The sequence below is a fragment of the Streptomyces achromogenes genome (assembly GCF_030816715.1).
In the GTDB taxonomy this organism is placed as follows: Bacteria; Actinomycetota; Actinomycetes; order Streptomycetales; family Streptomycetaceae; genus Streptomyces; species Streptomyces achromogenes_A.
The window spans coordinates 3605006-3662676 of the sequence record NZ_JAUSYH010000001.1 but is presented as its reverse complement, the minus strand read 5'-3'; the positions used below and the strand labels follow the sequence as shown (position 1 = coordinate 3662676).

At 70.5% G+C, this 57671-nt stretch carries 47 protein-coding genes and 3 pseudogenes (2 of these 50 running past the window's edge); 25 read left to right on the top strand and 25 right to left on the bottom strand.

The features are described 5' to 3' along the window. From QF032_RS16335 to QF032_RS16320, 4 genes are all read right to left on the bottom strand, one after another. Window positions 1-302: the 5' portion of a GntR family transcriptional regulator gene (locus tag QF032_RS16335; protein WP_307056317.1), read on the bottom strand. It extends 46 nt beyond the left edge of the window; only the first 302 of its 348 coding nucleotides appear in the window; it begins with the start codon at window positions 300-302; its stop codon lies off the left edge, out of view. A gap of 326 nt (window positions 303-628) precedes the next feature. Beyond that, window positions 629-5503 carry a DNA repair ATPase gene (locus QF032_RS16330; RefSeq protein WP_307056316.1) on the bottom strand — a complete coding sequence of 1625 codons (4875 nt, stop codon included), beginning with the start codon at window positions 5501-5503 and terminating at the stop codon, window positions 629-631. Window positions 5504-5578: 75 nt separating this feature from the next. After that, a complete protein-coding gene (locus QF032_RS16325) occupies window positions 5579-7624 on the bottom strand; it encodes a flotillin family protein (protein ID WP_307056315.1) in 2046 nt (681 codons plus the stop codon). 131 nt (window positions 7625-7755) lie between these two features. Continuing rightward, window positions 7756-8190: a hypothetical protein gene (locus QF032_RS16320; RefSeq protein WP_307056314.1), complete on the bottom strand. Its 435-nt coding sequence runs from the start codon at window positions 8188-8190 to the stop codon at window positions 7756-7758. A gap of 853 nt (window positions 8191-9043) precedes the next feature. Between QF032_RS16320 and QF032_RS16315 the strand changes: the two genes are divergently transcribed. From QF032_RS16315 to QF032_RS16300, 4 genes are all read left to right on the top strand, one after another. Continuing rightward, entirely contained in the window at window positions 9044-9193 is a 150-nt protein-coding gene (locus QF032_RS16315) for a hypothetical protein (protein WP_307056313.1), read from the top strand. Between the two features lie 188 nt (window positions 9194-9381). Beyond that, window positions 9382-11067, top strand: coding sequence for a hypothetical protein (locus QF032_RS16310; protein WP_307056312.1), 1686 nt, complete (start codon window positions 9382-9384; stop codon window positions 11065-11067). Further along, window positions 11067-11453: a hypothetical protein gene (locus QF032_RS16305; protein WP_307056311.1), complete on the top strand. Its 387-nt coding sequence runs from the start codon at window positions 11067-11069 to the stop codon at window positions 11451-11453. The genes QF032_RS16310 and QF032_RS16305 overlap by 1 nt, the downstream gene beginning before the upstream one ends. Window positions 11454-11783: 330 nt before the next feature. Then, window positions 11784-12845, top strand: a complete 1062-nt coding sequence (locus QF032_RS16300; RefSeq protein ID WP_307056310.1) for a PucR family transcriptional regulator — start codon at window positions 11784-11786, stop codon at window positions 12843-12845. Between the two features lie 28 nt (window positions 12846-12873). On the opposite strand, the gene QF032_RS16295 is transcribed toward QF032_RS16300, so the two are convergent. Further along, window positions 12874-12999: a hypothetical protein gene (locus QF032_RS16295; RefSeq protein WP_307056309.1), complete on the bottom strand. Its 126-nt coding sequence runs from the start codon at window positions 12997-12999 to the stop codon at window positions 12874-12876. 358 nt (window positions 13000-13357) lie between these two features. On the opposite strand from QF032_RS16295, the gene QF032_RS16290 reads away from it, so the two are divergent. Continuing rightward, window positions 13358-13528, top strand: coding sequence for a hypothetical protein (locus QF032_RS16290; RefSeq protein ID WP_307056308.1), 171 nt, complete (start codon window positions 13358-13360; stop codon window positions 13526-13528). Window positions 13529-13597: 69 nt separating this feature from the next. Here the strand turns inward: QF032_RS16290 and QF032_RS16285 are convergent, their stop codons facing one another. Beyond that, a complete protein-coding gene (locus QF032_RS16285; protein WP_307060280.1) occupies window positions 13598-13876 on the bottom strand; it encodes a GlsB/YeaQ/YmgE family stress response membrane protein in 279 nt (92 codons plus the stop codon). 704 nt (window positions 13877-14580) lie between these two features. On the opposite strand from QF032_RS16285, the pseudogene QF032_RS16280 reads away from it, so the two are divergent. Beyond that, a pseudogene (locus QF032_RS16280) lies at window positions 14581-15829 on the top strand (IS110 family transposase). A gap of 6 nt (window positions 15830-15835) precedes the next feature. Here QF032_RS16280 and QF032_RS16275 read toward each other — a convergent pair. The 6 genes from QF032_RS16275 to QF032_RS16250 all read right to left on the bottom strand — a co-directional run bounded on the left by QF032_RS16275 (window position 15836) and on the right by QF032_RS16250 (window position 22207). Continuing rightward, a complete protein-coding gene (locus QF032_RS16275) occupies window positions 15836-16294 on the bottom strand; it encodes a hypothetical protein (RefSeq protein WP_307056307.1) in 459 nt (152 codons plus the stop codon). 623 nt (window positions 16295-16917) lie between these two features. Then, the gene (locus QF032_RS16270) at window positions 16918-18216 is read right to left on the bottom strand and encodes an ArsB/NhaD family transporter (protein ID WP_307056306.1); all 1299 of its coding nucleotides are present in this window, start codon (window positions 18214-18216) and stop codon (window positions 16918-16920) included. After that, the gene (locus QF032_RS16265; protein WP_307056305.1) at window positions 18213-18569 is read right to left on the bottom strand and encodes a hypothetical protein; all 357 of its coding nucleotides are present in this window, start codon (window positions 18567-18569) and stop codon (window positions 18213-18215) included. The genes QF032_RS16270 and QF032_RS16265 overlap by 4 nt, the downstream gene beginning before the upstream one ends. Window positions 18570-18692: 123 nt before the next feature. Beyond that, entirely contained in the window at window positions 18693-19928 is a 1236-nt protein-coding gene (locus QF032_RS16260) for a cation:proton antiporter (RefSeq protein WP_307056304.1), read from the bottom strand. A gap of 533 nt (window positions 19929-20461) precedes the next feature. After that, window positions 20462-21715 (bottom strand): cation:proton antiporter, encoded by a 1254-nt coding sequence (locus QF032_RS16255; RefSeq protein ID WP_307056303.1) that lies wholly within the window; start codon window positions 21713-21715, stop codon window positions 20462-20464. Window positions 21716-21721: 6 nt separating this feature from the next. Further along, the gene (locus tag QF032_RS16250) at window positions 21722-22207 is read right to left on the bottom strand and encodes a cation:proton antiporter regulatory subunit (protein WP_307056302.1); all 486 of its coding nucleotides are present in this window, start codon (window positions 22205-22207) and stop codon (window positions 21722-21724) included. 444 nt (window positions 22208-22651) lie between these two features. Here QF032_RS16250 and nhaA point away from each other — a divergent pair, with 444 nt between their 5' ends. After that, window positions 22652-23980, top strand: coding sequence for a Na+/H+ antiporter NhaA (gene nhaA / locus QF032_RS16245; protein ID WP_307056301.1), 1329 nt, complete (start codon window positions 22652-22654; stop codon window positions 23978-23980). Continuing rightward, window positions 23980-24249 (top strand): hypothetical protein, encoded by a 270-nt coding sequence (locus QF032_RS16240; protein WP_307056300.1) that lies wholly within the window; start codon window positions 23980-23982, stop codon window positions 24247-24249. The genes nhaA and QF032_RS16240 overlap by 1 nt, the downstream gene beginning before the upstream one ends. Window positions 24250-24890: 641 nt before the next feature. Here the strand turns inward: QF032_RS16240 and QF032_RS16235 are convergent. Beyond that, window positions 24891-25010: pseudogene (locus QF032_RS16235) on the bottom strand (IS5/IS1182 family transposase); the annotation flags it as partial. Window positions 25011-25226: 216 nt separating this feature from the next. On the opposite strand from QF032_RS16235, the pseudogene QF032_RS16230 reads away from it, so the two are divergent. The 4 genes and pseudogenes from QF032_RS16230 (at window position 25227) to QF032_RS16210 (ending at window position 29651) form a co-directional block, all read left to right on the top strand. Further along, window positions 25227-25897: pseudogene (locus QF032_RS16230) on the top strand (flavodoxin family protein). Between the two features lie 279 nt (window positions 25898-26176). Continuing rightward, on the top strand, window positions 26177-26746 hold the full coding sequence (locus QF032_RS16225; RefSeq protein ID WP_307056299.1) for a DM13 domain-containing protein: 570 nt from the start codon (window positions 26177-26179) through the stop codon (window positions 26744-26746). 435 nt (window positions 26747-27181) lie between these two features. After that, the gene (locus QF032_RS16215) at window positions 27182-28546 is read left to right on the top strand and encodes a TniQ family protein (protein WP_307056298.1); all 1365 of its coding nucleotides are present in this window, start codon (window positions 27182-27184) and stop codon (window positions 28544-28546) included. Window positions 28547-28697: 151 nt separating this feature from the next. Further along, entirely contained in the window at window positions 28698-29651 is a 954-nt protein-coding gene (locus QF032_RS16210) for a TniQ family protein (protein WP_307056297.1), read from the top strand. A 26-nt stretch (window positions 29652-29677) separates the two neighbouring features. Here QF032_RS16210 and QF032_RS16205 read toward each other — a convergent pair whose 3' ends face one another. The 5 genes from QF032_RS16205 to QF032_RS40620 all read right to left on the bottom strand — a co-directional run bounded on the left by QF032_RS16205 (window position 29678) and on the right by QF032_RS40620 (window position 36087). Then, window positions 29678-30814 (bottom strand): TniQ family protein, encoded by a 1137-nt coding sequence (locus tag QF032_RS16205; protein WP_307056296.1) that lies wholly within the window; start codon window positions 30812-30814, stop codon window positions 29678-29680. Between the two features lie 69 nt (window positions 30815-30883). Then, window positions 30884-32074, bottom strand: a complete 1191-nt coding sequence (locus QF032_RS16200) for a TniB family NTP-binding protein (RefSeq protein WP_307056295.1) — start codon at window positions 32072-32074, stop codon at window positions 30884-30886. Beyond that, complete coding sequence (locus tag QF032_RS16195; RefSeq protein ID WP_307056294.1) at window positions 32071-34227, bottom strand: transposase; 2157 nt, start codon at window positions 34225-34227, stop codon at window positions 32071-32073. Before QF032_RS16195 ends, QF032_RS16200 begins: the two co-directional genes overlap by 4 nt. Continuing rightward, window positions 34224-34994, bottom strand: coding sequence for a TnsA-like heteromeric transposase endonuclease subunit (locus QF032_RS16190; protein WP_307056293.1), 771 nt, complete (start codon window positions 34992-34994; stop codon window positions 34224-34226). Before QF032_RS16190 ends, QF032_RS16195 begins: the two co-directional genes overlap by 4 nt. After that, complete coding sequence (locus tag QF032_RS40620) at window positions 34975-36087, bottom strand: TniQ family protein (RefSeq protein WP_373430350.1); 1113 nt, start codon at window positions 36085-36087, stop codon at window positions 34975-34977. Before QF032_RS40620 ends, QF032_RS16190 begins: the two co-directional genes overlap by 20 nt. A 225-nt stretch (window positions 36088-36312) precedes the next feature. Here QF032_RS40620 and QF032_RS16185 point away from each other — a divergent pair, with 225 nt between their 5' ends. Both QF032_RS16185 and QF032_RS16180 read left to right on the top strand, forming a co-directional pair. Continuing rightward, window positions 36313-37281, top strand: a complete 969-nt coding sequence (locus QF032_RS16185; protein ID WP_307056292.1) for a MurR/RpiR family transcriptional regulator — start codon at window positions 36313-36315, stop codon at window positions 37279-37281. A gap of 171 nt (window positions 37282-37452) precedes the next feature. Then, window positions 37453-38037, top strand: coding sequence for a hypothetical protein (locus tag QF032_RS16180; protein ID WP_307043532.1), 585 nt, complete (start codon window positions 37453-37455; stop codon window positions 38035-38037). Window positions 38038-38051: 14 nt separating this feature from the next. Here the strand turns inward: QF032_RS16180 and QF032_RS16175 are convergent, their stop codons facing one another. From QF032_RS16175 to QF032_RS16160, 4 genes are read right to left on the bottom strand one after another with little or no spacing between them, the layout of a single operon-like run. Next, the gene (locus tag QF032_RS16175; protein ID WP_057578582.1) at window positions 38052-38426 is read right to left on the bottom strand and encodes a hypothetical protein; all 375 of its coding nucleotides are present in this window, start codon (window positions 38424-38426) and stop codon (window positions 38052-38054) included. A gap of 20 nt (window positions 38427-38446) precedes the next feature. Beyond that, a complete protein-coding gene (locus QF032_RS16170; RefSeq protein WP_306951787.1) occupies window positions 38447-38977 on the bottom strand; it encodes a roadblock/LC7 domain-containing protein in 531 nt (176 codons plus the stop codon). Window positions 38978-39011: 34 nt separating this feature from the next. Further along, entirely contained in the window at window positions 39012-40013 is a 1002-nt protein-coding gene (locus QF032_RS16165; RefSeq protein WP_307056291.1) for a transcriptional regulator, read from the bottom strand. Continuing rightward, window positions 40010-40453 carry a hypothetical protein gene (locus tag QF032_RS16160; protein ID WP_307043527.1) on the bottom strand — a complete coding sequence of 148 codons (444 nt, stop codon included), beginning with the start codon at window positions 40451-40453 and terminating at the stop codon, window positions 40010-40012. The genes QF032_RS16165 and QF032_RS16160 overlap by 4 nt, the downstream gene beginning before the upstream one ends. A gap of 488 nt (window positions 40454-40941) precedes the next feature. Here QF032_RS16160 and hutU point away from each other — a divergent pair, with 488 nt between their 5' ends. From hutU to hutI, 4 genes are all read left to right on the top strand, one after another. Further along, window positions 40942-42606: a urocanate hydratase gene (gene hutU, locus QF032_RS16155; protein ID WP_307043525.1), complete on the top strand. Its 1665-nt coding sequence runs from the start codon at window positions 40942-40944 to the stop codon at window positions 42604-42606. After that, the gene (locus QF032_RS16150) at window positions 42603-43826 is read left to right on the top strand and encodes an allantoate amidohydrolase (protein ID WP_307043523.1); all 1224 of its coding nucleotides are present in this window, start codon (window positions 42603-42605) and stop codon (window positions 43824-43826) included. The genes hutU and QF032_RS16150 overlap by 4 nt, the downstream gene beginning before the upstream one ends. After that, window positions 43823-45214, top strand: coding sequence for a formimidoylglutamate deiminase (locus QF032_RS16145; RefSeq protein WP_307043521.1), 1392 nt, complete (start codon window positions 43823-43825; stop codon window positions 45212-45214). Before QF032_RS16150 ends, QF032_RS16145 begins: the two co-directional genes overlap by 4 nt. A gap of 80 nt (window positions 45215-45294) precedes the next feature. Continuing rightward, window positions 45295-46527: an imidazolonepropionase gene (gene hutI / locus QF032_RS16140; protein WP_307056290.1), complete on the top strand. Its 1233-nt coding sequence runs from the start codon at window positions 45295-45297 to the stop codon at window positions 46525-46527. On the opposite strand, the gene QF032_RS16135 is transcribed toward hutI, so the two are convergent. Together QF032_RS16135 and QF032_RS16130 are read right to left on the bottom strand one after the other, a co-directional pair. Next, window positions 46467-47516, bottom strand: coding sequence for a DMT family transporter (locus QF032_RS16135; RefSeq protein WP_373430349.1), 1050 nt, complete (start codon window positions 47514-47516; stop codon window positions 46467-46469). The two genes, hutI and QF032_RS16135, sit on opposite strands and share 61 nt — an antisense overlap. Before the next feature lie 307 nt (window positions 47517-47823). Then, a complete protein-coding gene (locus tag QF032_RS16130) occupies window positions 47824-48747 on the bottom strand; it encodes an RNA polymerase sigma factor SigF (RefSeq protein WP_107443617.1) in 924 nt (307 codons plus the stop codon). A 249-nt stretch (window positions 48748-48996) separates the two neighbouring features. Between QF032_RS16130 and QF032_RS16125 the strand changes: the two genes are divergently transcribed. The 6 genes from QF032_RS16125 to QF032_RS16100 all read left to right on the top strand — a co-directional run bounded on the left by QF032_RS16125 (window position 48997) and on the right by QF032_RS16100 (window position 54866). Further along, window positions 48997-49401, top strand: coding sequence for an STAS domain-containing protein (locus tag QF032_RS16125; RefSeq protein WP_307043515.1), 405 nt, complete (start codon window positions 48997-48999; stop codon window positions 49399-49401). A 202-nt stretch (window positions 49402-49603) separates the two neighbouring features. Further along, window positions 49604-50152, top strand: a complete 549-nt coding sequence (locus tag QF032_RS16120; RefSeq protein WP_307043512.1) for an ATP-binding protein — start codon at window positions 49604-49606, stop codon at window positions 50150-50152. Window positions 50153-50668: 516 nt separating this feature from the next. Then, window positions 50669-51409 carry an LPXTG cell wall anchor domain-containing protein gene (locus tag QF032_RS16115; protein WP_307043510.1) on the top strand — a complete coding sequence of 247 codons (741 nt, stop codon included), beginning with the start codon at window positions 50669-50671 and terminating at the stop codon, window positions 51407-51409. Between the two features lie 42 nt (window positions 51410-51451). Next, complete coding sequence (locus QF032_RS16110; protein WP_307056288.1) at window positions 51452-52306, top strand: COG1470 family protein; 855 nt, start codon at window positions 51452-51454, stop codon at window positions 52304-52306. A gap of 56 nt (window positions 52307-52362) precedes the next feature. Then, window positions 52363-53580 carry a hypothetical protein gene (locus QF032_RS16105; RefSeq protein ID WP_373430473.1) on the top strand — a complete coding sequence of 406 codons (1218 nt, stop codon included), beginning with the start codon at window positions 52363-52365 and terminating at the stop codon, window positions 53578-53580. Window positions 53581-53648: 68 nt separating this feature from the next. Beyond that, complete coding sequence (locus QF032_RS16100) at window positions 53649-54866, top strand: hypothetical protein (protein ID WP_307056287.1); 1218 nt, start codon at window positions 53649-53651, stop codon at window positions 54864-54866. 150 nt (window positions 54867-55016) lie between these two features. Here the strand turns inward: QF032_RS16100 and QF032_RS16095 are convergent, their stop codons facing one another. Next, on the bottom strand, window positions 55017-56513 hold the full coding sequence (locus tag QF032_RS16095) for an oligopeptide:H+ symporter (protein WP_307056286.1): 1497 nt from the start codon (window positions 56511-56513) through the stop codon (window positions 55017-55019). A 516-nt stretch (window positions 56514-57029) separates the two neighbouring features. On the opposite strand from QF032_RS16095, the gene QF032_RS16090 reads away from it, so the two are divergent. Beyond that, window positions 57030-57671, top strand: partial view of a response regulator transcription factor gene (locus QF032_RS16090; RefSeq protein WP_020128522.1) — the 5' portion only. Its footprint extends 36 nt past the window's final position; the window shows 642 of its 678 coding nt (coding positions 1-642); the start codon lies at window positions 57030-57032; its stop codon lies off the right edge, out of view.

The window sequence follows — 57671 nt, the reverse complement described above, 5'->3', positions numbered from 1 at the left end:
CCCAGGTGCGCCGCGTCGGCCACCAGACCGCGCACGCGGTCCAACAGCGCGGAGCGCCGGTCGGCCCCGTCGGCCACCGTCACGCCCCGCCCCCGCCGGAACTCGAGCACGCCCTCGTCGCGCAGCGCCCGCAGTCCGCGCAGGACCGTGTTGACGTTCACGTCCAGCGCCCGGGACAGGTCCCGGGCCGGGGGGAGCCGGTCGCCCGGCTCGCACTCCCCTTCGGCGATGGCGCGTCGGATCGCTCCGGCGACCTGCTCGTGCAGGGGGGAGTTGCTCGCGGTATCCAGTCTCAGGAGCATAGTGCTAATTACGATAGCACCAAGTTCTTCATGTGAGTGGTCGATTCCAGACACCTGGCACTCGCATGACGCCATGGCGCGGCAGGTCAGGCCGCCGGAGCGCATGCCGGGCACGATCCGCGTGGCGAGGCTCGTCGAACGACGGGCAGGCGGGCAGGCGGGAACGCGGGCACGCACCATCCCCGGCACCGCCCCCACCTCGCGTGCCCACGCAGCCGCCTACATCGAAGGCCAGCACGAACAGCGCCATGAGAAGGCGCATGCCTGTGCCCGCCTAACGGCGGGCCATACCCGCGCCGGGCAGTGCGAGAAGGGGACGCTCCATGTCATACCTTCCCCTCACCCCGGGCCGCCCGGGCGGCGTGCCGGGCCGTGGTGTCGGCCGTCGGACGGCGCGGGTCTGCGGCTTGGTTGATCGCCGTCTCGACGGCCGCCAACCGGTCGGCGAGCAGGCCGAGGGCTGCGATCGCCCGGTCGAGCGGGGCGCCGTCCGGGTCGCCGAGACTCTGCACGCGGACGTACGTCGCCTTCAGCTCGTCCCAGCGCAGCGTCTGCTGGGCGGTCAGTGAGTGGCGCAGCTCGGCCAGCTTCAGCAGGTTGGCCTCGGCGCCGGTGGTGAGGGCCTGGGCCTCGGCCCTGTAGTGGTCATCGATCAGCGCGGACAGTTCGGCGTCGTTCATGACCGGCTGGATGCGCTGGACGATCTTGTTCATGTTGCGGTACGAGCCCTGGAGCTGGAAGGGCGGTTCGGTGCGTGTGGCGTCGGACTGGGCCGCCGAGGCGATGTAGGCGCTGTTCACCGCCATCACGGTGTCGCGGGCCGTGAGCAGATGGCGCAGCACGGCCAGGATGCGCTGCAGTTCGGCGGGCGCGTAGGGGTGGGTGAGACGGTCGGCGCGGGCCGTGGTGTCGCCCTGGGCGAGCCGGACCAGCAGGTCGAGGTCGGCGCGCTCGCGGCCGGCGAGCGGGGCCAGGACCGGGTTCGCGGTCAGGGCGTTCTCGATGAAGCTGAGCCCGAAGGCGTCCTGCTTGCCTGTCAGGACGTCGCCGAGGTTCCAGACGTCGGCGCGGTTGGCGAGCATGTCGGGGACGCGGAATCGGGCGCCGGACTCGGTGTAGGGGTTGCCGGCCATGCAGACGGCGAAGCGCTTGCCTCGTAGGTCGTAGGTGCGTGGCTCGCCGTCGCGGACGCCCTCGATGCGGCGGGTGGCGTCGCACAGCGGGATGAACTTCTGCAGCAGTTCGGGCGAGGTGTGCTGGATGTCGTCCAGGTAGAGGAGGGTGTTGTTGCCGGCCGCCAGCGCGAAGTTGATCTTCTCCACTTCCTGGCGGGCGGTGGCGTTCGGGGCTTCGGCCGGGTCGAGGGAGGTGACCGTGTGGCCGAGGGCGGGGCCGTTGACCTTGACCAGGATCAGGCCGAGGCGGTCGGCGACGTACTCCATGAGGGTCGTCTTGCCGTAGCCGGGCGGGGAGACGAGCAGCAGCAGGCCGCCGGTGTCGGTGCGCTTGGACTCACCGGTGGTGCCCAGCTGCTTGGCGAGGCTGTCGCCGATCAGCGGAAGGTAGACCTCGTCGATGAGCCTGCTGCGCACGAACGAGGACATGATCCGCGGCCGGTACTCGTCCAGGTGGAGCCGGGTGTGTTCGGCGGCCACGAGCTCCGTGCGGCGGCGCTGGTAGGCGCGGTGGCCGGGGACGTCGTGTGTGCGGAACGCGTGGGTGCGGGCGAGGAACTCGTCGATACGGACGGGCAGGGAACCGGCGGTGATGCGCGGGTGGACGCCGAGCAGCCCGCGGACCGTCTTGATCATCTGCGCGTCGGAGCCGTAGCGGGCCAGGTCGGGGCAGAGTTCTGCGGCAACCACCTCGGCCAGGTCGCCGGGGGTGGTGTCCGTGCCGGTCGAGGCGGTGTAGGAGGACAGCCACGCCTCGACGAGCTGCTTGCGTGCGGCCAATCCGCCGAGTGCGGTGAGGTCGTCGTCGTAGGCCGAGGAGCCCACCGTGCGGCGGAACTTCTCCAGCAGGGCGCGCGCACTCCCGCTGACGACGAAGCCGTCGGGGCCGCTCGTCAGCTCCTCGAAGAGGTAGGCGGCCGCCGCTTCCGTGCCGATCGCCTCCGCCAGCTCCTGCCGCAGGTCGTCGATCGCCGGCGTCAGGCCGAACGTGTCCCGGGCGCGAGCCAGTGAGACCGCGCGCCGCTGCCAGTCCTGCCGGGCCTCGTCGGTCGTGCCGTGAGCCCAGAACATCTGGGCGGCGGCACGCGCCGCCGGTGCGTGGCGAAGGGGGCCCGCGTCCGCGTACAAGCGCAGGAGCGTGGTCAGGATCAGGGCCGCGTCGTGGTCATGGACACCCCGCTCGTATCCCTCGTCGTAGGCGGTCTCCGCGGCCTGCCGTACGAGGTCGGGCAGGTCTGCCTCCTCCAGGACCGCCGGGCCGTGTTCGTTCAGCAGCCGGGCGGCGAGGTGTTCGGCGCGGTAGACCTCGGGTGACTCCGAGGGCAGCGGGCGGTCCCAGTATGGGCGGGTGGCGGTGAAGTCGGGGTCCGTGACCGGTGAGCGGTAGTCGGTGCCGGTGAGGGCGAAGGCGAGGGTGTCACCGTGCGGGACGAGGGTGAGGTCGAGGGACTGGGTGTTGACCGCGAAGCGGTGGGTGCCGAGGCGGAGGGTGCGGCCGTCGTCGGTGTAGAGGTCGGTGCGGTCGCGCAGGGAACGGAGGGCTTCCTGCCGGGCGGCTTTGAGGCAGCTGTCGAGTTCCTCCGCCTTGACCTGGTCGCCGAGTTCGCGCAGTTCGTCGGCGACGCGGCGGACCTTGGCGACCATGGGATCGGAGGTGAAGTACGTGGTGACGGCGTCCGTGTCGGCGAGTGTGGCGGCGCGGCGGGTGATGGTCCGCAGGACGCGGACCGCCGAGTCGGCGAGGCGTTCGGCGTGGCGGGCGCGGGCGTCGGCGAGGGTCTGTTTACGGGCGGAGAAGGTCTCGTGGACCTCGTCGCGCTTGTCGGCGAGGTCCACGAGGAAGTCGTCGAACTCGGCGAACCGGGACTCCAGGTTCTCCAGCTGGACGAGCAAGCGGGCGAGTTGCTCGTCGCACGCCTCGGGGCTGTCCGCGGCGGCGAGCGCGCCGGTGACCGCCTGGCCCAGCAGGGCGAACTCGGCCGCGAACTCTGACCGTCCTTCCCGGTCCAGGAGTGCGCGACGGCGGCTGTCGAGAAGGGCGCGGGCGCGATTGACCCCGCCGAGGACCTCGGCGATCTGTTCCAGGATGGACGTGCGGACGGTCGCGCCGGCGATGTCGAGGCCGGTGACGACCTCGGTGACGGTGCGCAGTCCGTCGGCGAGTTCGTCAAGGCGGGCGGCGACGGATGCGGCTTCGGCGACGGTGGTGATCGCCTCGGCGTCGGTGACGAGCTGCTCGACGTCGGACTGATGGTCGGCGAAGGCGTCCCCGCGCGCGAGGTGAGCTACGGCCCGCTGCCCGAAGGCGGCCAGGTCAGCCTCCACGTCGGAGGAGAGTTCGTCGATGCGCGCGGTGTCGGCGTACCGCATGTCCTTGAGGGTGAGCAGGTGGCCTTGGGCGTGCCGGAGTTCGGTCAGACCGGTGACCCAGGCGGCGGCGCTGCGCGGGGCCTCGCCGCGCAGACGCCGTACGACGACGGCGGCCCGCTCCGCGGCCTCCGTCAGCGCGTCTGCGGCCTGCCGGGTGAGTGCCTGGACAGTTTCGAACTCGGCCAGCACCTGCTCGGCAGTTGTCCGCACCTGTGTGAGCGGCTCGTGCAGATCGCCGAGTCCGGGCTCGCCCAGCCAGTGGTGGGAGTCGGCCGCCCGGACGCAGGCGGCGGTCAGTGCTTCGTACACCTCGCTCGTCTCGGTGGTCTCGGTGACGGCGCGGGTGATGGACAGGCAGTCGGAGATGGCGCGCACGAGGTCGGCGTTGCCGACGCGGGCGAGCGGACCGGTGCCCGCTGGCCGGGCTGCGGCGTGGGTGTCGGAGACGAACGGCGAGTTCCACAGCTGGACGGGATGGATGTGCTGCGGTTCGTCGCTGTCCGCGCGCAGCACGACGAGCGCGCCGTCGTCGAACAGCGCCCAGCCCTGGCAGGAGAGCGGGGCGGCGACCTCCTTGCGGATCACGTTGTACGGCAGCAGCAGGCTGCGGCCCTCCACCCGCGCGTGGAAGGCGAACAGCACGTCCTCGCCGTTGGGTGAGCGGACCGCGCGCTCGAACTCCAGGCCCTCGGTGACGACCGCATCGAAGGTCTTGTACGCGCCCGTGGCCAGGCAGTAGCCGCCGGGCAAGACGATTCCCTGGTCGTCGGGCAGCCGACGGCACGCCTGCCCGATCCCGTCGAGACGGACGACCGTCCTGGTGAGGGTGTTGAACACCAGGTGGCGGTCGGCGTCCTCCTTGTAGGGGCGGATCCGCAGCAGGATCAGGGCCCCCACGCGTGCGTACGCGATGTCCGCGTCAGCGAGGGACTGCAGCGGCTCGTCCACGGGTTCCGTGTAGACGCCCTCGCCGGTCTCCGTGTTGTTCTCGACCCTGACGGTGAGGGTGCCGCCGACGGTGGCGACGAAGACCTCGCCCTCGATGGAGACGTGAGGATGGCGGCCGAGGACGTGGTCCTCACGGGAGGTCCGCGTCCACGCGAAGTCGTGGGAGGGCGGGAAGACGTGATCGCGCTCGCCGCGCGCGTCGAGGAAGGACACCTGGCCGTCGTCGGTCACGGCCCAGCGCAGGACGCGGATGTCCCCGGCCTTCTCACCGGTCCGGAAGACGGCCAGCAGTCTGCCGTCGACGCGGCGGAGCTGAAGGAGGTGGGCCTGACGGTAGTAGCGGTAGAGGGCGGCGAACTCGCGGACGAAGGCCGGGTCGTCGAGCAGGCCTGGCACGGCGTCGTCCGGCAGCCGGTTCAGGTCACGGTCGTGCAGCGCGAAGACGTCGCCGACGGTCTTCTCCGGCCCCCGGCCGAGGAAGACATTGTGGCCGAAGAGCAGGACGCCGCCGACGGCCACGATGTCCCGGGGCACGCAGGCGCGCGCGGTGCGCAGCCTCTCGGTGCCGGCGAGTTCGAGCCGCGTGGAGCCGAACTCTTCCGTGCGGCGGGCGTTCAGCTCCTCGGCGCGGCGGGCGAGCTCGGCGGCCTGCGCGGTGAGGCGGTCGCGCAGCACCTCGTACGTGCCGGTGTCCAGGCCGGTGGTCATGGAGTCCCTCTCAGAACGTCGAAAGAGCGGTCCGGAGCTGCCGTCCCCTGTGCGGCAGCTCCGGACCGCGGCCTGTCAGACCCTGGCGCTGCCGTTCAGGGCCGCAAGCGAGGTGTCGGCGACACCCAGTTCGCCGGCCCTGCTGAGCAGCTGCTCCAGAGCGCCGGAGTCGGCTCCCCCCGTCTTCATCAGCTTCATCAGCAGCGCGGAGACGGTCAGGTTCTGCACGTCCGCCGTGGAGACCGAGGCGAGGACGCGGGTGAGGTCGTCGGTGAAGTTCGACGAACCGTCCAGCCAGGGCCCCGCGAGAGCCTGAGCCGTCTCGGAGTGCTGGACGAACCCGTCGACGCTCTTGCCGAGCGCGATCGAGGAGACCAGCCGGTCGAAGAAGACCGACTCCCCACCGACGATGTTGATGTCGGCGTTCTCCAGGCCGGTGGCGAGGACGGTGGCCTGCGCCTCGGCGACGTGCTTCTGCATGTCCAGTCCGGCGAGCCGGACCTCCTTCTCCGCCTGGAGCCGCAGCCGGTACTCCTCGTGCCCGCGAGACGCCTCGTCGAGCGCGGCCATCGCCGCCGCCTTCTCCGTCAGGCCGGCCGCCTCCGCCTTCAGCTTCTCGCCGATGCCCTCGGCCTCGGCGAGAGCCTTCGCCCGGACGCCCTCCGCCTCGGCCCGCATCCGCGCCTGGGCCGCCTCGGCCTCCGCGCGGCCGGCCTTCTCGATGACCTCGGCCTCCTTGTCACGGACCTGGACGGCCGCGAGGCCCTCGGCAGCCGTCTCGGCCTGGACGCCTTCGGCGACGCGCAGCCTGGCCTGCGCGTCGAGGTTGGCACTCTTCAGCCGCGCCTCGGCCAAAGTGAGCTCCTCGGCGGCGCGGTGGACAGCGGCCTGCTCGGCGGCTTCGGCAGCCTTGATGTCCTTGACCAGCTTCTCCTGCGCCTCCGCCTCGGCGGCGATGATCACGGTCTGCCGGCCACGCTCGGCCTCCTCCACGGCCCGCAGCTTCTTGATGGCCTCCTCCTGCTCGGCGACCGTACGGTCGACCGCGACCCTTTCCCGGATGACCTCGGCGATCTCCCGCTTCTCGCCCTCGACCTCCTTCGAGGCGGCGATCTGCGTCAGCTGGGTCTCCCGCTCCCTCGCGATGACCTCGAGGAGGCGGTCCTTCTCGATGCGCTCGTTCTCGATCGCGATGACCCGCTCGCGGTTCTTCTGCGCGACGGCGACCTCGCGGGCCTGGTTCTCCCGCTGGATGCCGAGCTGCTCCTCGGTCCTGAGGAAAGCGGACTGCGCCCGCAGGCGCTCTTCCTCCATCACCCGCGCCGTCTCGGCCTCTTCCCTGGCCCGCACGGTGTCGATCTCCCGCCGCTGCTTGATCTCGGCGTCGGCCTGCCGGCGCTCCAGCTCCAAAATGGCCTCGCGAGCGTCGACGTTCTGCCGGGTGATCTCCTTCTCCTCCGTGCGCTGCGCCTCATTGGTGCGCACATGCTCCACGGCCGTCAGCTCGGTGATCTTCCGGATGCCCTGAGCGTCCAGGACGTTGGCCGGGTCCAGCTGAGTGAGCGGTGTCTGCTCCAGGTAGTCGATCGCCGCGTCCTCCAGGTGGTAGCCGTTGAGGTCGACGCCAATCAACTCGATGATCTGGTATCGCAGTTCCTCACGCTTGGTGTAGAGGTCGGTGAAGTCCATCTGCTTGCCGACGGTCTTCAGCGCCTCGGAGAACTTCGCGTGGAACAGCTCCTGCAACGTCCTCTGATCGCTCGCCCGCACGGTGCCGACGGCCTGGGCGACCTTGATGACGTCCTCGACGGTCTTGTTCACCTTCACGAAGAACGAGATCCGGATGTCCGCGCGGATGTTGTCCCGGCAGATCAGCCCCTCCTTGCCGGCCCGGGTGATCTCGATCGTCTTCACCGAGATGTCCATCACCTCGGCCTTGTGCAGCACCGGCAGGACCACCTGACCGGTGAAGGTCACATCGACCTTGCGCACTTTGGAGACGATCAGCGCCTTGCCCTGCTCCACCTTGCGGAACAGCCGGGAGACGACGAACAGCACGGCGGTGACGACGAGCAGGCAGGCGGCGATGAGCACGCCGACGCCCACGGTGATGGCATCCATACGAAATCCTTGAAGTCTGCGAGGAGTTGGAGCCTCTAAGGCGAGGCGGGTGGCCCGCTCCGCTGCGGGCAGGTGCGTCGGGCATGCGTCAGTCGTGAGAGCGTGGTCCGCTAGTACGGCCCGTGGACGGCTCAGCCGCGGGTGTGGGGACTGCCGGGGTCGTACGGGGCATTGCTCGTCGCAGCCCGCCGGTACAACCTGGGGATGCCCGGGAACACCCTGGCGAGGGAGGCCGCGCACCTTCGTGTCACCGGCCAGGCGACGAGGGCGGACAGGACGAGCAGTGCGACCCGGGCCGCGGCACCACCGGGACCGGTCAGGCGTGCCAGATCCATCAGGAGCGTTCCGGTGATGCTGACGAGCCAGGCACTCACGATCACGACGGAGGCGGCAACGGCGACCGGCGTCCCGCCGAGCGACCTGGTCAGCGATGGGGCGTCGGCGTCGAAGGCGCGCACGTCGGCCCGGCCCGACAGGACCAGCAGCCAGAAACCGAGAGCGACGGCCAGGGCCGAAGTGAGGGTGACGGTGGGGAACCGCACGGCTGCGTCGACGATCTGCCCCATGTCCTCGCCCCCGAGCCGAGTTCCCGAGTCCCGGCAGCCACCCTGTCGCCAGGGCGCGGTGCCGGGACTGCTCCCCTTGTTTCCGCTGCCCTCATCTTGAACTGCCCATGGAGAGCGGCGCATTGCCGTGTTCCGGCAGTCTTGATGCCTCCTTGATGCCGGGCGACGACTACTTCGGCGCGTGCTGGGCCGTTGTCTAACCTTGCCGTCGTCGTCCGGCCTGGTCGACAGCAGCATCGAGGAAGGAGCGGGGGTGGGCCGCGTCGCGTACCGAGCCATTGGAGGCAGCCGGGTGGTCGACGGCCGAGCAGACGGAGGCCAGCTCCGCAGCCACGTCGCTACCGTCGGGAGGCGGACCCACTCGTGAGGCGCGGTCCCTCACTTCCCGGCTAGACCCGGCATCCGGCGCTTCCAGGCCACATGGTCGTGTGCGGCGACGACGCCCTCGCCGAACGCCTGTCCGCCGAGCTGCGTGAGCTGTACCGCGCGCGGGTCACCGTCGTTGTATCGTCGCTGCCCGGTGCCGGCACCGCAGGCACCGTTACGGAGAGATGGGCGGCGGCGGCCTCTGTTCGCATGCGGGCGGTCGTGAACCGGGCCTCCGCCACGGACCGGGAACCGGGCACCGTGTCCTCCAGGCCGCGGTCGTCAACGACAGGCATTCGCGGAGGCCGGTGTCGCGCGGGCCGACGGCTTCGCGCTTGTCCATGACGACGAGACCAACATCCGCGCCGCCCTCGCGGTCCGCCGCCTCAATCCCCTCCGTCCGGGAGCCTGGCGCGTCCTGGCCGTCGACTCCACCGAACCCGGCGACCGCCTGCCCGACCTCGCGGTGACACCGTCCCACGACGGTATGGAACACCACGGCGGCCTCCTCTGGGATCCGCACCCCGGCTACGTCCTCCACCCGCAGGACCGGGTGGTCCTCGCCGCCACCCGCCAGGGGCTGGCCGAAGTCCTGGGAACGCACCTGCCGGACCACCCGAGTACCGCCAGCCCATGAAGGCCCAATCAGCAGCGAACTCCCCACGGCCACAGGCGTTTTGGGAGTGATTGCGATGCTTGGGTATGGTAGGCAGGGCCGACCTGGGTGGGGCACGATCGTTCGTCATGCCGATGGACGGGGGGTGTATGGGCACGGAGTCCATGAGATCCGCGGACGACGCTGGGTCACTGCTGAAAGTGCCGGCGGTGCCGCGGCAGGCAACGAACCGCGACGGACGGGCCGGCAGCGGCACGGTCGGGACGACCGAACCCACGCGATTACTCTGCGCGGCCGCTCATCTGCGGCCGGACAGAGCCGCCGAGTTCGCCGACAACCTTCGGAAGTGGCGGCGGAAGCAGGCCGGGCAGATGCGCGCCAGGCTCACTCCCAAGAGGGTGCGTCAGCGGCGTCTGGAGAAGGCTGCCGCAGAAGCTCTCTCCGGTGAGAGGACCGCGTTGGAGAAGATCCTCACGGACGACGAACCGACCGCGCCCAAGCAGCCACGGGTGGTGGTCGGCCACGAATACGTGCGCTGGGTGCGCCGCCGCATCATGACCGACGGGCGGCCGACACCGTCGTACGGCTTCGACCTGGAGGCCGTACTGACCGCGTGCGCGCAGGCCCAGCGGCTGTTGTGGCTGCGTCGCGCCCTCACCGCCCTGGCCTGCGTGGCCGCAGGACTGTGCGCACTGACGACGCTCGGTTACGTCGCGCCGGTGGTGGCGCTGACCGGGTTGTGGGCGGCCTTCTGGACCGACCGGCTGCTGGCCCAGCGGCGGCTCCGCGCGGTGATCCGCGCTGACAGGGGCGAGGTGTGGGGTGCCGAGGTGCCACGCCGGTTCCGGGGGGCGGTGGAACGGATACGGGACGCGTCGTACGGGGAGGTCGTGCCGTACCGGAACGAGGTTCGCGGCTCGGGGTCGCGGTATCACTTCGTCGGGGCCGGCAAGGTCTGGTTCGAGACCCAGATCGGCATCGACGTGACGCCCGCCAAGTCGCAGGACGACGACGAGGGCACCAACGCCGAAGCTGAGAACGGTTCCCTCCGGGCCCTGCCGAGTGTGGCGGATCTGCTGGCCGGCGCCCGCACGGACGACGGGGTGGTCCGGTTCACCCCAGACGACCTGCACGCGCACGTGGCCCGCGAACTGCAGCGTCCCATCGCTCCGCTGCGCGACTTCCATCCCGACAGCGAGCAGGAGGTGTTCGGTGTCGCGGCGATCTCCGCCGAACGCTGGGAGACACTGGCGCCCGAGGGGTGGGAGGGACTGGTCACCCTGGCCCGTGACGGGGTGCGGGCGGCAGACGCCCAGCGGGCGCCGAAGGTCGCCCGGCGCTTCCTGTGCGCACGCATGACCTCGTGGGACGGCGAGTTGGTGGCCTCACTGTTCGTCGGTTTCGCCTACGAGAACCACTACCTGCGGGTCGTCATCCGCCCGCACGTGGTCAACCCGGTCCACCCCGTCCTGCGCGAGGCGGAGAAGAAGGCGTCGGGCTCGGGATGGGCATGGCAGCGCCGCACCGCCTATCTCGCTGCCGTGGACACCGGCTGGTTCGTGGTCCGGCTGTTCAAGCGGGCCAAGAGCAGCGAACAGGAGCCCGAGCAGGATCCCGGTGCAGGGCCAGTGAGTCTGCGGGAGGCGTACTCGACCCGGTACATGGACGACATGCTGCAGTACGACGACGCCCGCCGCTACATCGAGATGATGCAGGGGCGGGTCCTCGCCTCGGTCGATGGCTTCCTGGTCGAGCACAACGTGGACACCGGCGTATACCGGGAACGGATCACGGTCGTCCTCAACAACGGTGTCATCAACACCGGCGAGATGAGCAACGTGCAGAACCAGCCGGGAGCGCTGGGCTCCCAGCAATCGGCAGGAGGGGTGAAGTGATGTTCAGCCGCAAGGCACAGCAGCCCGACGGCACCAACTCGGGCATCCAGAACAGCGGATCCATGCAGAACGTGCAGAACCAGCCAGGAGCCTTCAACTCAAGCCAGACTCAGGACAATTCCGGCATCGGGCGGGATGAGTTACAGGGCGTCGCCGAATTGCTGGTCCGTATCAGGCAGGGCATGGAAAGCGAACGGGCCCGCGTCGAGGACTACGAGCTGTGTGTCGGCTTCCTGGACACGGTGGCCGAGCAGCCGCTGGACAGCCCGGACGGGCGGGCCGTGGCCAAGGGGCTGCTGGGGAAGATCAAGGAGAAGTGCGGAGGAGTCCCCGGCCTGGCGTCCCTGATCGCGTCCACGCTGTCGGCGGTCTCGGCACTCGCCTGACGCGTGTCCCGGGGCAAGGGGGGGTGTGGTCGCCCTTGCCCCGGTCTCGTTGCCCGGCAGGCGGGCAGTGCGTCGGCGAGGGCAGTGAAGAACCGCTGGTCGCTCCACGCGGCCGGCTCGGCGTCTCAGTCGGTCCGAGCCGTCGGCGAGGAGGGATCTGCCGAAACTTGGTGGTGCCTGGCTGCCTCGTCGTCGCTGGTGCGCCTCGGTATCAGCGAGGGAATCCCGTACCCCGTTGATGCCAGGCTCCTCCCACCGCCCCTGATCTGCCAGTCTTGTCCAGCGTGCGTCAGGAACGCGTCGGCAAGGCGCAAGAAAACAGGAGGACGTGTGACAGGGCGGGAGGTTCCCGACGAGTATCTGGACGGGTATGTCCAGATACTGACCGAGGTGTGCGCAACGGGTCGCCGCTTCACCAGGGACGAGTTGGAGTCCCTGAGGACCCGGGGGGAACGCGCCGCCGAGGCCGGCTTCGGCCTGCGGGCCGTCCTTCGCCGGCATTTGGCCGTGGCCCGCGACCACTGGCCCGAGCTCTCCGCCGCGGCGGGTGATCGAGCGCTGGCCGCCGTCGAGCAGGCGATCGACGCCTTCGCCGAGGGGCACGAACGGGCGCAGCTGCTCGCCGTGCGGCAGGAGGAGGCGGTGCGGCGCGAGTTCATCGACGACCTGCTTTACGGTCGCAGCGACCTGGGCCGCCTGTCCGAACGGGCCGAACGCTTCGGGCTGCTCCTCTCGCGCGCCCATGCCGTCGCCGTCGCGCAGGGGGGCAAGCCGGTCGAGGAGACCGACCCGGCCACCCGACAGGTGGAGAGCGCTGTGGTCGGCCGGTTCGGCGAGCGACGCATTCTGCTCACCACCAAGGACGGCAGGCTGATCTGTATCGCGCCTGGGGACCAGGACGACGTGCTGGCGTTCTTCGCCAAGCAGGCGTACGCGGCCACCGAGGGCGGCAAGGTCGCCATCGGACGTCCCCACCCCGGTGCCGGGGGCGTCGTCCACTCCTACGAAGAGGCGCTCAACGCCCTCGACCTGGCAGACCGGCTGCAGATCCACGAGCCGGTGCTGCGCGCGGCCGACCTCCTCGTCTACCCGGTCCTGACCCGCGACCGACAGGCCATGGTCGACCTCGTCGGCAGCACCCTCGGCCCGCTGCTGAGCGCACGAGGCGGCGCCCGGCCGCTCGTCGAGACACTGACGGCGTACTTCGACTCCGGCTGTGTGGCTGCCGAGGCGGCCCGACGTCTGAACCTGAGCGTGCGGGCCTTCACCTACCGCCTGGAGCGCATCCACAAGCTCACAGGTGCCGACCCCGGCGATCCCGTCCACCGCTACACCCTGCAGACCGCGGTGATCGGAGCCCGGCTCCTCGGGTGGCCCGACGACGAGGTGTGACGGCCGACAGCCCATCGTGAGCCGCTGTTCACGCGCTGACCGCCATCGTCATGATCCCGAAGCCGCCGACCTGGATGAGCGCGAGGATCACGCCTTCACCGAATCCGCTCCCGAACGTGCCCGTGTCCACCACAGCCAGACCGGTGACGCACACCGCCGAGGCAGTCGGTCAGGGCACGTTCGATGGTGGGTGGCAGCCGATGGCCTCTAGCCGACGAGCTCGAGGAGCCGCACCACCGATGCTCCGACGGCTTGCCGTGAAGCGGCGGGCTGCACGGGGCGACGTCGGCGCGGAGACATCGACGCCGACTTCGCCCTGCATACGCCCGCCAGCGCCCCAAGGAGTCGGGCCGGTCGATCCCCAGCTGCCCTGTTGCCCCGTGGAAAGGCCGCTTCGGCGAGCACCATGAGGCCACCGCCATCAGGCGTTCGGTGACGGTGTGTCCGAGCTGGACCAGCAACCCTGCTAGCGCGGCCTGCACGATTACTCTCATGCTGTCGTGGCTTGTTGCATGGCTGGCCTGGTCACGGCTGAACGCGGTGAACCCGTCGCGCTGAACCCGTCCGAAGCCGTCCTGCTGACCAAAGCGCCCGTGGACACCTCGGTCGCCCGCAGTCCCGGATTCTCGCTGTCCGCATGGCCCAGCACGGAGGGCAACCAGTGGCCGGGCCGTCCACGCTGACGGTTCCCGTCCCGCGAACAGGGACGGGAACCGTCCAGGTGTGTGCCGAATTGTTATGCCTTCAGCGGGTCACGCGTGGCGGTGCGAATGCCGGTTGCCGGTAATGAGGCGGTAGAGGGCGAGCAGGATGACGGAGCCGGCGATCGCCGCGATCCAGGTGGAGAGGTCGAAGAAGCCGTCGATGGAGTCGACGCCGAAGATGACCTTGCCGAGCCAGCCGCCGAGCAGACCGCCGACGATGCCGATGAGCATGGTGATGATGATGCCGCCGGGGTCCTTGCCCGGCATCAGCGCCTTGGCGATGGCGCCGGCGAGCAGGCCGATGATGATCCACGCGATGATGCCCATGGTGCCTCTCCGCTTCGTCATATAAAGGCTGTGTCAGCTCATCGTCTGCACCGATCGCGCCCGCACAAACGTCATCTCCGGACCTGGCTGTGCCAGCTCCTGATTCGAGACGAGTGGGACCGAGCGGGAGGGACAGGATGAGAGAGCGCGAAGTCCTGAATCTGTCAGCCTCCCCCAGTCCGCAGCATGGTCGGCCCGACCGTGACCCCTTGTCCAGGTCGGCTACCGCCCCGGCCACCACCGCGTTTCCCCTAATCCAGTGCGTAAGCAGACGGCCCGGGACCATGCAAACGCCCCGGGATAGCTGCTCGCACAGGAGAGCGAATGCCTGGATCCCCCCTGGCCGTCAAGGCCTCCTCAAAGAGCGGCATCGCTATCCGTTGCGGGCTCCGCGGTGATGACGCGGGTGCCGGGCTGACGCCTCCGTTTCCCCGGGCCCTTGAGGCCTCTGTCAAGAGCGGCGCAGCCCGGCGCCTCCGTGGTCACCGCGAAACTCGCGGGGCCCGGTCGGACGTTGATTGTCACGGCGCGAGCCCGCTCCAGGGTCAACCTCTTGTTCATCCGCGAGCCCGTGAGCTCTGCAGAAGATCGAGCCCCTGGAGCGCGGTGGTGTCGCGAACGGCTACTGAGATGGCGGACCAACGAGTCCTTGGATTAGGGCGCCGCGTGACCTGCATGTGCTCGTGACCTGCATAAACGGACGGATCTGGGAGGACAGCTTGACCGTATTCTGTGGCATCGACTGGGCAGAACGTCACCATGACGTCGCCCTCGTCGACGAAGCCGGCACTCTGCTCGCCAAAGCCCGTTTCGCCGACGACGCGGCCGGCTACCACAAGCTCCTGGACCTCTTGGCGGAGCACGGCGACAGCCCAGACGATCCGATACCGGTGGCCATCGAGACCAGCCGCGGCCTACTGGTCGCGAGCCTGCGCACCGGCAGTCGTCGGGTCTTCGCGATCAACCCGCTCGCTGCCGCCCGGCCACCGCGACCGCCACGGCGTCAGCCGAAAGAAGTCCGACCCGGGCGACGCCCTGGTCCTGGCGAACATCCTGCGCACCGACATGCACGCCCACCGACCCCTGCCGGCCGACTCCGAACTCGCGCAGGCCATCACGGTCCTGGCCCGAGCCCAGCAGGACGCCGTCTGGACCCGGCAACAGGTCGCCAACCAGGTCCGCTCGCTCCTGCGCGAGTACTACCCTGCTGCTCTGCTGGCCTTCCAGGGCAAGCAAGGCGGTCTGACCAGGGCTGACGCTCGCATCGTCCTCACTCTGGCGCCGACCCCGGCGAAGGCCGCGAAGCTCACCCTCGCCCAGCTGCGGGCTGCTCTCAAACGCAGTGGCCGCCTGCGCGGCTGCGACGCGGAAGCCGAGCGACTGCGGGATGTCTTCCGTGCCGAGTACGGCCACCAGCTCCCCGGCGTCGAGGACGCCTTCGGCCACCAGCTCCTGGCCCTGCTCAAGCAGCTGGACGCCACCTGCCAGGCCGCGGACGATCTCGCGGAGGCGGCCACAACCGCCTTTCACCAGCACGCCGACAGCGAGATCCTGCTCAGCTTCCCCGGCCTGGGGCCCATGCTCGGCGCCCGCGTGCTCGCCGAGCTGGGCGACGACCGGGCACGGTTCGCCGACGCCAGGGCGCTCAAGTCGTACGCCGGATCCGCCCCCATCACCCGGGCCTCCGGCAAGAAGCGTTTCGTCGGCCGCCGGTTCGTCAAGAACAATCGCCTCATCAATGCCGGCTTCCTCTGGGCCTTCGCCGCTCTCACTGCCTCACCGGGAGCGAACTCGCACTACCGGCGTCGACGCGAGCATGGTGACTGGCATGCCGCCGCACAACGGCACTTGCTGAACCGCTTCCTTGGCCAGCTCCACCACTGCCTTCAGCACGGACAGCCTTTCGAGGAGGCCGTCGCCTTCCCCATCGCAACCGAGGCTCTCGGAGCATGAGTTCCCTCAGCCACCGACTGCACGGGACCAGTGCTCTTGGATGACGGCCTGCTTCCGCTCGAGTTCCGCATCCATCACGCGATTGGTGAGGGTCCCCGGAATCGTGAGCGAGCGTCCATGGGTCCTGATGACACGAAGGTCCGACCAGGTTCCGCTCCGTCTCACCCGCCGCCGCTCCTCGATGCGCACGACCTCGCTCCAGGGAACCACTCGCCTACTCACGAAGGTGTGGAGTTCCAACCCCGCCATGGTCATTAGGACCTGGCCATAGATCGTGTTGATCGTGCTCAAGACCACGACTACGGAGAAGGACCCTAGGCCACCGACCCACAACCACTTGCCGGATTCATGTGTGGTCAAGCTCATCGCCACCACCACACCAGCGAGGGCCAGCGTCAGGATGCCGGTTCGCCACCAGTACCGCTGCCGATCACGAGCGTTGAAGCCGATCCACGCCTCGGGCATGTCCATAACATTACCGACGCACACTTGAACAACGACCACCCTGGCATGCCGAGTTACATGCCTTGAGGCGTCTCAAGACCCGATAGCAGTTTGACGAGCAGCACGCCTTCGCGCCGCTCCTGTCACCCCAAACCGAGCAGCCAGCTTGACTTCATAACCCACTGAGATGTCTTGTCCATGCCCGCTACCGGCGGCCGTCACACCGCGGCCAAGGGGGTCCCGGGCACGCTGTTCCCTCGATTCCCCGCCCACCGAGAGGGCGGCCCGACATGAAGGAGCCACCGCGATGACCACGCGCCGACCACCGGCAGGTACCGGCGCGCTCGCCCCGACCAGCACCGGGCACGCCGCCCTGGCCTCCTGTGGTGCGTACTTGGGACGCCAGTGATCAAAAACTTCGTGCGCTCGGGTCTGCCCCGCTGTGTCCACGATCATGTTTCTTGTTGAATGCGGGATAATTCGGAGCGCAGGATCCGGGCTCACGCCCCACGCGGTTGCCCAGCGCGACCCCGCCGCTCGGTGGGAGCTTCTTGACGCCTCCAAGATCAACTATTGGCGGCCTTTGGGATCACCTCGGCGACACCCCATGTTGGGGCATGACCGTGCCGTCCGTCACCGCCGGATCAGGCGAGTGCGAAGTAGCGCAGCCACACATACCCGGCCGACAGCGCCACGGTGACGGCGGTGACGACCAGGCCGTACTTGGTGAACTGCCAGAAGGAGATGGGCTGTCGGTTGCGTTCGGCGATGCCGAGTACGACCACGTTGGCGCTCGCGCCGATCGCGGTGGCGTTGCCGCCGAGGTCCGCGCCGATGGCCAGGGCCCACCACATGACGTGGTCGCCCGAACCGCCCATCGACTGCACCAGGTCGCTGGTGATGGGGGCCATCGTGGCGACGTAGGGGATGTTGTCCACAATGCCGGACAGCACGGCCGACGCGCCGAGCAGCAGCATCGAGCCGCCGAGTTCGTTGTCTCCGATGGCGTCGGCGAGGGCCTTGGAGATCTCGCCGATGACGCCGGTCTCGATCAGACCGCCGATCATGATGAACAGCCCGGCGAAGAAGGCGAGGGTGGGCCATTCGACCTCGCCCAGCACCTCCCCGGTCTCCACCGAGGACACTGCGATGAGCAGGCCCGCGCCCAGCAGGGCGACGACGCTGGGCTCGTAGTGCAGCACCGGGTGGAGCACGAAGCCGACGACGACCAGAGCGAGCACCACGAGCCCCTGGACGAGCAGCCGAGGGGCCTTGATGGCCTCGCCCTCCTGCAGTGCCATGACCTCCTCGGCGCGCGCCTCGTCGTAGACGAAGGACTTGCGGAACAGGAAGCGGCACAAGGCGATCAGGACGACGACCAGGAGCGCGGCCAGCGGGGCGAGGTGGACCAGGAAGTCGTTGAAGGTCAGGCCGGCCCGGCTGGCGATGATGATGTTGGGCGGGTCACCGACGAGGGTCGCGATGCCGCCGATGTTCGATGCGAACACCTCGGCGATCAGGAATGGGGCGGCGGGCAGGGCCAGGCGCTCGCACACCAGCAAAGTGACCGGGGCGATGAGCAGGACCGTGGTGACGTTGTCGAGCAGCGCCGAGGCCACCGCCGTGATCACGATGAGCATGACCATCACGCGGAACGGTCTGGCCTGTGCCCGCTTCACCGCCCAGATGGCCAGGTACTCGAACAGTCCGGTCTTCTTCAGCACGCCGACGATCATCATCATGCCCATGAGCAGGAAGATGACGTTCCAGTCGACACCGCTGTGTTCGGAGAAGAAGGCCGACTTGTCGTCGGTCGCGCCGATCGCGAGCATCAGCGCGGCACCGCCGAGGGCCGCGCCCACGCGGTGGATCTTCTCGCTGATGATTAGACCGTACGTCCCGACGAAGACGACGATTGCCGCCCAGCTCTGCCAGCCGTTCACGTTCCTCCGATGAGTCGTTCCGTCAGGCGGGTGGCCGTCACCGCGCCGACCAGCCATCTCTGGTCGCCGTCGGGCTCGACGACGGTGACCGGCGGGGTGTGCGTGCGCGCCATGAGAGCTGTGATGCGCAGGACACCGGCGTCGGGGCCGGCCGTCGGCGGCCGGAACCTGCGGCGCGGCAGTAATCCCCGCTCTCGGCTTCGCTCGAGCGGGGGGAACCCCATCGCGGCCGTGAGCCCGACGAGCCTGTCAGGTGCGTCGTGGAGATCCCGGTCGTCGAACCCGGCCGCGGGCGGCGGATCCTGCAGCGCGTATTCGGGCACGAGCTGTCCGACGAGCTGCGATCCGGGCACGACGGGTGCGGCTGGTCGTCGCGGTCGAGGACCAGCAATGCGGGCAGCTTGTGTTCGGCCGGCAGCAGGGCCGCATCAGTGGCGGCGTCGTCGGTGGACACGTACGGGTAGGGCTCGGCGAGTTCATGCGCCGACACGGCCGGCCTCCTCGGCAGGACGGGGTGCTTCGTCGCCGTCGGGCACACCGACGAGATCCTCGACGTCGAACATGCGGGCGATCGGCACGTCGGTGGAGCTGTGCGCGATGATCGAGAAGGCGATGCACACGGCGATCAGCGTGAACGCCTCCTCGCCCTGCGGGATCCCGGCTTGCAGCACCAGCAGCCCGTACACCACCGACGCGAAGCCCTTCGGTCCGAACCAGGCAGCGACCAGCTTCTCCCGCCTATCGAACCGCGTGCCGATCAGCGAGAGCAGCAGCGAGGCCGGGCGGATCAGCACGATCGCCAGGGCCACGGCGACGTAGCCGCCGAAGGACAGGTCCCCGAACAACTGAGGCGTCAGCAGCGCGCCGAACACCAGCAGCGCCGCGAACTTGGCCAGCTCCGCCAGCGCCTCGCCGAGCGGTTCGAACGATTCCTTGGCCTCCAGGGACCGCGCGGTGAGCACCGCGCCTGCGGAGAATGCGGCGAGGTAGGGGTTGGCGTGTGTCAGGTGGCAGGCCGCGTACAGGATCACGCCGATCGCCAGCGGCAGCAGCGGCTGCAGCTTGGGCTCGGCGCCCAGCAGCCTAAACCGGACGAGCTCGATCACCACGAACGGCAGGACGACACCGAACGCCAGCCCGAGGACCAGCTCGAGCGCGATCTTCCCCAGCGACGCCTCGGCGTGCCCGGAGGTCGGCCCGGCCGCGGCGATCAGGACGAGCACGACCGGCAGAGCGAGCCCGTCGTTGATGCCGCTCTCCACGTTCAGCAGCTGCCGCAGCTTCGCCGGGACCTCCTTGCGCCCGACGATCGCCGAGGCGAACACTGGGTCGGTCGGTGCCAGCACGGCACCCACCAGGAACGACGTCGTCCAGTCCAGGCCCACCAGGCAATGCGTGATCAGCGCCATGCCGACGAACGCGAGCGGCATGCCGAGCCCGAGCGCGCGGGCCGGGTTTCGCCAGTTGGCGCGCAGCTTGGGAAAGGAGACGTGCATGCCGTCGGTGAACAGCACCGCGAACAGCGCCAGATCGGCCGTCACGGACACGATCTCGCTGTCCGGCGTGATGTGGATCAGCCCCAGGAAACCGTCGCTGACGAGCGCGCCGCCGACCAGAAAGAGAAAGGACGTGGACAGAACGGTCCGGGCGGCCAGCCCTGACAGCAGCACCGCGATGAGCAGCGCCACCCCGAAGACCACAACGAGCACCATGACCTGAACCCCCGATCAACGAAGAGAGTTGTCCTCACATCGCCGACCAGGCTTCCCGGCACACCGCTGGGAACCCTACACGTCTTTATGTGGCACTGACAGGCCGCCAGCGCGCACTCTGACATGCCGGTCACTGCCGGGTGCCGGAAAGAAAACCGTCTCGGCCCGCCCATGCGCCGTGGACGGCACAGGCCGCCAGCTCGATCGTGATGCCGTCTGCCGCAGGCCCCGACCGTGCTCGTTCGTTCGCATGGTGATGACCAGCCGTGTGCCGCTCGCACGGGTGACCCGAGGGTCATGAGCAGCGCCGCGCAGCCGTCCGGACTGAGGTGGTTAAGGCCGGTCCGGCGGCATGGTCGGCCGCCTGGTCTGCGCCTCTCTTCCGTGACAGCCGAAACACCTGCGGAACGTAAAAGGGTCGCTGCCGTAGGGGAAGGCGTCGGCTCGGGCACCGGCCCGGGGCGCTGGCAGGTGGCGGCTCTGGCGCTATCGCCTCAGCTCTCGTCGTTGAAGACAGGCCCTCGCGCGATCAGTCAGGCGTGGCCGACGGCGTCCTGGTCGTCGATGGTCTCGTAGGCGTCAGGCGGCGCAGGCGGGCTCTTCTGGAACGGCGGGGCCGGCCCCACGCGGCGCTGTCCGAGCAAGCGGGTGGCCAGAGGCTCGGTGTAGCGGGCGGTGAGGGGGCCGAGGATGACGAGGATCAGGACGTAGGCGGTGGCCAGCGGGCCGAGGGAGGGTTCGATGCCGGCCGTGACGGCGAGCCCGGCGATCACGATGGAGAACTCTCCGCGGGCTACCAGGGTCCCGCCGGCCCGCCAGCGCCCCTTGGACGCGATGCCGGCCTGCTTGGCGGCCCAGTAGCCGGTGCCGATCTTGGTCAGCGCGGTGACGGCGGCCAGGGCGAGAGCGGGCAGCAGAACCGGCGGGATGCTGGCGGGGTCGGTGTGCAGGCCGAAGAAGACGAAGAACACCGCCGCGAACAGGTCCCGCAGCGGGGCCAGCAGACTGTGGGCGCCCTCGGCGACCTCGCCGGACAGGGCGATGCCGACGAGGAAGGCACCCACGGCGGCGGACACGTTCAGCTTCTGGGCGAGCCCGGCGATCACCAGGGTCAGGCCGAGGACCACCAGCAGCAGCTTCTCGGGGTCGTCGCTGGAGACGAAGCGGGAGATGTGGCGGCCGTAGCGGAGCGCGAGGACCAGGACGAGTCCGGCCACGCCGAGCGCGACGGCCAGCGTGACGCTGCCCGCGGCCAGGCCGGCCCCGGCCAGCAGGGCGGTGACGATGGGCAGGTAGACCGCCATGGACAGGTCTTCCAGGACCAGGATGCTCAGGATGGTGGGGGTCTCCCGGTTGCCCAGACGCCCGAGGTCACCGAGGACCTTGGCGATGACGCCGGAGGAGGACACCCAGGTGACCCCGGCCAGCACGACCGCGGCGACCGGACCCCAGCCCAGCAGCAGCGCCATCACCGCGCCGGGAACAGCGTTGAGGGCAGCGTCGGCGAGCCCGGCGGGGTAGTGGGTCTTGAGGTTGGAGACCAGATCGCTGGCGGTGTACTCCAGGCCCAGCATCAGCAGCAGCAGGATGACGCCGATCTCCGCGCCGATGGCGACGAAGTCCTCGCTGGTGCCCAGCGGCAGCAGCCCGCCGTTGCCGAAGGCGAGTCCGGCCAGCAGATACAGCGGTATCGGGGAGAACTGGAAGCGTCCGGCGAACCGGCCGAGCAGCCCCAGGCCCAGAATGATGCAGCCGAACTCGATCAGGAAGACGGCGGAGGAGTGCATGACGGGTCACTCCCGCCCGAGGATCGCGGCGGCCGCCTCCACGCCCTCGCGGGTGCCGATGAGGATGAGGGTGTCACCGCCGGCGAGCCGGAAGCCGGGTGTGGGGGAGGGGATCGCCTCCGCCCGGCGCAGCACGGCCACGATGGAGACGCCGGTCTCCGTACGCATCCGGGTCTCGCCCAACAGGCGCCCGTTCCAGTGCGATGTGGCCGACAGCTCGATGCGCTCCGCCACCAGCCCCAGGTCCGTGGTCGACAACAGGTTCGGGGTGTGGTGGGCGGGCATCAGCGCGTCGATGAGGGTGGCAGCCTCCTCCGCGGTCAGCCGTGCGGAGAGGGCGCATGCGTCCGGGTCGTCCTTGCGGTACGCGCTGATCGTGCGGTGCCCGTCGCGGTGCGCGACCACGGACAGGCGGCGCTTCTCCCGCGTCGTCAGGTCGTAGCGGACCCCGATTCCCGGCAACGGCGTATTGCTCAGGCGTGGCGCGCCCATGGCTGTCCCCCACTTCTGTCGGCGTGAGCGATGTTCCCGTGGCTCGCGTGCGGGGGTCGTCCTGCGAGCGAGCGCCCAGGTTTGACCTGTGGGTTTCATCCTAGGTGGCTGGACAGATGCGGTCCGCTTCCAGCGATCGTCCCTGTTCACGGCAGAAGGGGTGCCTGGCAGTGGTGCCACAGGCTGCCGTCTCCTGCGCCCACGTGCCTGCTGCGCGCGGCCGGCCGACGGTCCCAGACGGCACGCGAACCTCATCACGGTGCTGATGATCGAGGGTGAGGGGGGCCAAGGATGACCGATTCCCCTTCGTGTTGGGGTGTACGGGCCTCAGCAACGGATAGAGTGTAAAGAACGCGTCAAGTGGCGCGGGGTGTGCCGGGAAGTCTGGTCGGCGAGGAAGGGGCCGTGGGCCCTTCGTCACAGATGCCCGGAGGGTCGCCCGTCATGACCGATGCCCCGCAGTCCCGATCGCTGTTCCTCGGTCTGCTCCCGCTCCCAGAGCGGCAGGCCGTCGCCCGTGCTCTGCGGACGGAAACGGTGGGCGGCCTGATCCTGCTGGCCGCCGCGGTCGTAGCCCTGCTGTGGGCCAACAGCCCTTTCAGCGGTGCCTATGAACAGATACGCGACGTCCATTTCGGGATCCCGGCCCTCGGGCTGGACCTGTCGGTGGGCCACTGGACCGCGGACGGACTGCTGAGCGTGTTCTTCCTAGTCGCGGGGATCGAGCTGAAACGCGAACTCGTGGTCGGCGAGCTGCGAAGCCCGGCAACAGCCGTGCTGCCTGTCATCGCAGCCCTGTGCGGCATGGCGGTCCCCGCCGCCCTCTACGCCGCCACCGCCGGCCTCGGCGGCGGCAGCATGAACGGGTGGGCGGTGCCGATGGCCACGGACATCGCCTTCGCCCTCGCCGTTCTGGCGGTCATCTCCACCCACTTGCCCGCGGCGCTGCGTGCGTTCCTGCTCACCCTTGCCGTGGTCGACGACCTCGGCGCGATCCTGGTGATCGCCGTCTTCTTCACCGCCGATCTCAACCCGTACGCGCTGGCCGGGGCCCTCGCCGGTCTCATCGTCTTCTACCTGCTCCAGCGGCTGAGGGTGACCGGCTGGTGGTGGTACCTCCCTCTCGGGATCACGATCTGGGCGCTGATGTACAACGGCGGCGTCCACGCCACCGTCGCCGGCGTCGCCATGGGCATGCTCCTGCGCACCACCCGCGACGAGGGCGAGAGTGCATCACCTGGCGAGCGCACCGGGCACCTGCTGCATCCCCTGTCCGCCGGCATCGCGGTCCCGCTGTTCGCGCTGTTCGCCGCCGGTGTCACCGTCTCCACGGGCGCCCTGGGGGAGGTGTTCGCCAGCCCGGAGCCGCTCGGCGTGGTCGTGGGCCTGGTGCTCGGCAAGACGGTGGGGATCTTCGCGGGCACCTACCTCGCGGCCCGCTTCACCCGCGCCCGGCTCAACCCGGACCTGGCCTGGGCCGACGTGCTCGCCCTCGCCAGCCTGGCAGGCATCGGGTTCACGGTCGCCCTGCTCGTCGGTGAACTCGCCTTCCCGCAGGCCGCGCTGGGCGAGCACGTCAAAGCCGCTGTCCTCATCGCCTCGTTGGCCTCCGCCCTCCTGGCCGCGCTCCTCCTGCGCCGCCGTAACCGGATCTACCGGCACCTGTGCGAGGAGGAGAACACCGACGGGGACGCCGACGGTATCCCCGACATCTACCAGCCAGCCGCTCCAACACCCGTTGGCTCGAACAGGTCTGACGGGGCGGCCAGCTGATGGCCGCCGACGCCTCACTGCTGGCACCCGCGATCGTGGCCGCCGCTCTGGTGATCAGAACAGCCCTCAGCGAGATCAAGCGCCCGGGCAGCGCCCGCGAGCAGTGGGCCTTCGCCAGCGACCGCCGCGCCGTGGCCGCCGGAGCAACGGCCGCCGCGGCCGTCGTCCTACTCGGCTGGCACCAAGCCGGCCCCGCCGCTGCGGCCTGGGCCCTGCTCATCGGGGCGCTCACCGCCCACCTGCTCCACCGCGACCGGGACCGCTCATGACCGCACCGACGTCGGCCTTTGTCCCGGGGCTGCACCGACCACCGGCCCCGCGATGATCGCCGCCGCCGCTCGCCCGAGTCGACCCGCCCCGCCTCCGCACGCGAGGGGTAGGTGCCCTGACTGGGTCAGAGAGTCATGAAGGGCGAGTGCTCGATAAGCAGGAGCCTGCGCAGCGACATGCGGATGCGCAACAGGACGCGGCGACGCGGCGACGCGGGTACAGACATGACTCCCCCAGCAACGGTAAGGTACGCCTTGTCGCGTACCTCCATCAAGGTACGCACCTGCGCGTACCTCGTCGAGGGGTGAGTGATGATGGACAGCGAGTTGGCGCACCCTCGGGCTGAGGAGTTGGAGGTGGGACCCATCCTTTTGGCGCTGGCTGACGCGAACCGGCGTCGAGTCGTGGCTGAACTAGCCGAACAGCCAGATGAGGAGCGGCTGTGCGCTTCCTTCGACCTGCCAGTAGGTAAGTCCAGTCGAACACGTCACTGGCGAGTACTGCGCGAGGCAGGGCTGGTGTATCAGCGCGACGCCGGGAACGGTCTGTACATGCGTCTCCGCAAGGAGGACTTGGACCGCCGATTCCCCGGCCTGCTTCAGGCCGTGATCGCCGCAAGCTAAATGAGCGATGAGCTGCGTCAACGGGTTGTTAGACGGCGGTAGCCAATGGGGGTTGCTGCTATGCCGACGAAAGTCAGGAAGTGTTCGGCCTTGCGTTCGTAACGGCGGTGGAGCCTTCGGCGGCCAGCCAGCCAGGTCGCGCGTGCCCGACGGCGAAGGATGTCAGTGGGGAGCAGCGGGCGCCGGTGCGTCGCAGCAGGACAACGCGCGCATTCCGCGAGACGCCCCCGCCGGGACGGCGCACAGGCGTCGTCCCCGCCCCCTCTCCGCTCTCCTCCCGGAGGCCGCCATGGCAGCATTCGCCCGCCCCAACTGAGGACAATCACCGTTTCGACGACCTTCGTGCGCTCTTTATCAACTGCACGCTCAAGCCGTCCCCCGCCGCAGCCACACGCAGGGGCTCATCGACAAGAGCCGGGCGATCATGGACGCGCGCGGGGTGACCACGGACGAGATCCGTGCCGTTGACCAACGACGTCGCCCCTGGCGTCTACCCGGACATGACCGAACACGGCTTCGCCACGGACGCCTGGCCCGCGCTGTACGAGCAGGTGATGACCCCCGACATCCTCGTGCTGGCCGGGCCAATCTGGCTGGGCGAAAACAGCCCTTCACCAAGCAGGTCATCGAGCGGCTCTACAGCTGCTCCAGCCTCCTCAACTCCGAAGGCCAGTACGCCTATTTCGGACGGATCGGCGGGTGTCTGATCACGGGCAACGAGGACGGCGTGAAGCACTGCGCCATGAATGTCCTCTACAGCCTCCAGCACCTCGGCTACGCCATCCCACCGCAGGCCGATGCGGGCTGGATCGGTGCGGCGGGCCCCGGGCCTTCGTACCTGGACCCCGGCTCGGGCAACCCGGAGAACGACTTCACCAACCGCAACACCAGCTTCATGACGTGGAACCTGATGCACCTGGCGGCCCTGGTCAAGCGCGCCGGAGGCATCCCCGCCCACGGCAACCAGCGCACGGAGTGGGACGCCGGCTGCAGGGCGGGGGCGGACAACCCCAAGCACCGCTGAGCCAGACCGGAAGTCTGGGGCTCCTGCCAGCTCAACTCCAGCCTGGCGGCCCGAGCACCGGGCTCAGGACACTTGCCGCACGTGAGCACTGGCCCGCCCTCGGCAAACCCGTCCCACACGCCGACCGCCGCGATGCGAACTCCGTCGGCACCTCGGCTGCTCCTGCCAGCGCGGGCCAGTGCGTCGTAAGGATTCCGTCATCACCTGCGGGGTACGGGACGGCCGTCCGTGCCCGTTGAATGGGGAGAGACAAGCAAACTCCCAGGAGGCGAGGCAGGCGTGGGGCGCGTGCGGAAGGTACTGGCCAGGCCGTTGGCCATCGCGGTGCTGGTGGTGGCGGTCGGGGGGACCGGCTTCGGACTGTACTGGTTCCAGCCGTGGAAGCTGTGGCAGGACGAGACCGTCGAGGAGGCCCTGCCCGGGGTGGTGGCGACTTCCGCGCCTCCTGCTGTGGCGCCCTCGTATGAGCCCTCCGAGCAGCCCTCGGCCACCGGTCCGCAGACGCTGGCGAGTGGTGAGCTGATCAGCCACGAGCATGCGACATCGGGCACGGTGAAGCTCATACGGCTGGCCGACGGCTCCCACGTCGTCCGGCTGGAGAACCTCGACACCAGCAACGGACCGGACCTGCGTGTCTTACTGACCGACGCACCGGTGAAGGAGGGGAAGGCCGGTTGGCACGTCTTCGACGAGGGAAGGTACGTCAGCCTGGGCAAGCTCAAAGGCAACAAGGGAAGCCAGAACTACCCCCTGCCCAGGGACGTGGATCCGTCGAGCTACAACAGCGTGAGCATTTGGTGCGACCGTTTCGATGTCTCGTTCGGCGCCGCGGAACTCGCCCGCGTCTGACAGCGGTGCGGCCTTTTCTCACCACGCCGGCACTCATCCCAGGCGTCCGGCGTCGAGGGCGGCGAGGAGGGCGCCGGGTTCGACGCGCTTGGTGTAGTCGGCGTCGACGAAGGCCCAGCGGATGACGCCCTCGCGGTCGTTGACGCAGGCGACGGGCAGCGGCAGGGTGCGCCGGTGTCCGCCGTTGACGCGATGGAGGTCGAAGCCGGATCGGCAAGCCGGACCCGGGCATGTATCGCGGGGGTGCGCAGCAGGTAGGTTGCGTGGGCGGGATGACCGTGCGGAGCGTCGTCAGCCGGCCAGGCGCCGCTTCGGCGCCAGGTTCAGGGATCACCGGGGCGAAGTTCCACATGCAACGTGAAACGGCTTGTCCGCAGGGGGCGTCTGCGCCGCTGCAGCATTCCCCACTCGACTTCTTCGCCTCGTCGCTTACGGATGCCGAGCCCTCTACAGCCTGGGATGGGGCGCGGGAAGGAGATCATTGCCGTGCGAGGCCCTTTGCGTCGACTCGCGCTGGTCCCCGATCCATATCCTGGGGAATCTCTGCTGAGCTGGGCGGACGCGATCGCGCGGCTCAACCAGGTCCCCCGGATCGTTGCAGTGCGGATGACGGGCATGGTCAAAACGCCGCCTGTGTCCGACATCTTCGGTTACCACGTCAGTGATGACGTCGTTCAAGCGGTACGGCACACCACCGGGGTGACCGAGGGACAGGTGCGAGGCATGACGCTTGCTCACTACGCCGGAAGAACCCTGGACCCATTGCCGCAACACAATCCGGAAGGGCAGGACGTCCTTGCCAGATGGAGATATCGGCAGCGGATGCTACTGCGCCAGCGCTCCAACGCCTGCCCGGTATGCCTGCGGGAGAACGGTGCCCGATGGCTCCTGAAGTGGAGGCTGGCCTGGTCCTTCGCATGCGTGGAGCATGAGCGCTACCTGATCTCGACATGCCAGGGTTGCGACGCCCGTCTTCATCTCCCGCGGCCCGGGAGCGCGCACTCCTGGATCTGTCCCGGCCCCATCCCGGGAATGCACTCCTACAAGCCCGCGAGGCCATGCGGCCGCGACATTCGCCGAATGCTTGCCACGCGGGTCCACGACCTCCGGCTCCTTGACTGCCAGCAGCGGATCGACCGCCTCTTGGAGGGGTCGGAAGATCTACCGGAGGGGCAAGCGCACGAGACCTTCCAAGCGTTGTACCGCTCGATGCAGGGTGCGTGGGCTGCGGTGCGGCCGGAGTGCCTGCCTCGCACCGACGAGGTGGTCCACCAGGCGTGGGACAGCCATCTGGCACCCGGTGGCCACCGGGTGCAGCACCGGCCGCTGATCGTGGCAGCTACGGTGAAGATCGCAACCGAGGCCGGGCTCCCCTCGGCAGATACAGAGCCTGCGGCAAAAGAGCAAGTGAAGGCCCGGCCGAACTGGGGTCGTCCACGGCAGCGGCTCCTGGAAGCCCACGGCGAGTTCCAGCTGGCAACGAACCGCTTCGGCGACCGCTGTGGTCACAGTGGCTGTTGGACCTGGGTTCCGGCGGGGCACGGTGCGGTGTTGAACGACGCATCCGGCAGGGGCACCTACTGTCCACTGCACGCGGAGGAGTTCACTGCCCGGGCACATCCCAGGGAAGGCTCCACGCCGACCACGTGCACTGACCCGCGACTTCGGTTCCTCGACGCCCGGCTCCGTGAACAGGAACAGCGAGTTGGCGAGGAGGGTAGCGAAGTGCAACGGCAGTTGATCGAAGCGCAGAAGCTGATCCTGGACGCTTGCGCGGACACTGATTTCCGAACGACTTAAGGCAGAGCCCTGAGGTACGCCGTTCAGTGCCTCCTGCTGCCCTACGCCAGGCATCCGGAATTTCGCCGGGTGTGGCTGCCCCGTCGGGGTGAGAAACCGACGCATTTCGTGGAGGGCGCGGCCAGCGATACGAGCGGAGGCATGGCAGACCGTGGTTGAGGCCGAGCGAGTTCGCCGGCTTGGTGTCGTCCCGAGCCCCTTCGCCGGCGAGTCGTTCCTCAGCTGGGTCGATACGCTCGCGGTGACCTTGAGGCTGTCGCGTGCGGCGGCTCTGAAGGAGCTAGGACTGCCGGGTTCGGCGACATTCAGCACATCGCAAATCCATCTGCGCCCTGAAGAGCTGGAAGGAGTCTGCCGACGGACGGGCCTGCGTCCTGCGCAGGTAAGACGGATGCTGTTCGCTTTCTACGCCCCCACGGCACTACCGCAGTTCACCTCCGACATAGGGCGCAGTTGGCACGTGAGCAACCCATGGCTGCGACGCGACCACTCTGCGGCGTGTCCGCTGTGCGTCCAGACGTCGGGCGGCCGGTGGTTGCTCAGCTGGCGGTTGAAGTGGACCTTTCTGTGCGCGGATCACCTCGTGTACTTGGCGGATCGCTGCCCGCGCTGCCATCTGCGGCTGTACTGGCGTCATGAGGCGACCGGTGCCGGGCAACGTGAACACTGCACCCGGCCGTTGGGGCGCCAAGGTCGTGGCCGGAGCCGCTTGGGTGCCAAAGTCTGCGGATTCCCGGTGCCGGAGATCGCGGCAATCCCCGTAGAGGACGAGGAGGCTGTCCACATCCAACGCCGTGTCTCCGCTCTCCTCACACCCGCAGACCCCTCACACAATGAAGAGTCGCGCCGCCTGCTCCAACGCATGTCCGGAATCGTCCAGGACGCTGCAAGCCGGAAGACGGTGAGCGGCATGCTTGACGGGATGGAGAGCAGCGTCGTGCGTGCCGTGTACGAGAGCCAGGGGCAGCCTTACCATCCACCGCTGGCCTGGACGCTGGAAAACGGGTCGCCTGCCGCGCTCTCCGCTCTCGTACGCGTCGCCGCCCGCAGCGTGCTGTCGGACAAGCATATTTCCGTGCCTCCAGTTAACAGAACGACAAATTAGTGCGGTCCAGGCTGCAGCTCAGCGAGTCACGGCATGCTTGGTGAGAAGACCTCGGCGACGCGACGGGGCACGGAGTCGTAACTGTCCGGCATGGTGGCGCGATCGACGTGCGTGGAGCACAGGACCGATGGTCCGGCCTTCGTATGCCCTATGACTCCTTGTCCGGGCGGTACCCAGGCTAGGCAGCCGATGGCGCGGCACGTTCCACCGAAGCGGTTGACCGGCAGGACGTCGCTGGTCGTCCGAGGGAAGCCGTCGGTCGACCACGAGGCCCTGTCCACCTGAGCGCAGGCATCTTGAGAGGCGCCGAGGCCGCCCACCGTTGCGATCTTGATGAGTGCTGCGGTGAGCACGGGATCGTCCAGATACGACAAGGCACCGCCGTGGCCGTGCCACCGCCGATGGAGCACGGCGTCGGTGTCCGGTAGTGACGGGGCAAAGTCGTAGCCGCCCCTGATGTCCTCCAGCGCCAGGTGCAGCGTCCGCAGTATGTCTTTGCTCCCCGGACGGTGGGGATGGTCGACGAGATCATCGAGACGGCGCTGACATTCAAGGAGATGCGCGTCGGACAGCCGGGGAGGACGCATGCGCCAGATGGAGCGCCGGCAGACGTATCCCGGACGGTTCCAGTCGGCCTGGCCGCACACAACGGGGCTTCCTGGTCCGGGAAGCACCTGGTGCAGGCCTTTGCCGCAGCCGCGGCAGGCGCTGAGCAGGAAAACGCGGTGGCGTACACAGGCGAAGGACCAGATCAGACGCCAACGCAGCAGCCAGCGACCGCCGTTCTCCCGCAGACAGGCCGGGCACGCACGCGAGCGGACAGGCTGCGCGAGCATCAGGCGGTTCAGCCATGCGGCGACAGCCCGCCGGTGTGTAGAAGAGGGCGGTGAGGGCAGAGCACCGTCGGCGTAATGCATGAGGGTCATCCGACGCAGCTGCCCGGCGGACAGTCCGGTGGTGACCTGGACACGGGCCACGACCTCCGCCGGCAGATGGGCCACGAAGCGCATACTGGGCCGGTACATGGAGCCACCAGGGCGGATGAAGGCCGCGAAACACACCGCCTGCAGTCGGCTGATCTGGTTCAGCCAGGCGAGCGCGTCGACCCAGCTGAGCAGGGACTCGCCGGGATACGGCTCTGGCACCAGGGCGAGACGACGCAACGACGTGGGCACACGCAGAGCGTGCCAGTACGCCTGTAACAGGCGCCACATCAGGCGGTACAGGCCTCTTCAGGCACTTCCGTCTGCTGCCGGAGGCTTCTTGTTCTGCTCGCTCCCGCTCTTCGCTGACGAGCGGGACTGCAGTTCGACGACCCTGGCGTAGGCGCGTTCATGAGCATACGACAGGACGATGGAGTCCATGATCTCCCGCGTGATGGCCTCGGTGCCCTGCTGAACGGCGCGTACGGCGCTGCGGCGGATGAGGGCGTGGAGACCGGCGATGCTGCCGTTGGTGCGATCATGGAGGTAGCGCCAGTGTCGGCGGGTCAGGCTCTTGCTTTCGTGCCGGTACAGGGCCAGCGCATTCTCCAGGGAGTTGATGACGCCGACCCACTGCAGGATTCCGGTATCGCTGTCGAGGGCGAAGGGCGCGAGTTCCTGGCGGCTGAACCGGCCGGCGGTCTGGGTCCTGGGGCCGCTGGACGGCGAAGACTTGCCGCGGGTGTTCCGCTTGACGGGTCCGGCAGGACCGCCCTCGCTGAGCAGAGGGCTGTCCTCCAGATCGACGCCGGTGCCGATGATCGTGCATGGGGCGTGGTTGGCGAGGAACTTGATGTGGTCATTTGAGGCCCGCCCCTCTTTGAGCGAGCAGTCCAGAAAATGCAAGTCGTCGAAGATGATCAACTGCGTACCGCACGCCGTGAGCGCGGTCAGGACACGATCGTCGATGGTGTCCTTGGTACCGCTGGTCGGCACGTTCAGGTAACGGGCTATCGCGATGGAGATCTGCTTGGGGGTGACCTGGTCTGTCAGGGAGACATAGACGACGGGGACATAAGCCCCCAGCCGATCGGGGGCAAACCGCTCGGGGAAGTCCTCACGAAGATCCTGCTCGAACTTCCGGCCGATCATCTTGACCAGAGTGGACTTGCCGACTGTGGGGGGGCCGTCGATGAGCAGTCCGAGCCGGGCACCGGGCGGAGCCATCTCGTTCGCGGCGAGCAGTTCCGTGATCTCTGTCTCGAAGTGCTGGACGGCGGGCGTCCAGGCCAGCACTAGGGCGCTGTGATAGCGGTTGCGGCTACGGTTCAGGCGACGCCGCTCAGCATCGTCCTTGTCCATCGCCGCGTAGACGTCGTACGGGGGAAGGTGGGGCCGGGGCGGCGGCTCGTAGAAGACGTACGCGAACCATTCTTCCTTGGTCCGCGGTTCGGCCAGCCCAGGGTGCAGGCACTCGGAGTCCCCCGGTGGGGCCATCATGGGGCGTCGTCCGTCTCCGGGCGACCGCCCCACACCTCGTACGAAGGCAGGGCGTCGAAGTCGATCGTGACCTCTTCCTCGTCGTCCGCGGGCAGTGATGGCACGGCCCGCAGGCGGGGTTCCTCGACCGGGGCATCGGCAGCGGCGTCGGCCAGTTCGGTGCGAGCTTTGTCCCGCGCCGCCGCCCTGGCCCGCTCGGCGTCCCGGGCCCGCGCCCGGCGGGAGCGGGCGGTGGACGCCTCGGCGGCGTCCGTGCGGTTCTGCAGGTCCAGCAACGCGTCCAGGACGGCTTCCTGGTCCTGTGGGTCGCGGCCTCGTTCACGCAGTTCCTGCTTGACCTGGCGCAGCGTGATGTCCGTGAACGGCTCGAGCCCGGTCAATGCGTGGGTCCAGCGCAGCGTGTGCCAGACGCCGCTGTAAGGATCATGGAAGTAGACCTGCGTCACGTCCCGCGGGTCGTAGCGGATCGGCCAGGCGCCCTTGGCCTGTGGGTATGGGGACTTGGACCCATTGTGGGTGCCCGTGATGGGCGCGCTGTAGTGCAAGTAGTCCTTCTGGATCCGCCGGTTGGAAATCGCGCACCAGTGGATCGGCAGCAGTTCCAGGAACAGATTGGGATCACATGGAGCGGCGATGTAGCCGCAGCGGTGCACGGCCAGCCGGTAGGCGTCATTCGGCGACAGGTTGATCTCCGGGAACCCCGGCAGCACCAGCCCTTTGTGCCGACGGCGCTGGTAGACCGCGACGACGTACTCGGCGAAGAACTCCTCCAGTTCCTCGATCGTCCACCGGGCCACCGCGTCCACGTCCCGGCCGCGGTGCACCACATGATTGCCCTTGTAGCCGGCGATGTGCTCGGAGAACTGGCTTCTGATCGTCTTGAACGCGGCCTCGACCTGCGGCTTGTCGGTGGGTCGGTACTTGCGGGTGTCCTGGATGGTGATCCCGTAGCGGCGGCACACGTTCTTCACCGCCTGAGAGGCGAACGCCTTGCCGTGGTCGATCACGATCCTCTCGGGAAACACCACCGGGCGGGCCGCGGCGGCCGCGAACCGCTCGTCCTGAGCGAGGAGCGGCTCGCACGGCAGGCGCAGCATCCGGTGCCGCAGCCCGTCCGGCCAGCCGGGGCGCATCGGCTCCGGCATCATCGCGTCGGCGATCACCAGGCCCGCATCCACGCCCTTCGTGCCCTTGGGCACCAGACGCCACCCCAGAAGAGACCGGGTACAGACGTCGATGGCGATCGTCAGGTCCACTGAGAAGACGACGTCCTCGACCGGATCGTAGGCGCGAACGTCCAGCCAACTGGTGTCGATCATCACCAGTTCGCCCGGGCGGCTGGCGGTGATCGGACGGTAGTGGCCGTCCGGCCGGTTCGCCACCGACTGCCGCGTGGTGGCCGACCCAGTTGTGTAGCGGCCGGGCAGGAGAGCGGCGACGTACCGGTTGAACGATTTTTGCGCCGGTATCTTCACCGTACCCGAGCCGTGGACGTCAACCAGGCGGCGCCCCACCCGGCGGCGCAGCCGGTTCAGGCTGCCGGTCGAGTCGTCTTCCTCCGTCACGTAGTGCTGGGTGACGATCGCTTCGATCAACCGTGGATCTACACCCGCCAGGGGATCCGACGGCCGATGACTGCGCCGGTCCACCAGGCCCCACGGGCCCTCTTCCCGCCACCTCCGCAGACGCCGCCACATCTGTTGCTCGCTGTAGCCCAGTTCCCGCGCTTTGCTCTGCACCCGCTGGGCCAGCGATACGTCAGGGGCGTACTCCGGCTTGGGTTCCCCGGGCGAGACGTCCTCCGAGTTTCCACTGCGAAAGCCAGTCGTCATCTCCAGGAGGTGCTCCTGAGCGCGCTGGAGTTCCTCCAACTGCTTGTCAGTCAACTTGTCGAACAGGGCGGCAGCGTCCAGCCACAACTTCCTTGCCGAGACGTCGTGCTCAGTGGGGTCCTCGCCCTCTGGGTCAGCGTCGCCGTCGTAAGGGCGGAAGGTCGGGTCCGCGAGAAGGTGCCCCACACCGATCACGGTCCACGAGCCGCTCTCCGAACGCAGCCGCACGCCGTCATCGGTCACCCCGGTCACCGTGTGCACCTCATCGTCCAGCCACAGCCTGGCCCCATGCTGCAACCGCACCGCGCCGTCAACCGTCATGCCCGTACCTCCACTGCGGCCTTTACCAGCGTTGTCTCGCGCAAGGGGCGATCCAGATCCGTGACGATCCGCTGGTGCCACATCAGGTGATACAGCACGCCGCGCGCCAGATCCGGGTACTCCATGAACCGCATCAGCTCCCCGATCTCCACCGGTTCACGGGCCAGTTCCAGCAGGCGCGGTACCAGATCCGCTCCCAGATGCAGCGGACGCCGGGCACTGGAGAGCAGGTCGATGTTCTCCCAGCGCTGTTCACTCGGCTCCGAAACCATGGCGTAGTCCCAGCCCAGCCGCTCGCACGTGCGTTGAGTGCGCTCCTCCTGTAGCCGCACCTTTGGATCGTCCCGCAACTCGGGGTTCTTCACGTCCACCAGCAGTACGCTGCCATCCCGGCGGCGCACGAAGACGTCCGGTGTGTGTCGCCACGTCCCACGGGCGTCGATCGCGTCGAACTCCAAGGGCTGCGTGGCGAATGCGGTCACTTGCGGGTCGAAGTCCAGCAGTGTCAGCCACTTCGACTCCAGCACGCTCTCGTAGTCGGCGAAGTCGCCCCACTTCGCCACCCAGTACTGGCCCGGCATGTGTCCCTGGTCCCGGTGACTGGGGATGGACCGCACCATCCTGCCGTCCTCGAACGGCACGTCAGCGGCTTCCTCCAGCCGCACCAGATGCTGGACCCCCTCGGCATCGACGTAGCGCACCCGCACCAGGTCGATGTCCCGAACGGACGGCTCCGGTACTTCCGTATCACCGCTCACCGCGACCATTCCCTCCCCACGGACTTCTGGCCGAGCGTCCCACCGGCACCTGCACCGCCACTGCCTCGGCGAAAACCTCCGGCACTGCGAGCCGCGCCAAAGGCCGGGCTGCCAAGCACCCTTCTTCGACCGCCATCCGTACTAGTGGTGCCAACCGTCGCGACAACTCCCGTACGTCAGCCGTAGCCAGCAGAGGCGTAACCACCGTGAGAAACGCTGCCGCAGCCCCGGCCGACGCAGGGCCCCACCCGAACTGGCTCCGGTGCATGCCGCGCTCGACGCGCTCTTCCAATAGGACCTGGCGGCACCAGCCAGGCACGCCCGGTAGACGTCCCAAGATCCTCGGCAGCCCGAGTCGCAACAAGATCACACATGCGCGGAACGCCGCGAACCACTCTCCCGCCGGCACGTTCACGCCTCCCAGCGCGGGGCACGCACGGCCGTAGGCGGCGTCCAGCCATCGCCGCTGTGCATCGACCGTCTGCTCATGTGCTTGGCTCACGCGAACCGAGGGTAGCCACTGTGAACAGGGCTTCCCCCGAACGGAATTCGCACAACCTGTCGGAGGCCTGACCCACTGCGCCGGCACCACGCGAGGCCGATCCCCACCCCACCGCAGTACCCCACCGCACGACGGACAACGATCCAGCAGCATCACCTGATGCTCGGGGCAAACCGCCGCACACGACAGCTTCCACCACAGCTGCCACACCCCACCCGACGCCAGCAGGCAGCACGGACAGGCGCGGCTGCCGTACACCTCGACCCACTCCCGGCCCGCCGATGGCCGATGTGCCTTGCCCGCTGAGAGCACCGCCGCCACGCTCAGCGGCCCGCCCTCGAAAACGGACAGGTGCATCCCGTCCACCAAGCCACCGGGAACACCTGTCGCCGCGTACACGGCCTGCCGGACCGTCTCATCGCACCGGACCCCGAGCACAGGGGGCCGGACATCCGCAGATGTCCCTCGAAGCCGCAGTCCCATGAGGTCGGCGACCTCGGCTGGTGGACACCGGTTAGCTCGAGCCATCCGATCCACCCACGACGCGAACGTCTCACCGGCTCGCGGCGCCGTGACCAGCGCTAATCGACGTGGCGGCATGCACCCCCCTTACTGAAAGTGATCTACATCACTCTCATTTAGGGGGACACGCTATCAAGTGCACTCTCATTTTGAGCGACACACTCTCATTTTGACCCGCCGCTCTCAACGGGCCTTCGGTCTTCGGGTCTCCCTTGCCTGGCTGTATGACGTCATGCAGAGTGCGTGATAACTGAATAGTCTTGTCGACGGCTCGGTTCGCGGGCGGCTGAAGGGGGAGCGGGCATGAGCGCGGAGACGGACACGGGGACGGAGACGGGAGCGGGGTCCCGGACGGGACCGGCGTCCGGAACGGGGCCGGGGACGCGACCGGGGTCGGGTGCGGGCGGGCCGAGTGCGGGCGGGCCGGGTGCGGCGCCGTCGGACAGCCCGGCGGCCCGGCTGCAGGCGCTCTTCGAAGGCCATCGGCTGACGCCGACCCAGCGGCGCATCGCGCACAGCATGGTGCGGCGCGCCGCCGACGTGCCGTTCCTCTCCAGCGTGGAGCTGGCCGAGCTGGCCGGGGTCAGCCAGCCGTCCGTGACCCGCTTCGCGGTCGCCCTCGGCTTCGACGGGTATCCCGCCCTGCGCAAGCACCTGCGCGAGGTCGCCCCCGCCGACCGGACGCCGGGCCCCGCCTCGTACAACGCCTACCAGCAGGCCGTCCAGGCCGAGATCGAGAACCTGCGGCACCTGGCCGAGCTGCTCGCCGATCCGCGGCCCGTGCAGCGGGCGGGAAGGCTGCTGGCGGCCTCGCGGCCGCTGCCGGTGCTCGGACTGCGGGCCGCCGCCTCCCAGGCGTACGGATTCGCCTACTTCGCCGCCAAGGTGCATCCCGACGTACGGCTGCTGCACGAGGGCGGCACGATGATCCACGACCGGATCGACGCCGCCGTGCGGGCCGGCGCCTCCGCGCTGCTCTGCTTCGCGCTGCCGCGCCACCCGCGGGAGGTCGTCGACACCCTCGCCTATGCCAGGGAGGCCGGGCTGAGCGTGGTGTCGGTCGCCGACTCCGCGTTCGCGCCGGTGGCCAAGGTCTCCGACCTGCTGCTGCCGGCCGCCGTCGGCACCGGGCTCGCCTTCGACACGGCGTGCGCGCCGATGCTGCTGGGGCGGGTGCTGCTGGAGGCGATGTGCGACGACCTGCCCGACGCGCAGGCCCGGCTGGAGGAGTTCGACGCAAGGGCGGCGACGCGCGGCCTCTTCGTGGAGTAGGCCGGCCCCGGTGACCGGAGTCCCGGCCTCCCGGACCCTCGGACCCCCGGACCCTCGAACCCCCGGACCCTCGGGCTCCCGATTTCGGTTCGCCGGACTCTCAGACTCGTCTCAGGTTCGCTGACTACGCTGAACGGCCACGAGTGGGAGCCGGGTGACGAGGAGGCGGACGTGGCACGCGGAGTGCAGGGGCTGGCTCGGGTGGCCGTCGTCGTACGGGCCGGAGCCGCGCCGTTGTGGTGGTGCGGGGTGTTCGCGGCCGGGATCGGAGTCCTGGTGCCCGGCCTGACCGGGCGGCGGATCGGGGTGTGGGCCGGGGCCGCGTTGTTCCTGGTGGCCGCGGCGGTCACGGCGGTGCGCGGTCGCCGTCGGTTCACGGAGCTCGGGCGTGGCGCGGTCCGCGCGGGCAAGCACGATGTGCTCCAGGACCGGGCGGTGACCGTCCGCGCCTGGCGGCGCGGCCACCGCCGGTGGCTGTCGGCGGCCTTTTTCGCCGCGCTGGGCGCTTCGTTCGCCGTGCCCGCGGCGGGCGGCATGCTGCTCGCCGGCTGCGGGGCGGGGCTGTGGCTCAAGGCCGCCTGGCTGGGCCGGCGCGAGCGTGCCGGCGACGCGCTGCTGTGGGTGCGCGTCGACTGGCTGGACCGACGCGGCGGACGCCCCGCCGGCCGGACCGTCAAGGCGTACCGCAGCACCGGCATCGCGGCGGGCGACGCGGCCCCGGGCGGATCCCGCCGCCGCGCCGCCGCACTGGTCTAGCGCCTGTCAGTCCGTCACACCTCGAGGTCCTCCTCGATCCTCTTCAGCTGGTGGCGGGCCATCGCCAGGTTGGCCCGCTTGGCGTCCAGCACCAGGTAGAGGAAGAGGCCGTTCCCGCCGCGGCCGCTGATCAGCCGGATCATGTGGTACTGGTCGGACAGGGTGATCAGGATGTCCTCGATCTGGGCCTTCAGCCCGAGGTGTTCCATGGTGCGCATCTTGGCGCGCACCACGTCGGTGTTGCCGGCGGCGGCGACGTTCAGGTCGAACGTCTTGCCGCCGCCCATGGTGCCCAGCGCCATGCCGCTGGTGTAGTCGACGAGCGCGACTCCGGTGGCACCTTCGATGGAGGCGAGCGCCTCTTTCAGACAGGTCTCGGTATTGGCCATGACTGTGCTCCTCGGTTCCTTCAACTTTCCGTGGTGGTGCGCGCGTTGGTGGTGGCTGGGCCGCGCGCCGATCTGGTCCGTACGGTCGTGGGCTTCGCGGGCGTCCGCACCGGCGCCTTCGCGGGCGGCTTGGGCGGCGTCTTCACGGGGGCGGTCGCCGCAGCCGATCGCGCCGTCGCCTCCCGCGCGTCGACCAGCTCCCCGATGCGGGCGCCGGCCCGGCGTCCCTCGAGGTGCAGCCGGCCGACGTTGACGCGGTCCTGTGCGAGCAGCGTCAGCACGGCGTTCTCGCCGGCCGCGTACGTCGAGACGTAGCCGTACCGGCCGCGCACGAGCAGCTCGCGGAAGTCGCCCTGGCCGGTCGTGTCCGCCATCCGCACCGCCACGCCGAGGGCGGCGGCGGTCAGCGCGGCGACCACCTCCGGCTCGACGCCCGGGGTGTCGTGGGCGAGGACGAGTCCGTCCACACCGGCCGCCAGTGCGCCGGTCAGCTGGGGCACCCGCGCCCGCAGTCGCCTCAGCTCGTCGAGTATCTCGGGCGCGGAAGCCATCAGCTCGCTCCTCTCGGCGCGCGGTCGCTGCCGTTCAAAGGGCCTCCAGCGCATCCCTGAGCCTCTTCAGCAGAGTGATGTCGGGGTCGTTGACGCGGGGCAGGGCAATGCCCTGATGGGCGTCGGGGACGGGGGGCGCGGGGAGTCCCGCGGCTGCGGGGGCCCCGGTCGCCGGGGCTGCGGGTACGGGGGCTCCGGCGGCCGGCTCTCCGGCCGGGTGGCCGGCGGCTGCGGGGGACCCGGTCGCGGGGAGTGCGTGGCGGGGCGGGAATCCGGTCGGCAGGCGGTGCGGGCCGGGCGGCGGGAAGAGCGCGGTGAGCAGACCCGCCGCCGCCAGCCGCCGGGCGTCCACCAAGGTGTGGAAGGCCTGCCGGCCCAGCTCGCGGGCGATCTCCGGCGCGGTGCGTATCCCGTCGGCGAGGGCGAGCACCGCGCACTGCCGGGCGGTCGGCGCGGGCGGGGCGACGGTCTCGGCCCGGCGCAGCGGCGATCCGTCGGTCGCCGGGTCGGGCCACAGCCGGTCCAGCAGCGCACGCCGGCGCAGTGTCTCGCGCTCGACGGCGCCGACCGGGACGGGGCTGAGGGCGCCGAGCCGGTGCCGGGCGCCGTAGTGGAAGTGGCCCGGCGTGCTGCTGGGGGCGAGCGCGAAGTACGCCGCGTCGAACACCGCCTCCAGGTGGCACAGCTCCAGCGCGCCGCGCGGGACACGGCCGGCGTCGAGCAGCAGACGTGCGACGCCGTAGTCCTCGTCGGCCCGCTCGACGGCGTCCTGCCAGACCGCGGGGGAGAGGGTGCCGTGGGCCAGGAGGAGCACGTCGAGGCCGGGGGCGAGGGGACTCTCGGCGTGCACCACCCGCCCCTCGGCGAGGTAGAGCGAGCCGCGCTCGCGCTCCAGGACGCCCGTCGCCCGTTCGGCGGCGAGCCGGTTCAGCATCGGCGACAGGGCGCCGCCCTGCCCCTGCGCCGCCGACTTCTCCCGGACGGGCAGCCGGGGCGGCGGGGTCGTGCCCGGCGGGGTCGTTCTCAGCGCCGTCATCCCAGCACCAGCCGTTCGGCCATCTCGCCCAGCCTGATCCGGGCCAGTGCGAGGTTGCCGTCCGACCGGGCCAGCCACACGTGCAGGAACACGCTGCTGTCGAAGGACGTCGGCACGAACCGGAGCACGTGGTAGCTGTCCCGGTTGCTGATGATCAGGTCCTCGACCGGGGGATCGGCGGGCGCGGCCGGGAGGGCCCCGGCCACACCCTCGCGGTCTTCCCGGCCGAGGAGGCCGTCGTGGCCGTCGGGGGTGAACGCCCGCTGCTCCGCCGTCAGCCGGGCGACCTCCGCGGCCTCGGCGGCCGCCGCCTCGTGGTCGCCGCCGGGGAACTCCCCGACCGCGCCCAGGGCCAGCCCGCTCGTCCAGTCGACCAGCGCCGCGCCCCGCGCGCCGGGCAGCCGCATGGCCTCCAGTAGACACTCGTCGATTCCGGGCACCGTTGGCTCCCCCTCCCGCCCGCCGTTCGGCTGAGTGATGAAGAAGCTACGCAACGTGTGCGCCAGGGGTGAGTCTTCTGGCATTTTCCGGCGGAACATGCGGAGTGGTGACTAAGGTGGGTCGACTGACCACTTTCCGTGCCCGCGGAGTGTCCCCTGCGTCCCTTCAACACCGCGCCCACCGGCACGCGCCATGGCGCACGGGCGTGTGAAGGGTGGTGACGGCGGTGCCGCACGCCCCGTCGGGACCCGTCCGGCCGCCCGCCTCCCTGTTCCCCACGCGCACCTCCCTCTCTCCCTTCCTTTGTCCGCGACCGCCTCCCCGTCGCCGCGCGTCACCCGTCTCCCCTCGCCTCTCCTCGTCTCTTCGGGCGCCTCCGGGGAGGGGCCTGGCGTGCGACCGTATTGACTAGTTCTATTCAGCGGGACAGGATGTGAATATCGGCAGTAAGGCCCGCCGGGATCACCCGTCCGCAAGGAGGCAGACCATGTCAGGACCCCGCCCCGTACGAGCACCGCGCGGTACGGAACTGAGCGCCCTGGGATGGCAGCAGGAAGCCGCCCTGCGGATGCTGCAGAACAACCTCGATCCCGAGGTCGCCGAACACCCCGACAAGCTCGTCGTCTACGGCGGCACGGGCAAGGCGGCCCGTGACTGGCGCTCCTTCGACGCGATGGTCCGCACCCTGCGGACCCTCAAGCAGGACGAGACGATGCTCGTCCAGTCCGGCCGGCCGGTGGGCGTGATGCAGACCCACGAGTGGGCCCCGCGCGTCCTCATCGCCAACTCCAACCTCGTCGGCGACTGGGCGAACTGGGAGGAGTTCCGCCGCCTGGAGCAGCTGGGTCTGACCATGTACGGCCAGATGACCGCCGGTTCCTGGATCTACATCGGCACCCAGGGCATCCTCCAGGGAACCTACGAGACCTTCGCCGCCGTCGCCGCGAAGAAGTTCGGCGGCACCCTCGCCGGCACGATCACCCTCACCGCCGGCCTCGGCGGCATGGGCGGCGCCCAGCCGCTCGCCGTGACGATGAACGACGGCGTCGCGATCTGCGTCGACTGCGACCCGCGCGCCATCGACCGCCGCATCGAGCACCGCTACCTGGACGTCAGGGCCGACAACCTGGACCACGCGCTCCAGCTGGCCGTCGAGGCCCGCGACCGGCGCAAGCCGCTCTCCATCGGCGTCCTCGGCAACGCCGCCGACCTCGTGCCGCAGCTGCTCGCCATGGGCGCCCCCATCGACATCGTCACCGACCAGACCTCCGCCCACGACCCGCTGTCCTACCTGCCCACCGGCATCGACTTCGAGGACATGGCCGACGCCGCCGCGAAGGACCCGGCCGGCTTCACCACCCGGGCCCGCGAGTCCATGGCGCGGCACGTGGAGGCGATGGTCGGCTTCCTGGACGCCGGCGCCGAGGTCTTCGACTACGGCAACTCCATCCGCGGCGAGGCCCGACTCGCCGGGTACGACCGGGCGTTCGCCTTCCCGGGCTTCGTCCCCGCCTACATCCGCCCGCTGTTCTGCGAGGGCAAGGGCCCCTTCCGCTGGGCCGCCCTGTCCGGCGAGGCCTCCGACATCGCCAAGACCGACAAGGCGATCCTCGACCTCTTCCCCGAGAACGAGTCCCTGGCCCGCTGGATCAAGCTGGCCGGTGAGCGCGTCCACTTCCAGGGCCTGCCCGCCCGGATCTGCTGGCTCGGCTACGGCGAGCGCGACAAGGCCGGCGAGCGCTTCAACGACATGGTGGCCTCCGGCGAGCTGGCCGCCCCCCTCGTCATCGGCCGCGACCACCTCGACTCCGGCTCCGTCGCCTCCCCGTACCGCGAGACCGAGGCCATGCTGGACGGCTCCGACGCGATCGCCGACTGGCCGCTGCTGAACGCCATGGTCAACGTGGCCTCGGGCGCCTCCTGGGTCTCCCTCCACCACGGCGGCGGCGTCGGCATGGGCCGCTCCATCCACGCCGGCCAGGTGACCGTCGCCGACGGCACCGCACTCGCCGGCGAGAAGATCCGCCGGGTCCTCACCAACGACCCCGGCATGGGCGTCATCCGGCACGTCGATGCCGGGTACGACATCGCGGAGTCGGTCGCGGACGAACGGGGCGTGCGGGTGCCCCTGCGTGAAGGTGACGACGCGTGACCTTCCACAGCATGTGGGCGGAGCTGCTGCCGATCGGCCGCAGCTCCGCCTCCGGCGGTTACCGCCGCTACGCCTGGACCGCCGCCGACGCGGACTGCCGCGCCTGGTTCCGGGAACAGGCCGAGGCGCGCGGGCTGACCTACGAGGTCGACCGCAACGGCAACCAGTGGGCCTGGCTCGGCGACCCGGCGGCCGGAGACGCCGTGGTGACCGGATCGCACCTCGACTCGGTGCCCGACGGCGGCGCCTTCGACGGCCCGCTCGGCGTGGTGTCCTCCTTCGCCGCCCTCGACGAACTGCGCGCCCGCCGGGCCGAGTTCACCAAGCCGCTCGCCCTGGTCAACTTCGGCGACGAGGAGGGCGCCCGCTTCGGGCTCGCCTGCGTCGGCTCCCGGCTCACCGCCGGACAGCTCACCGTGGCGCAGGCCCACCGGCTCACCGACGGCGAGGGTGTCACCCTCCCGCAGGCCATGGAGGCCGCCGGGTACGACCCGGACGCCATCGGCCCGGACCCGGAGCGGCTCTCCCGCATCGGCGCGTTCGTGGAACTGCACGTCGAACAGGGGCGGGCGCTCGATCTGAGCGGCGACCAGGTGGGCCTCGCCAGCGCCATCTGGCCGCACGGGCGCTGGCGGTTCGACTTCCGGGGCGAGGCCAACCACGCCGGAACTACCCGCCTCGAGGACCGGCGCGACCCGATGCTGCCGTACGCGGAGACCGTCCTCGCCGCCCGCCGCGAGGCCCGGCTCGCGGGCGCCGTCGCCACCTTCGGCAAGATCTCCGTCGAGCCGAACGGCGTCAACGCCATCCCCTCCCTGGTGCGCGGCTGGCTCGACTCCCGCGCCGCCGACCAGGCCTTGCTCGACACGGTCGTCGACGGGGTGGAGCGGGCCGCCCGCGACCACGCCGCCGCCCACGGCATCGACCTGGACGTCGTCCGGGAGTCGTTCACGCCCGTCGTCGAGTTCGACCACGCGCTGCGCGACGAACTCGCCCGCATCCTCGGCAAGGACAGCGGCGCCCGGCTCACCGTCCCCGTCCTCGGCACCGGCGCCGGACACGACGCCGGAATCCTCTCCGACCGCATCCCGACCGCCATGCTGTTCGTGCGCAACCCCACGGGCGTCTCGCACTCCCCGGCCGAGTTCGCCGCCGAGGACGACTGCGTGGCCGGGGTGCGCGCCCTCGCCGACGTACTGGAAGGACTGGCCTGCCGGTGACTCCCCCGCAGCGGACACGGACGTACTGGCTGGAGCACGCCTGGCTCGACACGAACGTCGAGCCCGGCGTCGCCCTCACGGTGTCGGCGGGCGGAGGCTCCGGCGCGGGGACGGACGGCCGCATCACCGCGGGCCGTATCACCGCCGTCCGCACCGGCGTCGACGCCCCGCCGCCCGGCGCCGAGATCCTGCGCGGCCTCACCCTGCCCGGCCTCGCGAACACCCACAGCCACGCGTTCCACCGCGCCCTGCGCGGCACCGTCCAGGTCGGCTCCGGAACCTTCTGGACCTGGCGCGAGGTCATGTACGCGGTCGCCGACCGCCTCACCCCGGACACCTACCACCAGCTGGCCCGCGCCGTGTACGCCGAGATGGCGCTGGCCGGCATCACCGCCGTCGGCGAGTTCCACTACCTGCACCACGCCCCCGGCGGCACCCCCTACGCCGACCCCAACGCCATGGGCGAGGCGCTCATCGAGGCCGCCGCCGAAGCCGGCGTGCGCATCACCCTCCTCGACACCGCCTACCTGTCCTCCGGCTTCGGACAGCCCCCCAACGCCCATCAGCTCCGCTTCTCCGACGGCGACGCGGACGCCTGGGCCGAACGCTGTTCACTTCTCAAGGAACGGGATCACGCACGGATCGGGGCGGCGATCCACTCCGTACGGGCCGTGCCCGCCGACCAGCTGGCGGCCGTCGCACGCTGGGCCGACGAGCGCCGGGCGCCGCTGCACGTGCACCTGTCCGAGCAGACCGCCGAGAACGACGCCTGCCGGGCCGCCCACGGGTGCACGCCCACCCGGCTCCTCGCCGAGCACGGGGTGCTCGGGCCGCGCACCACCGGAGTCCACAACACCCACCTCACCGACGACGACATCGCCCTGCTGGGCCGCTCCGGCACCGGCACCTGCATGTGCCCCACGACCGAACGGGACCTCGCCGACGGCATCGGCCCGGCCGTCGCCCTCCAGGCCGCCGGCTCGCCGCTCTCCCTGGGCTCCGACAGCCACGCCGTCATCGACCTGCTCGAGGAGGCCCGCGCGATGGAGCTGAACGAACGGCTGCGCACCCGCACCCGGGGTCACTGGACGGCGGCCGCCCTGCTGCGCGCCGCCTCCGCCGACGGCCACGCCGCCCTCGGCAACCCGGACGCGGGCGTCCTGGAGGCCGGCGCGCCCGCCGACTTCACGACGATCGCCCTCGACTCGGTCAGGACAGCGGGCCCGCTGCCCCGGCTCGGCGCCGAGACGGCCGTATTCGCGGCGACCGCGGCGGACGTACGGCACACGGTCGTCGGCGGACGGCACGTCGTACGCGACGGGGCGCACACCCTCGTACCGGACGTGCCGCAGGCCCTCGCGCGGGCCGTCGCGGCCCTGCACGCCTGACACCACCACCGGCGGTGGCCGTCGACCCCGCCCGGGCCTCCGCCCCCTCCTCCATCCCCGTCAGCCACGAGGACACGACGATGAGCAGCAGCACCGGCAGGACCGGCACCACCACCGCCATCACCGACATCGCCACGCTGGTCACCAACGATCCCTCCCTCGGAGGGGGGTCCCCCCGCTCGAGCAAACTCGAGAGTGGGCGAGGCTCTCCCCTGGGCCTGATCCGGGACGCGGCCGTCGTCATCGAGGGCGACCGCGTCGTGTGGACCGGTGAATCAAGCAAAGCACCCGCCACTGACAACCGGGTCCGGGCCGACGGCCGGGCGGTGCTCCCCGGCTTCGTCGACTCCCACTCCCACCTGGTCTTCGCGGGCGACCGCACGGAGGAGTTCAACGCCCGGATGTCGGGGCGGGCGTACAGCGCGGGCGGCATCCGCACGACGGTCGCCGCCACCCGGGCCGCCACCGACGGGGAACTGGAGGCCAACCTCACCCGTTTCCTCGCCGAGGCACTCCGCCAGGGCACCACCACCTTCGAGACCAAGTCCGGCTACGGCCTGACGGTCGCCGACGAGGCCCGCGCCCTGCGCCTCGCCGCCGCCCACACCGACGAGGTCACCTACCTCGGCGCCCACATCGTCTCCCCCGACTACGCCGACGACCCGGCGGCCTACGTCGCCCTGGTCACCGGCGAGATGCTCGACGCCTGCGCCCCGCACGCCCGCTGGATCGACGTCTTCTGCGAGAAGGGCGCCTTCGACGGCGACCAGGCCCGCGCGATCCTCACCGCGGGCAGGGCGAAGGGACTGCACCCCCGCATCCACGCCAACCAGCTCTCCCACGGCCCAGGCGTGCAGCTGGCGGTCGAGCTGGACGCGGCCAGCGCCGACCACTGCACCCACCTCACCGACGCCGACGTCGACGCGCTGGCGAACGGCGACACGGTCGCCACGCTGCTGCCCGGCGCCGAGTTCTCCACCCGGGCCGAGTGGCCGGACGCCCGCCGGCTGCTGGACGCGGGCGTCACCGTCGCCCTGTCCACGGACTGCAACCCGGGCTCGTCCTTCACCTCGTCCGTGCCGTTCTGCATCGCGCTCGCCGTGCGGGACATGGGGATGACGCCGGACGAGGCGGTGTGGTCCGCCACGGCGGGCGGGGCCGCGGCGCTACGCCGCACGGACGTCGGTCGCATCGCCCCCGGCGCGTACGCCGACCTGACCCTCCTGGACGCGCCGAGCCACGTCCACCTGGCCTACCGGCCGGGCGTGCCCTTGGTCTCGGAGGTGTGGCGGCGAGGCGTGCGGGTCGTCTGAGGCCGGCCGGCGGGGGTGCCGGCGGCCGCCCGCCCCCGGTCCGCCGCCGACCGTCCCCACGCCGTGCCGACGAGCACCAGCACCGCGCCCGCGAACCCCGGCCACCCCGGCCGGTCCCCGGCGAGCGCGATGCCCACGGCCGCCGCCCACACCGGCTCGGTCCCCAGCAGCAGGCTGACGCGGGACGGCGACGTACGGCGGACGGCCCACATCTGCACGAAGAACGCGAAGAGGGTGCAGAAGACGGAGAGGTAGACCAGGCCGGCCCAGTCCCCGGCGTCGAAGGCCGCCGCGGCGGCCCGGGGCGAGGCCCCCGTCCCCGGCACGGCCACCAGCACGGCGAACACGGCGACGGCGCCGCCCAGTTGCACGGTCGTGAGGGACAACGCGTCCGCGCCGCGCACCGACTCCATCCGCGCCATGGCCAGCACGTGCGCGGTCCGGGCCACGGCCGCCCCCAGCATCAGCAGATCACCGCCCGACGGAGCGGTGAACCCGGCCCCCTGCGTGAGCAGGGCCACGCCCGCCACCGACAGGCCCGCGGCCGCCAGGAACGCGCCCGGCAGCCGCACCCCGCGCACCCGGCTCTCCGCGAGGGGCGTGAGGACCATGGTCAGGCTGATGATCAGCCCGGCGTTCGTGGCGGAGGTGTGCACGACGCCGTACGTCTCCAGCAGGAAGATCCCGGCGAGGATCAGTCCCAGCAGCCCGGCTCCCCGCAGTTGCGTGCTGCTCAGCGCGCGCAGCCGCCGCCACCCCACGATCAGCAGCACCGGCAGCACCACCGCGAACCGCAGCACGAGCACGGCGAGCACGGTGTCCGCGGTGGTGACGCCCTTGGCGGCGAGGTAGCTGGACCCCCACACGACGGCCACCAGCAGCACCGGGACGTCGGCGAGCCGGCCGAGTCGGGAGGCAGGGGAGGCAGGGGAGGCGGCGGAGGCAGGGGAGACGGGGGAGGCAGCGGATTCGGGCACGGGGCTCCTCATGAGCAGGTGACGCGGCCGGCCCAGCGGCGCTGCTGGTCACAGGGGCTGGGTCAGCGTAGCCATCGCGAGGAATCCGGCCAGGGGGTTTTCACCATGAGGACAGGAGCAGGCCCGCCTCCGTGTGGACCGCGGAGAGCGCGGCGCGGAGTGCGGGCACACCGACGTCCGCGCCCGGGCGATCGTTCAGCTGCCGATCGCCCGGACGCGGACGGCACCGGTGTCCGGTGGGCACCGGTATCCGAACGGCACCGGTGTCCGAACGGCACCGGTGAAAGGGGCGTTGCTCCCGGGTCCGCGGCCCGTGGGCCTACTCCTCGAGCGTCAGGCCCTTCCGCAGCCGCACCAGCGTGCGCGACAGCAGCCGCGACACGTGCATCTGCGAGATGCCGAGCTCCTCGCCGATCTCCGACTGGGTCAGACCCGCGACGAAGCGGAGGGAGAGGATCTGGCGGTCACGGGAGGGGAGTTCGGCGATCATCGGCTTCAGGGACTCCACGTACTCGATGCCTTCGAGGCCGTGGTCCTCGTAGCCGATGCGGTCGGCGAGGGCGCCTTCCGAGTCGTCCTCCTCCGGCTGCGCGTCCAGCGACGAGGCGGTGTACGCGTTCGACGCGGCCATGCCCTCGACGACCTCGTCGCGGGAGAGGCCGAGGCGTTCGGCCAGCTCCGCGACGGTGGGCGCCCGGTCGAGCTTCTGCGCCAGCTCGTCGCCCGCCTTGGCGAGGTCGAGCCGCAGCTCCTGGAGCCGGCGCGGGACGCGCACCGACCACGAGGTGTCACGGAAGAACCGTTTGATCTCGCCGATGATGGTTGGCATCGCGAAGGTCGGGAACTCGACGCCGCGCGACAGCTCGAAGCGGTCGATCGCCTTGATCAGGCCGATGGTGCCGACCTGGATGATGTCCTCCATCGGCTCACTGCGGGAGCGGAACCGGGAGGCGGCGAACTTGACCAGCGCGAGGTTCAGTTCGACGAGGGTGTTGCGGACGTACGAGTACGCGTGCGTGCCCTCTTCGAGGGATTCGAGCCGCGCGAACAGGGTCTTGGACAGGGCCCGCGCGTCGACGGGTGCGATCTCGTCGTACGGGGGGATGTCCGGGAGTCCGGCGAGGAGGTCGGTGGGGTCGACGTCCTGCACCGCGTGCTGTGCGATGGGTTCCAGACTTTTCAGTTCCGGAGGGGGTGTCGACGTCGCTCCGCGGGTATGCGGTGCGTCGAGCCGGGGTGACATGAGTCCTCCATCGTTCTCGGCGTATGGCTGCCGATGCCAGTGAGCGCACTTCGGTGTGCGGCGCCTCCATAGCCGGCCGTGTCGGGTACGTGTTCCCCCTAGCCCTACCCGCTTTACTTGACCGATCGCAAGTGCATTTTGTGGGCTTATGTCCGTTTGTGTGCGAATGTTCAGGTGTGAGGTCACTGGCCGAGGGCGTAGGGTGCGAGAGCGTCAGCAACCAGTTCACGACCCCGGGAGAGAGACGGCATGGACCGCGGGACGGTCGGCAGCGCACAGTCTGGCCGGCTTCTGGTCGAGGTACGGCAAGAAGGCTCGAGTGCCGTGGTGACCCCGGCAGGTGAGTTGGATCACCACACGGCCGATCTGTTGCGTGAGCCACTCGACGACTGCCTTTCCAGAGGCCTCAGCCGGCTGGTGGTGGACTGCGCACGCCTGGAGTTCTGCGACTCCACCGGGCTCAACGTGCTCCTCGGCGCCCGCCTGAAGGCGGAGGCGGCCGGTGGCGGAGTCCACCTGGCCGGCATGCAGCCCGTGGTGGCGCGGGTTTTCGAGATCACCGGCGCGGACGCGGTGTTCACCGTGCACGACACGGTGGAAGCGGCCCTCGCGGACGGCGACGGCGAGCGCGACGAGCGTGACGGGGACGGCTGAGCTTCGCCGTCCGTCCGAAACGGGTGGAAACGGGGCGAAGGCGGGGGGTGTTCCGCCGGGTCCCCCGGGCAGGAGACATCCTGAACCCGAACACGGCGGCGGCGACACCGGCGCACACGCCGTTCGGCTGCGTACGGACTGTAGTGATCGACTGTTGAACTGTGAACCGGTTGAATCGGGGAATCGGTGAGGTGAAGCGCTGATGAGCACCACCCGGCCTTACTCGCCGGGCGACCGCGGCCCGGAGCCCAGCGGCGCTTCCGGGGCGTCCGAAGGGGGCCCGCAGGCGGCCGGTGCGTCCGGAGGGGGCACGGCAGCCGTGGCCTCCGCGTCGTCCGGCGGCCCTCAGGTACGCAGACTGAGCTTCGAGGACGCCAGCGGCGTCGTCCCGCTCGCCCGCGACTTCGCCCGGCAGGCGCTGTACGCCTGGGGCTGGCTGCCCGCCGCCACCGCCGACCAGCGGGCCGCCGCCGAGGACGTGCTGCTGGTCGTCTCCGAGCTGGTCACCAACGCGTGTCTGCACGCCGACGGGCCGGACGGGCTGGTCCTCGGCTGCGACAAGAAGGTGATCCGCGTGGAGGTCTCCGACCGCGGCACGGGACAGCCGGCCCCGCGCACCCCGCACCGCGCGGGCCGCCCGGGCGGGCACGGCATGTTCATCGTCCAGCGCCTCTGCCTGGACTGGGGAGTCGTCCGCGCCCCCGGCCTGGCCGGCAAGACCGTCTGGGCAGAACTGGGCGCCCCGGCCTGACCCCCCGGTCGGCGCCCGGCCTTCCCGCCGCCGACCCACCGGCGCGCGGACGCCGTCACCGAAACTTGTTGCGCGCTGCCGGGGAGACCAGTCCGGCTCAGGCGAAGACGTACGACGTCGAGGTCTGGCTGCCCGGTCTCGGCGCCTGCGCCGAGGTCAGCTCGGTGTCGAACGCCCGGGACTACCGGGCCCGGCGCGGTCTGATCCGCTACGGCCGGCCGGCGGCGGAAAGCCGCGGTACGTGCACACGCTCGACGCGTCGGGGCTCGCCACCAGCCGCCTGCTGCCGGCCCTCCTCGATCGGCATCAGCGGCCCGACGGAACGGTCGCGGTCCCCGAGGTCCTCCGGCGCTGGGGGCTCCCGCCGCCCTCCGGGCCCGCTGAACCCGCGCGCCGGATCGGCGCAACTCCGGCGCGCACCTTCTCTTCCCTCCTCATCGCCCCGGGCGTACCTTGACGGCTCAATCTGATGCCTCGTCAGTAAGGGCGGGGCGGTGGGAGTGAGGGGACGGGACCGTGTCGAACCGGAAGCGAACCGCCGCGCTCGCGACTGCCGCGGCCCTGGCCGGCGTGGCGGTGGTCTGGACGGCCGCCCCCGCGGCCGTCGCCGAGGTCGTGAACGTCAACTACGTCTGCAAGACCCCGATCGGCGACAAGAGCGCCGTCTCGCCCATCGACATCAAGGCCGCCAAGAGCGGCGACGGCTACCGGATCACCATGTCCTGGCAGAAGGGCGTGTCCTCCAGCCCGGTCGAACTCGGCGCGGGTTCGATGAAGCCGAGCGCCACCGTCAAGCTGGGCGGCGCCGACAGCGGCACCCTGGACGTGACGGGGCCCGCCAACCAGGCAGCGATCCCGGAGAACACCCCCATCAAGATCAACGACCTCAGCGGCACCTACACGCCGAAGAAGTCCGGCAAGGTCACCTTCACGGCCGGCGTGCTCACCATCAAGGCGCTCGGCACGACCACCACGTGCACGCCCTCCAACACCCCGGCCCCCTCCCTCACCCTCGACGTGACGGCGTCGGGCGGCGGATCCGGAGGCGGCGGCTCCAGCGGCGGCACGGGCTCGGGCGGTAGCACCGGCTCGGGCGGTAGCACCGGCACCGGCGGCACCGGCGGCGATCTCCCGCAGACCGGCCCCGAGGACTCCGCGATCGCCCTCGGCACCCTCGGCGGCACCGTGCTGCTGGCCGGCGCGGCGGGCGCCCTGTGGCTGACCAGGCGCAACCAGCCGGCGCGCACCCGCCACTGACCGCACCGCACCACCCCCCGCGCACGAGTGCTGGAGCCGCCGATGCCGTACCCCCCAGCCCGCGCCCCGCGGCTGTCCCTGCCGCTGGTCCTGCTGCTGTCCCTGCCCCTGCTGCTCGCCGCCGTGCCCGCGGACTCCGGCGCAGACTGGTCGGCGGCGCCCTCGGGAGGCGGACGGCCGTCCTTCTACTGCGAGGGCGTGCCCGGCGCGGTGCTCCAGGACACGGTGGCCGTCACCAACTGGGGCGCCGAGCCGCTCACCGTACGGCTGCGGGCGGCCGGCGCCGGTCTGCGCGTCGCCTTCGCCGGGCCGGCCGCCCTCGCGGTGCCCGCCCGCACCCGCGCCGAGGTCCCCTTCACGGTGACGGTCCCGGCGGACGCCCGGCCCGGCGACGCCGCCGGCGAGGTCGTCGTGCGGGACGCGGCCGGCCTGGAGGCGGCGGTGCCGCTGCTGGTCCGGGTCGGCGGTCCGCGGCTGGCCGCGCTGACCGTCGAGCGGGTGGCCGTCCACGGCCACCGCATCACGTACGAGCTGGTCAACCGAGGCACCACGGTCCTCGTCCCGCGGCTCGCCGTGCACGCGGACGGTGTCCTCGGGGCCGTCCTCGACCGGGCCCCACGCACCCTGCCCGTCCGGCTCCCGCCGGGCAGCCGCCTCGCCCTCGACGAGCCCTGGCCGGACCGCCCCGCGCTGGACGCGGTCACCGTGCGCCTGACGGTCACCGCTCCGGGCGCGGCGCAGGCCACCGGGCGCGCGTCGGCCCGCTTCGTGCCGTGGGCCGCGACGGCGGGCGCGGCGGCCGGCGCGCTGTCGGCGGCGGCGGCCGTGGTGGCCGTACGACGACGCGGGCGCCGCCCGGCCGCCGCGCAAGCCGAGTCGAGAGGAGCGCCGGCGTGAGAGGCAAGCCGCGCAGCACGGTGAAGGCGACGACGCCGGCCGTGCTCCCGTCCCCGCTGCTCTTCCTGTTTCTGACCCTGCTCCTGCCGTTCCTGCCGCTGCTGCCCGCGGCCGGTCCGGCGGCCGCCGCCGACAGGCCGGCCGTCACGCTCTCCACCGCCCAGGCGGGCACCGGCGGTTCGGTCACCGTCAACGGCAGCGGCTGGCGGCCGCGCACGCTGGTGATGCTGCTGATCTGCGGGCAGGCGACGCCGGCCCGGGGCGTCGTCGGCGGGACCAACTCCTGTGCCAACGCCGACGGTCGCGCCGTCACCACCGACGCCGAGGGCCGCTTCAGCCGGCCGCTGCCGGTGGCCGATCCGCCGGCGCCCTGTCCGTGCGTGGTGCACGCGGCCACCGCGACCGGCGCGAAGGCCCAGGCCGACGCCGTGTTCCAGGTGGCCGGGCACCCCGTCCGGCCGCTGCCCGCGGCGACGACCGGCGGACGGCTGTCGGTGCTCACCGACACCCGGCTGGAGGGCTCCGGCGGTCTGCTCACCTGGTTCGGCGCGCCGCCCTCCCGCACGCTCGTCTTCACCGTCGGCAACGTGGGCACCGGCCCCGTCGAGAACCCCGTCTTCCGTGTCGGCACCGCGCACGGGGTGTTCGCCCCGCAGTGGGACGAGCGCCAGTGGCACGGCACGATCCGCCCCGGCGGGAAGGCGCGCGTCGAGCTGCCCGTGGAGCTCGCCGCCGGCGCCCACGGCGACTACACCGTCTCCCTCGGGTACGGCGGGAAGGTCCTCGCCGAGCAGCCGTGGGGCGTCGGCCGCCCCTGGGGCGTGACCCTCTTCTGGATCCTGCTCTGCCTGGTGGTGCCGGCGGCGCTCTTCCGTATCGGGATGGCCGTGGTGGACCGGGTGCGCCCCCGCCCGACGGCCCGGCGGCCGGCCCGCACCCGCCGTCCCGGACGCCTGCGGCCCGCCCCGGAGCCCGAGCCCTCCGCCCCCTCGCACGCGAGCCTGCCGTGGTTCACCCCGGACGGCGCTCCGGGCGCGACGGTCCGCATCCCCACCCCGCACGACGCCCGCCCCACCCCTCCTGCGCCCCCCACCCCTCCCGCGGCCTCCGCGCCCCCCACTGCTCCCGCGGCCTCCACGGCTCCTGTGCCTCCCTCGGCCCCCACGCGTCCTCCGACCCCCACGCAGCCCACGAATTCCACAAACCCCACAAACCCCACAAGCCCCACAAGCCCCACAAGCCCCACGACTCCCCACAGGAAGGGATCCACGTGAGTGAGAGAGCCATATGCTCCGAGCGGGCGCCCGCCCGGAAGCGAGCGGCCGCAGCGGGCGCCGCCGTCATGCTCACCGGGGCGGCCGTCCTGCTGGGCGTGACCGCCGTACCGGCACAGGCCGCGGAGGTCGCCTACGCCACCAAGTGCGTACCGCCCTCCGGCATCGGCCTGCCCGACGTCAACGGCACCACCAAGGTCGAGATCAGCGCGCCGGCCACGGCGAAGGTCGGCGACACCGTCGACGTCGTCTGGAAGTTCACCCAGGCCGCGTCGAAGAACCCCGACATCATCGACCTGCCCGCGAACTCGGTCCAGCCGTCCGGCACCCTCAAGGCCGCCGGCGCGCAGCGCGCGGACATCGCGATGCAGGGGACCCGGCAGAACCCGGCGATCCCCAAGGGCGGCGCGATGACGCTGTCCGACATGAAGGGCACGCTGAAGCTGACGGCGGCCGGACAGGTGACGCTGACGCCGGACGCCTACGTCGTCAACGCGCTGTCGACCGACACCAGGTGCGCGCCGACGGAGGCGGTCCAGCCGGCGGCGACCATCACCGTGACGGCGGGATCGGGGAGTTCGGGATCGGGTTCGTCCTCGCCGAGCACGTCGCCCACGCCCAGCACCCGTCCGTCGGCGTCCGGGACCGGCGACAGCGGCGCGACCCACTTCACCGGCAAGGTCGTCGACATCCCCTACACCTGTCAGTCGCCGATCGGCGTGAAGAAGGCGACCTCACCCATCCAGATCAACGCCAGGAAGAACAACGGGAGTTACGACCTCACCGTGCAGTTCAAGAAGTCGGTCATGGACAGTCCCATCGCCATCCCGGCCGGCAAGGTGAAGCCGATCCTGCAGGTCGTGCTGGGCGGCGCGGACAAGGGGTCGGTGAGGGTGGAAGGCCCGCTGAACGCCGAGCCGATCCCGCAGAACAGCCCCATCCGGATCCCGGACCTCAAGGGCGTCTACAAGCCCGGTGCGACCGGTGAGTCCACGCTCTCCCCGGGTGTCCTCACCGTCGAGGCCATGGGCACGACCACCACCTGCACTCCGGACAGCACGGCCGTCTCCCTCACGCTGGACACCGCGCAGCAGGCGAGCGGCGCGTCCGGCGGCAGCGGCTCGTCGTCCTCGGGCGGGTCGACGTCGACGTCGACGAGCGGCGGTCTCGCGGAGACGGGCTCCGGCGACCACGGCGCGCTGAAGGCCCTGGGCCTGGTGGCGGGTACGGCGATCCTGCTGGGCGGCGCGGTGTTCACCTTCATGCCCAGGAGGAGCACGGACTGAGCCCCGCACCGACGCCGGAGCCCCACATCGACGAGGGAGCCCCGCACCGACGCCGGAGCCCCGGGCGACGGCAAAGGGCTGCACCGGCGACGACGGAGGGCCGCCGTACCCCACGGGTACGGCGGCCCTCCGGCGGCACGGGAGCGGACGTCAGTGCACGTCCCCCATGAGCTCCTTCACCTTCTTGCGGTACATCCACACCGCCGCGCCGGCGAGGACGGCGAGTACGGCCTCCAGGGCCACGATGCCCGTCTTGTTGAGGTCGACGCCGGCGATGGACAGCAGACCGGTCGTGGCGTCGCCCGCGGTGACCGCCAGGAACCAGACGCCCATCATCTGCGAGGCGTACTTGGCGGGCGCCATCTTCGTGGTGACGGACAGGCCGACGGGGGAGAGGGTCAGCTCGCCGACGGTCTGCACGAAGTAGATCGCCGCCAGCCACAGAGCGGCCGCCTTGTGACCGCCCTCGGCGATCGCCAGCGGGGCCAGGAACAGGAAGAACGACGCGCCGACCAGGACGAGGCCCATGGCGAACTTCGTCGCGGTGCTCGGCTCCTTGCCGCGCCGGGCCAGCGCCAGCCAGGCCCACGCGAAGAGCGGGGCCAGCGCCATGATCAGGACCGGGTTGACCGACTGGTACCAGGAGACCGGGAAGTCCCAGCCGAGGACGCTGTTCTTGGCGGAGGACTCCGCGAACAGGGACAGCGTCGAGCCGCCCTGGTCGTAGATCATCCAGAACACGGCCGCGGCGACGAAGAACCAGACGTACGCCGTCAGCTTGGACTGCTCGGCGCGGTCCAGCTCCTTGTCCCGCTTCATCCGGGCGATGACGAGCACCGGGATGACCAGGCCGGCCACCGTGATCGGCACCAGCAGCCAGTTCAGCGTGTAGACGCCGGAGACGCCCACCACGGCGTAGAAGACGATCGCGACGGCCGCCCAGAACGCGGCCTTGCGCAGCGTGGCCGCCTTCTCCTGCGCCGACAGCGGCGTGGGGACGATGTCCGAGCGGGCGCTCAGGTGGCGGCCGCCGAGCAGGAACTGGGTGAGGCCCAGGCCCATGCCGAGCGCGGCGAGCGCGAAGCCCAGGTGCCAGTTGACGTTCTCACCGATGGTGCCGATGATCAGCGGCGCGGCGAACGCGCCCAGGTTGATGCCGATGTAGAACAGCGTGAAGCCGCCGTCACGGCGCGGGTCGTCGGGCCCGTCGTAGAGGTGGCCGACCATCGTGGAGATGTTGGCCTTGAGCAGGCCCGAGCCGATGGCGACGAGGCCGAGCCCCGCGTAGAAGGTGCCGGCGTTCGGCAGCGCGAGGGTCAGATGGCCGAGCATGATGATCGCGCCGGCGACGGCGACGGTCCTGCGGGGGCCGAGCACACGGTCCGCGAACCAGCCGCCGGGCAGGGCGAGCAGGTACACGAGCGACAGGTAGACCGAGTAGATCGCGGTCGCCGTCGCGGCGCTGAGGTGCAGGCTGCCGGGGGCGACCAGGTACAGCGGGAGCAGGGCCCGCATGCCGTAGTAGGAGAAACGCTCCCACATCTCGGTCATGAAGAGAGTGGCCAGTCCGCGGGGGTGGCCGAAGAAGGTCTTCCCGGAGCCGGGGGTGCCCGGGCGGACCGTGTCCTTCGTCAGGCTGGACGCCATGTCGTTCCTTGCTGGTCGGGACGCGCCGCGAGAGCTCGCGCGCCCGGTGGGGGTCTGGCCGGCACCGGCGGACCGCGTCGCCCCCCTACGCCCGGGGGGAGTCCGCTCCGGGTCGCGAAGCGGTCGACGGCGACCACCGGGATCCACGCCCCCTCCTCGGGGGCCCGGCCACAGGTCGTTCCTTTCGGGGCCGGCGGACCGGCCCGCACACAGAAGGGACCTTCAGCGTCAATACGACCGCCAAAGGTCCTTGTGTACTACAGGCGTTCTCTCACCATACGGCAGCACAATGCCGCATATGGAAGGACTTGAGACACGGATCACAGGTGATCAAGGAACCGTGGGCGGCACTTCGAAGGTCTGTACCAGGATGCCATCCCCCGACCGCAGGTCCGTACCAACATTCACGGTCTTGCGGGCCCCGGACGGCGGCCGGTCTGTCCGGCATGTCCGGGGTAAGAAAGCGCGTGGACGATCACACTTCGACGGCCGCCCGCCGCGGACTACCATCAGCTCATGACCCGAGTACTGCTCGCCGAGGACGACGCGTCCATCTCGGAGCCGCTGGCCCGCGCACTGCGCAGGGAAGGCTACGAGGTCGAGGTGCGCGAGGACGGCCCCACCGCGCTGGACGCCGGAATGCAGGGCGGCGTCGACCTGGTCGTGCTGGACCTCGGTCTGCCCGGCATGGACGGCCTGGAGGTGGCCCGGCGGCTGCGCTCCGAGGGCCACGCCATTCCGATCCTGATCCTGACCGCGCGCGCCGACGAGGTGGACACCGTCGTCGGCCTGGACGCGGGCGCGGACGACTACGTCACCAAGCCCTTCCGGCTGGCGGAGCTCCTGGCCCGGGTCCGGGCACTGTTGCGGCGCGGCGCGTCCGAACCGCAGCAGCCGCCCGCCACGCACGGCGTGCGCATCGACGTCGAGTCGCACCGCGCGTGGATGGGCGAGGAGGAACTCCAGCTCACCGCCAAGGAGTTCGACCTGCTGCGGGTCCTGGTGCGCGACGCGGGCCGGGTCGTCACCCGCGACCAGCTGATGCGCGAGGTGTGGGACACCACCTGGTGGTCCTCGACCAAGACCCTCGACATGCACATCTCCTGGCTGCGCAAGAAGCTCGGCGACGACGCGGCCAACCCCCGCTACATCGCCACC

Bases quoted from the DNA above. Each gene is read 5' to 3' on its own strand.
- QF032_RS16305 (WP_307056311.1), top strand. From the start codon at position 11,067: ATGTTCAGCCGCAAGGCACAGCAGCCCGACGGCACCAACTCGGGCATC.
- QF032_RS16240 (WP_307056300.1), top strand. From the start codon at position 23,980: ATGGCCGCCGACGCCTCACTGCTGGCACCCGCGATCGTGGCCGCCGCT.
- QF032_RS16165 (WP_307056291.1), bottom strand. From the start codon at position 40,013: ATGACGGCGCTGAGAACGACCCCGCCGGGCACGACCCCGCCGCCCCGG.
- QF032_RS16135 (WP_373430349.1), bottom strand. From the start codon at position 47,516: ATGAGGAGCCCCGTGCCCGAATCCGCTGCCTCCCCCGTCTCCCCTGCC.
- QF032_RS16175 (WP_057578582.1), bottom strand. From the start codon at position 38,426: ATGGCCAATACCGAGACCTGTCTGAAAGAGGCGCTCGCCTCCATCGAA.
- QF032_RS16200 (WP_307056295.1), bottom strand. From the start codon at position 32,074: ATGATGGCCCCACCGGGGGACTCCGAGTGCCTGCACCCTGGGCTGGCC.
- QF032_RS16315 (WP_307056313.1), top strand. From the start codon at position 9,044: ATGGAACACCACGGCGGCCTCCTCTGGGATCCGCACCCCGGCTACGTC.
- QF032_RS16325 (WP_307056315.1), bottom strand. From the start codon at position 7,624: ATGGATGCCATCACCGTGGGCGTCGGCGTGCTCATCGCCGCCTGCCTG.
- QF032_RS16100 (WP_307056287.1), top strand. From the start codon at position 53,649: ATGCTCACCGGGGCGGCCGTCCTGCTGGGCGTGACCGCCGTACCGGCA.
- QF032_RS16110 (WP_307056288.1), top strand. From the start codon at position 51,452: ATGCCGTACCCCCCAGCCCGCGCCCCGCGGCTGTCCCTGCCGCTGGTC.
- QF032_RS16095 (WP_307056286.1), bottom strand. From the start codon at position 56,513: ATGGCGTCCAGCCTGACGAAGGACACGGTCCGCCCGGGCACCCCCGGC.
- hutU (WP_307043525.1), top strand. From the start codon at position 40,942: ATGTCAGGACCCCGCCCCGTACGAGCACCGCGCGGTACGGAACTGAGC.
- QF032_RS16190 (WP_307056293.1), bottom strand. From the start codon at position 34,994: ATGGTCGCGGTGAGCGGTGATACGGAAGTACCGGAGCCGTCCGTTCGG.
- QF032_RS16255 (WP_307056303.1), bottom strand. From the start codon at position 21,715: ATGCACTCCTCCGCCGTCTTCCTGATCGAGTTCGGCTGCATCATTCTG.
- QF032_RS16320 (WP_307056314.1), bottom strand. From the start codon at position 8,190: ATGGGGCAGATCGTCGACGCAGCCGTGCGGTTCCCCACCGTCACCCTC.
- QF032_RS16330 (WP_307056316.1), bottom strand. From the start codon at position 5,503: ATGACCACCGGCCTGGACACCGGCACGTACGAGGTGCTGCGCGACCGC.
- QF032_RS16260 (WP_307056304.1), bottom strand. From the start codon at position 19,928: ATGGTGCTCGTTGTGGTCTTCGGGGTGGCGCTGCTCATCGCGGTGCTG.
- QF032_RS16250 (WP_307056302.1), bottom strand. From the start codon at position 22,207: ATGGGCGCGCCACGCCTGAGCAATACGCCGTTGCCGGGAATCGGGGTC.
- QF032_RS16130 (WP_107443617.1), bottom strand. From the start codon at position 48,747: ATGTCACCCCGGCTCGACGCACCGCATACCCGCGGAGCGACGTCGACA.
- QF032_RS16290 (WP_307056308.1), top strand. From the start codon at position 13,358: ATGGCTGGCCTGGTCACGGCTGAACGCGGTGAACCCGTCGCGCTGAAC.
- QF032_RS16120 (WP_307043512.1), top strand. From the start codon at position 49,604: ATGAGCACCACCCGGCCTTACTCGCCGGGCGACCGCGGCCCGGAGCCC.
- QF032_RS16285 (WP_307060280.1), bottom strand. From the start codon at position 13,876: ATGGGCATCATCGCGTGGATCATCATCGGCCTGCTCGCCGGCGCCATC.
- QF032_RS16125 (WP_307043515.1), top strand. From the start codon at position 48,997: ATGGACCGCGGGACGGTCGGCAGCGCACAGTCTGGCCGGCTTCTGGTC.
- QF032_RS16185 (WP_307056292.1), top strand. From the start codon at position 36,313: ATGAGCGCGGAGACGGACACGGGGACGGAGACGGGAGCGGGGTCCCGG.
- nhaA (WP_307056301.1), top strand. From the start codon at position 22,652: ATGACCGATGCCCCGCAGTCCCGATCGCTGTTCCTCGGTCTGCTCCCG.
- QF032_RS16170 (WP_306951787.1), bottom strand. From the start codon at position 38,977: ATGGCTTCCGCGCCCGAGATACTCGACGAGCTGAGGCGACTGCGGGCG.
- QF032_RS16215 (WP_307056298.1), top strand. From the start codon at position 27,182: ATGCCGAGCCCTCTACAGCCTGGGATGGGGCGCGGGAAGGAGATCATT.
- hutI (WP_307056290.1), top strand. From the start codon at position 45,295: ATGAGCAGCAGCACCGGCAGGACCGGCACCACCACCGCCATCACCGAC.
- QF032_RS16275 (WP_307056307.1), bottom strand. From the start codon at position 16,294: ATGCCCGAGGCGTGGATCGGCTTCAACGCTCGTGATCGGCAGCGGTAC.
- QF032_RS40620 (WP_373430350.1), bottom strand. From the start codon at position 36,087: ATGCCGCCACGTCGATTAGCGCTGGTCACGGCGCCGCGAGCCGGTGAG.
- QF032_RS16195 (WP_307056294.1), bottom strand. From the start codon at position 34,227: ATGACGGTTGACGGCGCGGTGCGGTTGCAGCATGGGGCCAGGCTGTGG.